The sequence below is a fragment of the Pseudomonas sp. B1(2018) genome (assembly GCF_003097365.1).
Taxonomy (GTDB): domain Bacteria; phylum Pseudomonadota; class Gammaproteobacteria; order Pseudomonadales; family Pseudomonadaceae; genus Aquipseudomonas; species Aquipseudomonas laurylsulfatiphila.
This window is the reverse complement of sequence record NZ_PYUK01000002.1, coordinates 282,918-338,408: the sequence shown is the minus strand read 5'-3', so window position 1 is coordinate 338,408 and position 55,491 is coordinate 282,918. Positions and strand designations below refer to the sequence as shown.

The window sequence follows — 55,491 nt, the reverse complement described above, 5'->3', positions numbered from 1 at the left end:
ATTGACTTCAATACGCCTGAACTACAACGCAAGCGTCGCATCCGCGCGCTCAAGGATCGCTTCACCCGTTGGTACGTCCTCATCGGCGGTCTGGCGGTGCTGGCAGCCATCACACTGATCTTCTTCTTCCTCGCCTACGTGGTTGCGCCGTTGTTCCAGGGTGCCAGCCTGACTGCGAAAGATGCGATCGTTCCGGCCTGGATGCAGGATTCCGGCAAGCCGCTGATGATCTCCCTGGAAGAGCAGAATCAGGTGGCGATGCGGGTTTCCGACAAGGGCCAGGCATTGTTCTTCGACATCGACAGTGGCGCCGAACTCAAGCGCGTCGATTTGCCGATTCCGGCCGGCACCACCGTGACCTCCATCGGTGAAGACCAGCCAGGCCACCCTCTGGTGGCGGTGGGTCTGTCGAACGGTCAGGCACTGGTGTTCCGTCACACCTATAAAGTCAGCTACCCGGAAGGCAAGAAAACCATCACCCCGGCCGTCGAGTACCCGTATGGCGAAGCGCCAATCGCGGTGAACGAAGCCGGCGGTGCGCTGGAGCACGTCAGCCTCAACGCCAACGATTCGACCCTGATGCTGGTTGGCGCCACCGGTTCGCAACTGAATGTTCTGTCGCTGACCAGCGAAGAGAACATGATGACCGGTGAAGTCACCAACGAGCAGAAGCGTATCGACCTGCCGCAGATGAACGAGCCGGTGAAGAACATCTTCGTCGACCCGCGTCAGCAGTGGCTGTACGTGATCAACGGGCGTGCCCAGGCCGACGTGTTCAGCCTGCGCGACAAGAGCCTCAACGGTCGCTACAAACTGCTTGAAGACGGTGAAGCGCAAGTCACCGCCAGCACCCAGCTGGTAGGCGGTATCTCGCTGATCATCGGCGATTCCAAGGGTGGCCTGGCCCAGTGGTTCATGGCCCGGGACCCGGATGGCGAACAACGCCTGAAGCAGATCCGCACCTTCCAGATGGGCAACACGCCTATCGTTGAAATCACTGCCGAAGAACGCCGCAAGGGCTTCATTGCCCTTGACGCTGCCGGCAAGCTCGGCGTGTTCCACAGTACTGCCCACCGCACTTTGCTGGTTGAGCCGGTTGCCGAAGGCCAGGGCATTTTCGGTCTGTCGCCTCGCGCCAACCGCGTGATCGTGGAAGCGGGCGGCAAGCTGCACCCGCTGCTGCTGGACAACCCGCACCCGGAAGTCTCGTGGAGCGCACTGTGGAGCAAGGTCTGGTACGAGAACTACGACGAGCCTAAATACGTCTGGCAATCGACCGCCGCCAACACCGACTTCGAACCCAAGCTGAGCCTGTCGCCGTTGACTTTCGGTACCCTGAAAGCCGCGTTCTACGCCATGCTGCTGGCCGCTCCACTGGCCGTTGCCGCTGCGATCTACACCGCGTACTTCATGGCCCCGGGCATGCGCCGCAAGGTCAAGCCGGTGATCGAATTGATGGAAGCGATGCCGACGGTGATCCTCGGCTTCTTCGCCGGTCTGTTCCTCGCGCCGTATGTGGAAGGGCACCTGCCGGGCATCTTCAGCCTGCTGATGCTGCTGCCGATCGGCATCCTGGTCGCTGGTTTCACCTTCAGTCGCCTGCCTGAGTCGATCCGCCTGAAAGTCCCGGACGGTTGGGAAAGCGCGCTGCTGATTCCGGTGATCCTGTTTGTGGGCTGGCTGTCGCTGTACATGAGCCCGTTCATGGAGAACTGGTTCTTCGGCGGCGACATGCGCATGTGGATCTCCCACGACCTGGGCATTACCTACGACCAGCGCAACGCTCTGGTGGTCGGCCTGGCCATGGGCTTCGCGGTCATCCCGAACATTTACTCCATCGCCGAAGACGCCGTGTTCAGCGTGCCGCGTGGCCTGACCCTGGGCTCCCTGGCCCTCGGTGCCACGCCGTGGCAGACCATGACCCGCGTGGTGATCCTCACCGCGAGCCCGGGCATCTTCTCGGCGCTGATGATCGGCATGGGCCGTGCGGTCGGGGAAACCATGATCGTGCTGATGGCCACCGGTAACACCCCGGTCATGGAAATGAACCTGTTCGAAGGCCTGCGCACCCTGGCGGCCAACGTTGCGGTGGAAATGCCCGAGTCGGAAGTCGGCGGCAGCCACTACCGCGTGCTGTTCCTCTCGGCGCTGGTGCTGCTGTTGTTCACCTTCGTCATGAACACCCTCGCAGAACTGATTCGTCAGCGTCTGCGCAAGAAATACTCGTCGCTTTAAGAAAGGTAGAAGTCTGTGAAACAGAACTCCCTGAAAGGATGGTTCAAGAGCGGCGCCCCCGGCGTCTGGATCAGCGGTGGCGCGGTGTCCATCGCGGTCATCATGACCATTGGCCTGCTGGCAGTGATTGCCGTGCGCGGCCTGGGTCACTTCTGGCCGGCGGACCTGATCCACGCCAGCTACGACGTACCGGGCCAGGGCCAGCACCTGGTCATTGGTGAAGTGGTACAGAAGGAAGAAGTCCCCCGTGCCCGCTTGAAGAGCGCCGGCCTGCCGGTGCCTGAGCAGGGCCCGGAGTTCATGACCCGCGAGCTGATCAAGGTCGGCAACCGTGACCTGAACGGCAACGACTTCACCTGGGTCGTCGGCGAGTGGCTGACCAACCAGACGACACCGCCGGAGCTGATGGCGATCGAACGGCGTGAGTGGGGCAACTTCTACGGTTACCTGGTCAACGTCAAACAGGACGGCAAGGTTGTCGCTGAAGGCGAAGCCGCATGGCCTGAGTTGCAAGCCCGTGTCGACCGCGTGAACAAGCTGGCGGCACAGCTCAAGAGCCTCGAAAAAACCGACATCGGCGCGATCAACGCCGGTCTCGAGCGCGTCCGCTTGCACGGTCGCAAGCTGGAGCTGGATGGCAAGCTCGACGCCACCGCACAAGCGGACATGGAATCGGAGCGCGCCGAACTCAATGCCCGCTATCAGGATGTTGAAGCGCGCCTGAACGATCTGCATGCGCAGTTCAACCGCGACAGCCTGACCGCCCGCGATGCGAACGGTAAGGAAATCGAAATCGGTATTGGCAAAGTGGTTCACGCCTACCAGCCGAACGCCATGAGCACGACCACCAAGATCGGTTTCTACTTCAGCAAGGTCTGGGAGTTCCTGAGCGACGACCCGCGTGAAGCGAACACCGAGGGCGGTATCTTCCCGGCCATTTTCGGCACCGTGATGATGACCCTGATCATGGCGATGATCGTGACCCCGTTCGGCGTGTTGGCGGCGGTGTACCTGCGTGAATACGCCAAGCAGAACGCGCTGACCCGGGTAATCCGCATCGCGGTGAACAACCTGGCAGGTGTTCCGGCCATCGTTTACGGGGTGTTCGGCCTGGGCTTCTTCGTCTATGTGCTGGGTGGCTCGCTCGACCGTCTGTTCTTCCCGGAAGCCTTGCCGGCGCCGACCTTCGGCACGCCGGGCCTGCTCTGGGCTTCGCTGACCCTGGCGCTGCTGGCAGTGCCGGTGGTGATCGTGGCCACTGAAGAAGGCCTGGCGCGGATTCCTCGCACCGTGCGTGAAGGCTCGTTGGCCCTCGGCGCGACCAAGGCTGAAACCTTGTGGAAGATCGTATTGCCGATGGCCAGCCCGGCGATGATGACCGGCATGATCCTCGCCGTGGCTCGTGCCGCGGGTGAAGTGGCGCCGCTGATGCTGGTGGGTGTGGTGAAACTGGCGCCGTCGTTGCCGGTGGACGGTAACTACCCGTACCTGCACCTGGACCAGAAGATCATGCACCTGGGCTTCCACATCTATGACGTCGGCTTCCAGAGCCCGAACGTCGAAGCCGCACGACCGCTGGTGTACGCCACGGCGCTGCTGCTGGTGCTGGTGATCGCGACGCTGAACCTGTCGGCGGTGTACATCCGTAACCACCTGCGCGAGAAGTACAAGGCGCTGGATAGTTAATACGAATCCTGTGGGAGCTGGCTTGCCAGCGATGCAGACGATGCGGTTTATCGGTAACACCGCAGTGATGCCATCGCTGGCAAGCCAGCTCCCACAGGGGCCGCAGCCAGACATGAATTTTGAGTAACCCGCTGGCTGGACCAGCGGTTAAACGAACCGAATTTGTTAGCACAGGGAGCCTCCCATGCAGCACGAAGCACATACCCACGGCATCAACATGTCGGCACTGGGTCGCGACAAACAGAGCCTGAACCTCGAGCAGGAAACCGTAGCCATCGAAGTGCCGGGCCTGAGCCTGTTCTACGGCGAAAAACAAGCGCTGTACGACGTCAGCATGAACATCCCGAAGCAGCGCGTGACCGCCTTCATCGGCCCGTCCGGCTGTGGCAAGTCAACACTGCTGCGAACTTTCAACCGCATGAACGACCTGGTGGATGGCTGCCGCGTCGAAGGCGAGATCAACCTGTACGGCAATAACATCTACCGCAAGGGCGAAGACGTGGCCGAACTGCGTCGTCGCGTCGGCATGGTGTTTCAGAAGCCCAACCCGTTTCCGAAAACCATCTACGAAAACGTGGTTTACGGCCTGCGCATCCAGGGCATCAACAAGAAGCGCGTGCTCGACGAAGCTGTCGAGTGGGCACTCAAGGGCGCGGCACTGTGGGATGAGGTCAAGGACCGCCTGCACGAGTCGGCACTGGGCCTGTCCGGTGGTCAGCAGCAGCGTCTGGTGATCGCCCGCACCATCGCCGTTGAACCGGAAGTGTTGTTGCTCGATGAACCCTGCTCGGCACTCGACCCGATCTCCACGCTGAAAGTCGAAGAGCTGATCTACGAACTGAAATCCAAGTTCACCATCGTCATCGTGACCCACAACATGCAGCAGGCGGCGCGGGTTTCCGACTACACCGCGTTCATGTACATGGGCAAACTGGTGGAATTTGGCGATACCGACACCCTGTTCACCAACCCGGCGAAGAAGCAGACCGAAGACTACATCACGGGCCGGTATGGCTAGGAACAGCTGCAAGCCGCAAGCTTCAAGCGGCAAGTAAGAGCGGTCCGAGTACGACACAACACAGCTTGCAGCTTGTAGCTTGCAGCTCACAGCTATCGCGGAGCAAAAGATGATTTCGAAGGAAGGCTTAACCCACCACATCTCTGCCCAGTTCAACGCCGAACTGGAGGAAGTGCGCAGCCACCTCCTGGCCATGGGCGGGCTGGTCGAGAAGCAGGTCAACGACGCGGTCACCGCGCTGATCGAGGCCGACTCCGGCCTGGCCCAGCAAGTGCGCGAGATCGACGACCAGATCAACCAGATGGAACGCAACATCGACGAAGAATGCCTGCGCATTCTCGCCCGTCGCCAGCCGGCAGCGTCCGACCTGCGACTGATCATCAGCATTTCCAAATCGGTAATCGACCTGGAGCGCATCGGTGACGAAGCGACCAAGATCGCCCGTCGCGCCATTCAGCTGTGCGAAGAAGGCGAGGCGCCGCGCGGTTACGTCGAAGTGCGCCACATCGGTGACCAGGTGCGCAACATGGTCCGTGATGCACTGGACGCCTTTGCCCGTTTCGATGCCGAGCTGGCCTTGTCGGTGGCGCAGTACGACAAGATCATCGACCGCGAATACAAGACCGCCCTGCGTGAGCTGGCGACCTACATGATGGAAGATCCGCGTTCTATCTCGCGGGTTCTGAGCATTATCTGGGTACTGCGTTCGCTGGAGCGTATCGGCGACCACGCGCGCAATATCTCGGAGCTGGTGATCTACCTGGTACGCGGCACCGACGTGCGGCACATGGGTCTCAAGCGCATGAAGGAAGAAGTCGAAGGAACAACCGGCGAAACCGCTAATGTTCCGGGCAAAACTGACGATAAGTAAGGTTGCCCAAGTAAAGCGCCCGGCCTGTTGGCCGGGCGTTTTTGTTTGTGGCCTACGCATTCGAAAGCAGCACCCGTGAACGAAAAGTCCGGCGTGACTGAAGGTTTTTTGGCAATGTGCCATCAGCAAGGCGGTATGCTGGCCGGGATTTTTAAAAGGGGTGGTGGATGAGTAAGGTCAGTGTGTTGGTCGTGGACGACGCGTCGTTCATTCGTGACTTGGTGAAAAAGTGCCTGCGCAATTATTTCCCGGGCATGCGGATCGAAGACGCGATCAACGGCAGAAAGGCCCAGGCCATGCTGGCCAAGGAAGCATTCGACCTGGTCCTGTGCGACTGGGAAATGCCGGAAATGTCCGGCCTGGAACTGCTGACCTGGTGCCGTGAGCAAGACAACCTCAAAGCCATGCCCTTCGTGATGGTGACCAGCCGTGGCGACAAGGAGAACGTCGTCCAGGCGATCCAGGCCGGAGTATCCGGTTATGTCAGCAAGCCGTTCACCAACGAACAGCTGATCACCAAGGTCAAGCAGGCGCTGCACAAGGTCGGCAAACTCGATGCCTTGATCAACGTAGCCGCGACCAAAACCAGCCCCGCATTCGCCAACGACTCCCTGGCAGCCCTGACCGTTGGCAAGGCCCCCGTCACCACGCCAACGGCCCCGCCTGCACCGTCCAAAGGCTTGCTCAACAGCCCGCCGGTCAAGGCGCCTGCGGCCTCTTCAGCACCCGCCAGCGGCCGTGGCCAGGGTCAACTGCGTTTGCCGAACGGCATCCAGCAGTGCGTGATCAAGGCCCTGAGCCTCAAGGAAGCCCTGTTGGTGGTCAAGCGCACCGAGACCCTGCCGCAGATCCTCGACAGCGCCGTGCTGGACCTGGAGCAGGGCGACAATGCCGAAATCGCCCGCCTCAACGGCTATCTGCATGCCGTCGTGGCCCACGAACCGAAGCCTGATAGCGACTGGCTGCAACTGACCTTCCGCTTTGTCGATCAGGATGCGCAGAAGCTCGATTACATCTCGCGCCTGATTGCGCGGGGGACGGCGCAGAAGCACTTCATTCCTGGCGCGTGATCTTTCGTCGCCTGTGAAAGATCGCAGCCTTCGGCAGCTCCTACAGGCTGGCGAAGGCTGCGATCTTTTGATTTTGTCTCTTGAAACATCTGCCGACTAGCCGGGTCCATAGCAGCTGCTAGGCTCCATCTCAGTTCCCACTCGACAGAATCCTTGCCCATGTTCACGCGCCTGCTGTTTTTCTGTGGCCTGTTCATGGTCGCCACCTCGGCCGTGGCCATGACCATCTACAAGTCCAAAGACGCCAATGGCGTGGTTTCCTACAGCGACCGCCCCAGCAAAGGCGCCCATGTGTTCGTTTTCCGCGATGGAATGGTCGAGCACCTTGAGCGTCAGGTGCGCCTGATCATCATGAAGAAAAACGGCGTGCACAGTGTCTATGTGCGCAATGACCTGTATGCACCGGTAGAGGTCGAATTGAGTTTTGCCGGGGTGAAGAACGCCAGCGGTGTGCCGGGCAAGACGATTCGGCGCGTGATACCGATGCGCAGCAGCGTTCGCCTGGCGCAGCTCACGGCAGCCAAAGGTGGAATGCCTTTGGCGTACGTCCCGAAGTTCAAGTATTCCCTGGGCGACCCCTCGGGCCCTACGGTGGGCTATCGGTACCCGTTGCCCTGGCGTGGCGGTCCGTTCCGGATCAGTCAGGGTGCCAATGGGCCCTACAGCCACTTTGGCCCCAAGAGCCGTTACGCCATGGACATCGCGATGCCTGAGGGCACGCCGATCATTGCCGCGCGAGGCGGGGTGGTGGTGAAGACCGAGAACAGACAGAGCGGGCGCGGCACCGATGCCTCCGGTAATTTCGTGCGGGTGCTGCACGATGACGGGACCATGGGCGTTTACCTGCATCTGAAGAAAGGTTCGGTCTGCGTTCGGGAAGGTCAGCGGGTAACGGTAGGTAGTGCTTTGGCGTTGTCCGGCAACACCGGCAACAGCACCGGGCCGCATTTGCACTTCGTGGTGCAGCGCAATACCGGGCTGGGGCTGGTGTCGATTCCGTATCAGTTCAACCAGCCGGTGGGTGCCTTGCCCAACTTTGCGTTGGGCAAGCAATAAAAGATCGCGGTGTTCAAATTGCCCTGTAGGAGCTGCCGAAGGCTGCGATCTTTCAGGTCAATCGAGCATCAACACCTTGGCCAGGACGATCTTCGGCCCTTTCATCTTCTTGATGATGATCCGCAGGCCTTCGACTTCCAGCACCTCTTCCTCTTCCGGAACGCGCTTGAGGCTCTCATAGACCAGCCCGGCAAGGGTTTCGGCTTCGACGTGATCGAGGTCGATGCCCAGCAGTCGTTCAACCTTGAACAGCGGCGTATCGCCCCGTACCAGCAGCTTGCCCGGCTGGTACGCGAGGATCCCGCGCTCGGCCTTGCGGTGTTCGTCCTGGATGTCGCCTACCAGCACTTCCAGCACGTCTTCCATGGTCAGGTAGCCGATGATGTTGCCGTCGGCCTCTTCGACTACGGCGAAGTGCGAACCGCCCTTGCGGAACTGCTCCAGCAACTGCGACAGCGGCATGTGCCGCGACACGCGCTCCAGCGGACGGGTCAGTTCGGCGAGGTTGAACGACTCGGGAATGTGGTCCAGCGCCGCCAGTTCCAGCAGCAGATCCTTGATGTGCAGCAGGCCGACGAACTCCTGGCGTTCGCTGTCGTACACCGGATAGCGGCTGAACTTGTGGCGACGGAACATCGCCAGGATCTGCTTGAGCGGTGCGTTGAACTCCAGGGTCACCAGGTCTTCGCGGGAGTTGGCCCAGTCGACCACTTCCAGTTCGCCCATCTCCACCGCCGAGGCCAGCACGCGCATGCCTTGGTCGCTCGGGTCCTGGCCACGGCTGGAGTGCAGGATCAGTTTCAGTTCTTCACGGCTGTAGTGATGCTCGTGATGCGGGCCGGGTTCACCTTGCCCTGCAATGCGCAGGATGGTGTTGGCGCTGGCGTTGAGCAGGTAGATGGCCGGGTACATGGCCCAATAGAACAGGTACAGCGGCACGGCGGTCCACAGCGACAGCAATTCGGGTTTGCGAATCGCCCAGGATTTGGGGGCGAGCTCACCGACCACGATGTGCAGGTACGAAATGATGAAGAACGCGGTGAAGAACGAGATGCCTTTGACCACTTCGGCCGATTCAACGCCGACAGCGCTCAACACCGGCTCAAGAATGTGGGCAAACGCGGGCTCACCGACCCAACCCAGCCCGAGGGAGGCGAGGGTGATACCCAATTGGCAGGCCGACAGGTACGCATCGAGCTGACTGTGCACGGTGCGCAGGATGTGCCCGCGCCAGCCGTTTTTATCAGCGATGGCCTCGACCCGGGTCGAGCGCAGCTTGACCATGGCAAATTCCGCCGCAACGAAAAAGCCGTTGAGCAAAACCAGGATCAGAGCAAAAAGAATCATGCCGAAGTCGGCGAAAATTGTAGCGAGGGTCAAGCCAGGGGAAGGGTCCATGATGGAGTTTTGCGGGTTCCGTGTATTCGAAAGGGAAGTAAGAATCGCGCCTGAAAGGCAGACGCAAGTCAGCCAATGTAGCGGCTGACTGGGCGGTTGCCTAGTGGCGCGTGCTGGCCGGTATCAGTCGGCGGTGCTGATAACCCGTGATTGGGTGACCTGAGCCGGCGCAAAGTGGCAGGTAAAGGTACTGCCGTGGCCCGGTACGCTGCTGATTTCCATCCGTGCCCGATGACGTAACAAAACGTGTTTGACGATCGCCAGCCCCAGGCCGGTGCCTCCGGTGTTGGAGTTGCGGCTGGAGTCGACGCGATAGAAGCGTTCGGTCAGGCGCGGCAGGTGCTTGGCATCGATGCCGATCCCGGAATCCTGCACGCTCAGGTGCGCCCCCTGGTCATCGCCCCACCAGCGAATGCGGATGTTGCCTTCGGCCGGGGTGTATTTCACGGCGTTGAACACCAGGTTGGAAAACGCGCTACGCAACTCCGCTTCGCTGCCCTTGAGCAGAATCGTCGGGTCGGCTTCCAGGGTGATTTTCTGGTTTTTCTGGCCGGACAACTGCTGCGCATCGCTCTTGATCGATTGCAGCAAGCCGTCGATCGGCACCGGCTGGTTGTCCGATGGATAATCGGTGGCTTCCAGCTTGGCCAGCAACAACAGGTCGTTGAGCAGGGTCTGCATGCGACCGCCTTGTTGCTGCATCTGCTGCAAGGCACGGCCCCAGCGCGGGTTCACCTCGTCGACGTTATCGAGCAGGGTTTCAAGGTAACCGCAGATCACAGTCAACGGCGTGCGAAGTTCATGGGACACGTTGGCAATGAAATCTTTGCGCATTTGCTCAAGCTGATGGATGCGCGTCACATCGCGCACCAGCATCAAGTGTTCGTTGTTGCCGTAACGGGTGATGTACAGCTGAATGCGCACGCGGTCGTTGGTCGGCGAAGGAATTTCCAGCGGCTCGGCGTAGCTGTCTTGCTCGAAGTATTCCTTGAAGCGCGGATGGCGCACCAGGTTGGTCACCGGTTGGCCGCTGTCCTGAGGGGTCTTGAGGCCCAGCAGGGTTTCGGCGGCGCGGTTCCACCATTCCAGGTTGCCGTCGGTGTCGAGCATGATCACCGCGTCTTTCAGCGCGGCGGTGGATTCCTGAACCCGGTCGATCACCGCTTGCAGGCGCCCGCGTACCCGCTGGTCGCGGCGCTGCAGGTGGTAGATGCTGTCGAACACCTCGCCCCACAGGCCGTAGCCGTCAGGCGGCGCTTCATCGGGTTTGTGCAGGCGCAGCCACTCGTGCAGACGCAGCAATTGCTTGAGGGTCCAGGCCAGGTAAAGACCCAGGCCTGCGGCGAGGCTCCAGCCGTAATAGCCGGTGATCAGGCCGATCACCAGGCAGGCGGTGACCAGTAGCAGCATGTGGCGAATCAGGGTGCCATGCCAGTTTTGGTTCACGGAGCGTCCTTAACTCAGCTTCAAGTTTCAAGCCGCATGCTTCAAGCCACAGCGGCCTTAACTTGCCGCTTGTAGCTTAAAGCTTGCAGCTGCTGTTATCAGGCTTTGGTGGAAAAGCGGTAACCGGTGCCGCGCACGGTTTGTACCAGATTTTCGTAAGCATCGCCGAGGGCTTTGCGCAGGCGTCGAATGTGCACGTCGACCGTACGCTCTTCGACATAGACGTTGCCGCCCCAGACCTGATCCAGCAACTGGCCACGGGTGTAGGCGCGTTCCTGGTGGGTCATGAAGAACTGCAGCAGGCGGTATTCGGTCGGGCCCATCTCGGCGGGACGGCCGTCGATGGTCACGCGGTGGCTGATTGGGTCCAGCAGCAAGCCGCCGACTTCGATGGGCGCCTCGCCATCGGTCGGGCCGGCACGGCGCAGTACGGCTTTCAGGCGCGCCACCAGCTCACGGGGGGAAAACGGTTTGGTGATGTAGTCGTCGGCGCCGACTTCCAGGCCCTGGATCTTGTTGTCCTCTTCACCCTTGGCGGTGAGCATGATGATCGGGATGTCCCCGGTCAGCTCATCACGCTTGAGGCGACGGGCCAGCTCGATGCCGGACGTGCCGGGCAGCATCCAGTCGAGCAGGATCAGGTCCGGTTTGCGGTCGACGATAATGGCGTGGGCCTGCTGGGAGTTTTCAGCCTCCAGGCAGTCATAGCCGGCCATTTCCAATGCAACGGCGATCATTTCGCGAATAGGCGCTTCGTCGTCGACGATCAGAATGCTCCTGCCAACCATGCCCTTAATCCTCTTGTCATTTAACTGTCTTGCGCCGCATTAGATAACGGAATTATTGCAGTCGTGTGACAGTATTTTAGTCGTCCAGCGATTGGCTGGATCCTGGGCTAAGCTCTAAGTCCGGATCCTGACAACCACAAGAGGAAGGTTTCCATGAACTACATTGCTCAATCCTGGAAGGTTTTGCTGGTCACTGCTGCGTTAACGCTGCCGACACTGGCCTTTGCCGCCGACCCGGCGATGATGAAAGACGGCATGATGGTCGATCACAAAGGCATGACGGTCTACACATTCGACAAGGACGCGGGTGGCAAGTCGATGTGCAACGGCGACTGCGCCAAATACTGGCCGCCAATGATGGCGCCGGCGGGTGCCAAGGCCGAAGGTAAATGGACAGTCATCAAGCGTGACGATGGCAAGATGCAATGGGCCTATGACGGCAAGCCGCTGTACTACTACGAGGACGACAAAAAACCCGGAGACATGACGGGTGACAAGAAAAAAGATGTCTGGCACGTCGTTCGCGAGCATATGTAACACCGCCAAAAGATCGCAGCCTTCGGGTAGGAACTGCCCAAGGCTGCGATCTTTTCAACGGTCAACGCAGTGCGTAATCCAGCACAATTCCGACGAAAATCGCCAAGCCCGCCCAGTGATTGTGCAAAAACGCCTTGAAGCAACGCATCCGGTCCTTGTCGCGGGTGTACCAGAACTCCCACGCAAAGCAGCCCGCCGCCACCAGTAATCCGAGGTGGAACCAGCCACCCAGGTCGAACTTCGAACCCGCCAGCAACAGGCAACCGAGCGCCAGCCCTTGCAGGGTCAGGATGATCACCCGGTCTGCATCACCGAACAGGATTGCCGTGGACTTCACGCCGATCTTGAGGTCGTCATCGCGGTCGGTCATCGCGTAATACGTGTCGTAGCCCACGGTCCACATCAGGTTGGCGATCCACAGCAGCCATGCCGCAGCCGGCAATTCACCGGTTTCTGCGGTGAACGCCATCGGCATCCCCCACGAAAATGCGGCACCCAGCACCACTTGCGGGTAATAGGTGTAGCGCTTCATGAAGGGGTAACTGAACGCCAACGCCAGGCCGCCCAAAGACAGCCAGACGGTCGCGGCGTTGGTGCAAAGTACCAGCAGGAAGCTCACGCCCATCAGCAAGGCGAAGAACACCAGCGCCTCTTTCGAGCTGATCTTGCCGCTCACCAGCGGGCGCTGCTCGGTACGTTTCACATGACCATCGACCTTGCGGTCCGCCCAGTCGTTGATCACGCAGCCACCGGCGCGGGTCAGCACTACGCCCAGGACGAAAATCACGATGTTGGCCAGGGACGGCGAACCCTTGCCGGCAATCCACAGCGCCCACAGTGTCGGCCAAAGCAGCAGGTAAATGCCGATCGGCTTGTCCATCCGCGTCAGCTGAATGAAGTCCCAGGCCCGAGGGTTCAAGCGGTTCAAGGACTTGAGCAGGCTTTGGTACATCAGAGATTCTCCGATTGGGCGCGTGCGGCGTCCCACAGGGAAGGCAGGAAAATTTCGGCGACCAGGACACTCAACGCGCCGCGGTCAAAGCGTGAACGGCGACCCCATAGTTCTGGCGCCCGCACCTCGCTCGGCAGCCATTCTTGAGGATAATGACAAACCTCGATGGCCCGACGCTGAAAGGCTTGGTCGCAGAACAGCAATTCCCCCAGGGAGCGGCTGCCCAATTCGTCCATGTGCAAACCGTCGCCTTGCAATGCACTGCGTGCCGCGACGCTGCGGGCGAACACCCAGGCTTCACCATGACCGCGCAGATACACCTCGCGCACCCAACCTTCACTGCCGTCGGCCAGGTTCAGTGCTGCGCATTCGTCGGCGCGCAGGGTTTGCCAGCCTTCGAACATTGGCGAGACGCTGAAGGCATCATTCGACAGATGAATCAGGCGTCGAGTAAGTGAGCCTTCGTCGAACAGCCAGTCCAGGATGGAGGCATCGGGGAGGGGCGCCAGTTCGCTGCGCGAGAGCCAGAGGGGAGCTGGAGAGGGGGATTCTGTGTGTTGCACAATGAGTCATTATTGGCAGCAAATGAGGCGGCGAGCTTAACATGTCAGCCACCGATATCGATTGAATTGGCCTGCCGTTGCGCCGAACAGGCTTGCATCCGGCGGCATCGATCAGTACAAAACGCGCTGAGCTGGACGGCAGTGCTACAACCATCGACCGTCCGGCCGGCAAAACGCCTGAACCCTGAGGAAGTACCTGATGAAAAAGTGGCAATGTATCGTCTGCGGCCTGATCTACAACGAAGCCGACGGTTGGCCGGATGACGGCATTGCGCCGGGCACCCGTTGGGAAGACGTGCCGGAAGACTGGCTGTGCCCGGACTGCGGTGTGGGCAAAATGGATTTTGAAATGATCGAAATCGCTGCCTGAATAATTGAGGAGTAAGGAATGAACGCACCTGTCGTTATCATTGGCACCGGTCTGGCTGGCTACAACGTCGCCCGTGAGTTTCGCAAGCTCGACAGCGAAACCCCGCTGCTTTTGATTACCGCCGATGACGGGCGCTCTTACTCCAAGCCGATGCTCTCCACCGGCTTCGGCAAAAACAAGGACGCCGACGGCCTGAGCATGGCCGAACCCGGCGCCATGGCCGAACAACTCAAGGCCGAAATACGCACCCACACGCGCATCAGCGGCATTGACCCGGGCCACAAGCGCCTGTGGATCGGGGAAGAGGCGGTGATGTACCGCGACCTGATCCTGGCCTGGGGCGCCGAAACCGTGCGCGTGCCCATTGAAGGCGATGCGGCGGATTGCGTATTCCCGATCAACGACCTGGAAGATTACGCACGCTTCCGTGCGGCAGCCGCTGGCAAGCGCCGCGTGCTGCTGCTCGGCGCCGGCCTGATCGGCTGCGAGTTCGCCAACGACCTGACCTTGGGCGGCTACGAGGTGCAACTGGTTGCGCCGTGCGAGCAAGTCATGCCGACCCTGTTGCACCCGGCGGCTGCGGCAGCGGTGCAGGCTGGCCTGGAAAGCCTCGGCGCACGTTTCCACCTCGGGCCGGTGCTCAATCGTCTGCAACGCGTGGCGGACGGTCTGGAAGCGCACCTGTCAGATGGCCAGGTGATCCCGTGCGACGTGGTGGTCTCGGCCATTGGCCTGCGCCCGCGCGTCGACCTGGCGGCAGCGGCCGGTTTGCAGGTCAACCGCGGCATCATGGTCGACCGGCACCTGAAGACCTCCCACGCCAACATCTACGCCCTGGGCGATTGTGCCGAGGTCGATGGGTTGAACCTGCTGTACGTAATGCCCCTGATGAGCTGTGCACGAGCGCTGGCGCAAACCCTCTCCGGAAACCCGACCGCCGTCACCTATGGCCCGATGCCGATCACCGTCAAAACACCGGTGTGCCCGCTGGTGGTGTCCCCGCCGCCACGGGGCGCGGAAGGCATCTGGACCGTCGAAGGGCAGGGCGCCGACATCAAGGTTTTATGCCGCGATGCCGCAGGCAAACTGCTCGGTTATGCCCTCACAGGCGCCGCCGTGATGGAAAAACTGGCCCTGAACAAAGAGCTTCCAGCCCTGTTGGCATAAATACCGGTCGTTCTGTCGGAATCACCCCCCTTTTGCCCTAACAATGGCCGCGCCGATACTGGCGCGGGGCCTCACTGCGTGCCATCCTCACTCCCGTCTGCCGCAGAGTAGAGCACCTGCGGCGCTTTTGGCGCTGCTCCGCAGAGAGCAGCACGGACATAACAACAACAAACCGTCAAAGGGGCTTCACTCACATGCGTAAACCAGACCTCGCTGCAGCCATTGCTGAAAAAGCAGACCTCACCAAAGAACAAGCCAACCGCGTTCTCAACGCCGTTCTTGAAGAAATCACCGGTGCCCTGCACCGCAAAGACAGCGTGACGCTGGTGGGCTTTGGCACCTTCCTGCAACGCCATCGCGGTGCCCGCACCGGCAAAAACCCGCAAACCGGTGAGCCCGTCAAAATCAAGGCCAGCAACACCGTTGCGTTCAAGCCAGGCAAGTCGTTGAAAGACAGCGTCAATCCGTAAGCCGTTTTCGCCTCTTGCGTAGCGGGGGGTGGAATAAAAAATGGGCACGCCAACCAGGGTTGGGTGCCCATTTTTTGTGGGGTTAACAGAGATTGTTGAAATCCGTCCCCTGAAATCTGGTTTAAAGGTCTGAAAAACTATAGGGCTGAAGCTCGGTGATCTGAGACAGCAGAATCAGATGCTCCACCGCCTTCACCTTCTCTAGATGATCGAGGGTGTCCGGGCCGCCGAACATCAGCGCTGGAACAAAGCCGTACATCTCGTCGTGACGCAGGGTGCCGAGCTTTTTCTTCGCGGGTTTGAATAGGTCGCCATAATCGTTGGAGTCCACATTCCTGGAAAGCAGAAAACCTTGTAGTTCTCTGTCCATCTCGTCACTCGTAATTTCGAAATCATCAAAAACACATCGAGAAAGCACACTGGTTATTTTGAGAGAGGCACCCGTTTTTTCGCCCCACAGGTACAAGTCACCGAAGGCGCTACGAGCAATCAGGTGGTAAGCATCACGTTCTTCATATTTCGTCCCTTCAAGCCAAGACGTCACTACCCCATCGTACTCTTGGGGATTCACTATCCAAAAAATGCCGTCACCGTATCCGCACCAGCCGTGTTCGGCCCAGTATTCCAATAACTGATTGGGTAACTTGCCTCTATAGCGCTCAATACTTGATGCTGGGACTTCCTGCCGATCAACAGGTCCGCCAAATTTCTCTAAAAACCGGGCAAATATCTTGTCCATGTGATGGCTCCTTATTAGCACTTATGTAGTTTTACATTGAGAAAAGTTGACTCTCGCATTGATTGGGGTATGGCCTCAGCAGCAGCCTTCAAATTTGCGATTTTCGGTCCCCACTGAGGGCCGATACTGGAATTCACTTGTCGATCACCAAAGTCCGCAATGATGTCCTTGCCGCCAGCACTTAGATCAGGATTATGCAGCCCTGCAAGACTTGACATTGTTTCCTTGGCTTTTGTGATAGCAAGCTCTTCTGCTTCAAGCGGGCTCATGTTTTTTTGATATTCCCTTTGAAAGCGCTCTTGCAATTTATCTCGTAAATCCTTTCGGGCCAACGTAGCTGCCGCCCGACTACGCTTCACCGGATTGGCAATATTCTCCAGATATTCATCAATCGTCAGCCGATTCAGCCCGTCCTCTTGCCCCTTCAACTGCCGCTCGAACTCTCCGATTTTAGACGCCGGCATCTTGTCCGCTTTGAAGCATTCGACTTTATGAAGCGGCATGGCGTTCGGTTTGTCACGGGGCGAGTCTTTGTCTTTTCCGCGTGGGCGATTTGCGGGTGACGCAGTTTCCTGCGGGCCAAGTGCACCTCTGCGGGGCTCTGCGGTTTGCAGGTCTGGTCGTTTTTTCAGTGCCTCTTCATGCTTGAGCATCCATTCGCCAAGCCGTGCCCCTTTGGGGCTTGCTCGCATTTCCTGGGCGAGGACGTTTACATTACCTCGACCACGCGTAATGTAAGCGACGATGGCTCCCAGCAGCAGGACGACAACCTCCACATGCCCCAATGCGATCTGATGGGCTGCCCTGCCTTGAGCAAAAGAATCGTCCCGGTTGAACGGGTTCAACCCTCTCTCGCCACGAGGGCCACTCCACGCGATGTTGATGCCCGTCAGGTAATACTCGCCAATGCGCGGCAATCCCTCGACGAAAAACTCAGCGATGGACGTCAGACCAAGTATCCCTAATATCCAGGTGCTGACGTGCAATCCCATTGCGGCGCCAGCGGCACCCATGGGAATGGCACCTGCCCCTCCGAGGAATGCGCCCACTCCCGCGCCAATTGCCCCTCCGGTCAGCACACTGCCGGCGACGATCATTGCCATTTGAGTAACGACTTCGATCAACTCGTTGAGGATGCTGGAGATGTCGAGGTCAGAGAACCGTTGCCTCAATAGGCGGCCGGCTTCCCACTCGGCTTGGTTGAATGCGTAGCGGACACTCTTGATCCGTCGGATGTTCAGAGAAAGGGAGGGGGCAGGTTCGTTGAAATGCGTGCGAAAGCTGGCTCCTCCCTGGTAACCCATTTCATGGGTTATACGTTTTTCAATCTCGTGCCACGTGGGCACGATTTGCCATAAAAACATTCGAGTGTCTCCCTGACAGTTCGCCCGTTCGTGGACTAGTAATTCCGGTGTCCATGACCGAAATACGCTAACAAGAACTTGGAGGAGGTGATGTAGGAAGACTCTCCTTCAGCGGTCGGAAACTTCCTGCGTTTCAGAATGTTGCATGTCTTAAAGCGGAACGATCCAAGCTGGCACCTGGATTGTTTCCTGGAGGCGTGGCGCGGGTGAATTTGATGGCGAACAACGTGATACGGAGCCAAAGAAACCCCCGATTGCTGGTGACAACAAACGGGTTTGTTTTTTCTGCTTTGCGAGTCAGATGATTCTGTTTTTTTGCTGGGTGATAATCGCTGCCATTTCCGGTTCGTCCAGATGATCCAGTGCTTGCTCAACTAGCAAATGCACCCCGTCAGCCATGCGACTGATCGCCAGGGCTACTGAACGGCGGGAGCCGTTTACATCATCGGCAAGGTCAGCGGCGATGGCGCTGATGGACAGCAGATCTTCCGAGGCGTTGGCCAGGAGTGCTTCGGTATTGATGCCTGGGCAGACGCTGAAAAGTTGGCTGTTACGTTTCGGTTGTTTCTGTTCCGTTTGGGTGGTGTGGTGATCGGGGGCGCGTTCTGCGGCTTCTTGGAGCTCTTTGGTATCAAGGGCTTCGTTTTCTGGGGGATTTGGTGTTGGCTTGATCATTGGTGTTGTACCGATTTGAGAGCTAACACCATTTCGCTTGCACTTCGAAAGAGGTGGCAGCTGTGTATAGGTGTGCAAGACCGGAATCGGTAAACCGGCAGATCGAAAGATCTCCCACACACAGCCGCCATAATGATCCGCGAGCATAGAAAAACGCTCAATCAATAGCCATTACCGATTGTGTGCCGATTCCGGACTTGCACGTCCGAATCACCGATTTTGCGGTGACTTAAAGAGGTTATCGGTACCGGTCAAAATCGCCTAGTTCACGCATGGCTCGGCGTTGCGAAGGAAATGTCCGAGAAGTCTGCGGGGTGCAAGATCAAAAGATCGCAGCCTGCGGCAGCTCCTACAGGAATGTGTTTCTGCAGGTGTAAGGGCGTCGCAGTATGCATTCCCGCTATGGAGCATGGGGCGAATGACGAGATGATGTAAAAGCGTGACTTGGTAGTCATCATGCGGGAAATATGGCTTATCTTCTTCTAACGCATCTAGATGGTGGCGTTCTTGTTTTAAGTCGCTAAACTGCCCCGGCCGTTCATTTTCCTTCTGAGGCTGTGCGCATGAAATTTCGTTTTCTGCTGTGGATGCTGGGTTTTTTGATGGGCAAGGCCAGCCGGACCAATCCGGCGTTTCAGCAGCAGTTGGGTGACAAGGACCTGGTGTTCCAGCTGCAGACCCTGGACGGGAAAGTGGCGCGGCAATTCCGCGTGAAGGACCAGCGCATCACCAGCCAATCGGGTGTGCATGCCGAGCCGGCGTTTGCGATTGCCTTCAAGGACGCCGCGTATGGCTTTGCCACGATGCAGGCGAAGAACAAGCAATTGGCGTTCATGACGGGGATTCAGGACAAGTCGATCCAGATCAAGGGCAACCCGGCGCTGGTGATCTGGTTCCAGGGGCTGACCAAGTATTTGAAGCCGAAGAAGGCGAAGCCCAAGGCTTGAGGTCTTTCAGTTAGACCGAGTGATATTCATCGCGGGCAAGCCCGCTCCCACAGGATTTAAGCGATCCCTGTGGGAGCGGGTTTGTCCGCGATGCTGTTCAGCCCTGGCTGAATTGCGACGCCAGTTCACGCAGCAGCACTTCAGCTTCCAGCACTTTGCTGACCACGTCTTCGGCCTTGGCGCGGCTCAGGCCGAGGCGTTCCAATAGTGCGTCCGGGATGCCTTCGTCGGGGCCGGAGCCGATGCCTCGGCTGCGTAGCAGGCGCACCGACAGGCAGACAAGGTTCGGGTATTCGGCGTAGGTGCCGTCGTAGGCCGGGTCGTGCTGGAAGCGCAGGGCGGTGGACAGCTCTTCGGGCATGTCCCAGTAGCGCATCAGCCACGAGCCGATCTGCTCACGGCTGATGCCCAGCAGGTGTTGTTCCACGAAGCTGTGGCACAGATGCGGGTTGACCTCCAGGTGGCGGCAGATCAGCGAGAAGTGTGGCGGGAACACGTGGGCCAGCAGCAGATAGCCGAAGTTGTGCAGCAGGCCGGCCAGGTAGGTCAGGCCGGCTTCCGGGCGCTGCGTGCGCGGCATGGCGCGGGTCAGGCCTTCGATGACGGCGGCGGTGTAGATGGATTGCTGCCAGTACGGCGTGGTTTGTTGCGGGTGGTCCTTGGGCAGGCTCAGGGTTTTACCCAGGGCCAGGCCCAGCGCCAGGTTGATCACCAGGTCGAAGCCCAGCACGCGCACGATGGCGTCTTCCACGGAACGGATCTTGCCCGGCGAGGCGTAGTACGGTGACGCCGCCCAGCTCACGACTTGCGCGGCCAGCGCTGGGTCGGTTTCGACCACGCCGGTGATGTCGTCGATGGTGGCGTTGGGGTCGACACGCAGCTTGATGATCTTTTGCGCGGTTTCGGCCAGCGGCGGAATCTCGATGGTCTCTTCCAGGCGCTGCTGGATGCGCCGCGCGGTAAACGCCTGGACGGCCTGGGTGATTTCCTTGCGGTCGTCATCGGGGCGGTCGAGGTTCGGACGGATGCTGCTCAGGTTTTCGCCGAAGTTGGCGGCGCTGGCTTTGGTCAGCATGGTCTTGAAGTCTTCGCTGGAGACTTCCAGCAGCACGCCCGGCTCACCAGAGTTGACCAGCAACTTCGGCTCACGCAGCAGGCTTTCGTCGTACAGGCAGGGTGAACTGGTCAGCGCCGGCAGGCCCGGCAGCAAGCTGAGGTTGTGCTTGCCGAGCATTTTTTTCAGGCGCTCGGTGGGTACGGCAGTGAGGCGGCGACCGGTGAGTTCGGTCAGGCGATTGAGGTCCAGCAACTGGCTCTGCGGGAACAGCACCATCAACGCGCCGACGCTGTCATCGAGCAGAACAGCCTGCACTTTGCGCGCGGCATTGAGGCCGTGATGGTCCAGCACTTCTTCGTAGGCAATGCCCAACTTGCCCAGCATCAGCCGAATAACCGACGGAGCGTGCGGGGTATCGGGTGCGAAGGCAACGTCGGTCATGGTCTGTATCCGTGATTAAACAATTGCAGAAGTATAACCAGCTTGCCTAAGGCCACGCCTCAGAAACTGTGACGGTTGTCACACTTGGCCGTATTGTTGGCCATGACGCAGCCAGCGGTCGAGTAGCGGGCTGACATGGGTCGGCCAGCGTTCGAGCAATGCCTGGGCCGCATCCCGCACGGCGGGCAGCAAATCGGCATCGCGCATCAGATCGGCGACCTTGAATTGAAGCAGCCCGGTTTGGCGGGTGCCGAGCATTTCGCCGGGGCCGCGCAATTCCAGGTCCTTTTCGGCGATGACAAAACCATCGTTGGTTTCGCGCATGATGCCCAAGCGCTGGCGGCCGATCTGCGACAGCGGCGGATGGTAGAGCAGCACGCAATGGCTGACGGCGCTGCCGCGGCCGACGCGGCCGCGCAACTGATGCAATTGCGCCAGGCCCAGGCGCTCGGGGTTTTCGATGATCATCAGACTGGCGTTGGGCACGTCCACGCCCACTTCGATCACCGTGGTCGCGACCAGCAGTTGCAGGTTGCCAGCCTTGAACTCGGCCATCACCGCGGCTTTTTCCGCAGGTTTCATGCGGCCGTGGATCAGCCCGACCTTCAGCTCGCCGAGGGCGGCGGTCAGGTCCTCGAAGGTAGTTTCGGCGGCCTGGCAGGTCAGCTCTTCCGACTCTTCGATCAGCGTGCACACCCAATAGGCTTGACGCCCTTCGGCGCAAGCGCTGCGCACCCGCTCGATGACTTCGACCCGCCGGGTGTCGGTGATCAGCACAGTGTTGACCGGGGTTCGGCCGGGGGGCAGTTCGTCGAGGATCGAGGTGTCGAGGTCGGCGTAGGCGCTCATGGCCAGCGTGCGCGGAATCGGCGTGGCGGTCATGATCAACTGGTGCGGACACATGCGTCCGCCGACGCCTTTCTGGCGCAGGGCCAGACGCTGCTGCACGCCGAATCGGTGCTGTTCGTCGATGATCACCAGCGCCAGGTTCTTGAATTGCACTTCGTCCTGGAACAGCGCGTGAGTGCCGACCACCATGGGCGTGCCGCTGGCGATCTGCTCCAGCGCGGCGATGCGGTTCTTGCCCTTGAGCTTGCCGGCGAGCCACGCGACTTCGATGCCCAGCGGTTCGAGCCAGCGCTTGAAGGTGATGAAGTGCTGCTCGGCGAGAATCTCGGTGGGCGCCATCAGTGCGACCTGATAACCGGCCTCCAGCGCTTGCAGCGCGGCAAGGGCGGCGACCACGGTTTTGCCGGCGCCGACGTCGCCCTGGATCAGCCGTAGCATGGGCTCGTGCTGGCTGAGGTCGTAGGCGATTTCGTTACCGACCCGTTGCTGGGCGCCGGTCGGGCTGAAGCCGAGGTTGGCCAGGTATTTGGCCGGCAGTCGCGTGGCTTTGGGCATCGCGGGCGCACGCAGGGAGCGCATGCTTTCGCGCAGGCGCTGTTGCGACAGTTGATGGGTCAGCAGTTCTTCGAAAGCCAGGCGGTGCTGCGCCCAGTGGTGACCGAGAGCGAGTTCATCGACGTCGGCATCGGCGGGCGGGTTGTGCAGGTAGCGGATTGCATCGGCCAGTGGTGCCAGTTGGTAGTCGCGGGCCAGCTCGTTCGGCAGCCAGTCGGGCAGGCTGCTGGGGCCGAGCAGGGTGAGGGTCTGCATGCACAACTGGCGCAGGCGCTGTTGGGTCAGACCTTCGGTGAGGGGGTAGACCGGAGTCAGGGTTTCATCCACCGGCGGTGGTTCGTCGCCAGTGATGGCGCGATATTCCGGGTGGTAGATTTCCAGCCCCGAAGCACCGGGCCGTGCCTCGCCGTAGCAGCGAATCCGCGTGCCGCGTTTGAGGCCTTCTTTCTGCGCATTGCTGAAATGGTAGAAGCGCAGGCTGAGTCCGCCAGTGCCGTCCTGCAAGCGCACCACGAGGCTGCGCCGACGGCCCATGACCACATCGGCGCCGCTGACCGTGCCTTCGATGACTGCATCCTGCCCGGGTCGCAGCGCGCCGATCGGGACCACACGGGTGCGATCCTGATAGCGCAGGGGCAAGTGAAACAACACGTCCTGGAGGTTTTCCAGGCCGACCTTGGCCAGTTTCTCGGCCATGGCTTCACCGACACCCTTGAGTGCCGTCACCGACACTTGCGACAACTCGCTCATGACCGTCGCTTAGCCCGCAGCGACCTGCGCCGCTGGCTTGGCCACCGAGCACAGGCGAATGGAGTCGGCGAGGATTTCAATCGCCTTCGGACGCGGGAAACTGGCGCGCCAGGCAATGGCCACGGTGCGGAACGGCACGGGTGCCGACAACGGACGCACCTCGATCACGCCTGGGGCGTAGTGATGGCTGTCGACTGCCGACAACGGCAGGATCGAAATCCCCAGGCCGGATGCGACCATGTGGCGAATGGTTTCCAGGGAGCTGGATTCCACCGTGGTGTGCTTGGCGCCGTCGTTGCCTTTGGTCAGGGTCGGGCAGGCTTCCAGTACCTGATCGCGGAAGCAGTGGCCTTCGCCGAGCAGCAGCAGGCTCTTGTCGTTGAGCAGGTTGGCGTCGATGGACTCTTTTTGCGTCCACGGGTGCTGGGCCGGCATCAGCACGTAGAACGGCTCGTCGTAGAGCTGCAGGGTCAGCACATCGGCTTCGCTGAACGGCAGGGCGATGATGATCGCGTCGAGTTCGCCATTGCGCAGTTTGTCGCGCAGCACGTGGGTGAAGTTTTCTTCGATGTACAACGGCATCTGCGGGGCGACCCGGTGCAGTTGTGGAATCAGGTGCGGGAACAGGTACGGCCCGACGGTGTAGATCGCGCCGACTTTAAGCGGTGCGGTCAACTGGTTCTTGCCGGCCTGGGCCAGTTCGCGGATGCCCTGGGCCTGTTCCAGCACCTTTTGCGCCTGGGCCACGATGCCTTCGCCGACCGGCGTCAGGCGCACGGCGCTTTTGCTGCGCTCGAAAATCAGCACACCGAGTTCGTCTTCAAGCTTTTTCACGCCCACCGAAAGGGTCGGCTGGCTGACGTGGCAACGCTCGGCCGCGTGGCCGAAGTGCTGCTCTTGGGCGAGGGTAACGATGTAGCGTAATTCTGTGAGGGTCATAGCAAGCGTCCATGAATTTGCGTGCCAAGCATACCGGCTGCAATCGATAGACGCACGTTATCAGACTGAACGTGTCGGGTGACACCGGGCAATGCGAAAGGCAAAAAAGATCGCAGCCTGCGGCAGCTCCTACACAGGTCAATGTGATCCCTGTAGGAGTTGCCGCAGGCTGCGATCTTTTGATTGTTACCGGCGGCGTTTTTCCAGCGAATACACAAAAGGTGCAACGATTTCGATGGAGCCATTGGTCAGCATGTCGGCCGGCGGCTTGGGCAGCGGTTGAGCGCGGCGGATCATTTCCAGGGTGGCCCGGTCCAGATCGGCGGTGCCCGAGGCGCCTACCAGCTCAAACGACAACACATTGCCTTCGGCATCCACGACGAAACGCAGGCGGTTCATGCCTTCCTTGCCCCGTGCCTGTGCACTGGCCGGGTACTTTTTGTACTTCTGCAGGTGCGCCAGCAGCGTGCCTTGCCAACTGGCCTTGGCCGCCAGTTGAGCGGGTGAAGGGCCCGGTGCAGGCTGAGCGGATTTCTCCGTTGGCGCCTGAGTCTGTTGCGTTTCGGCAGGCTTTTCTTCGGCCGGTTTTTCCTTCGGCGGTTCGGGTTTCTTCTCTACCGGCTTGGGCGGCTGTGGCTTCGGCTTTGACTTGACGGGTTTGGGCACGGCAATTTCAGCTTTCGGCGCTTCGGCGAGCTTGGGGATCGGCAGTTCTTCAACCGGAGCCGGTGGCTGCGGTGGGGTGACGACCTTCGGCGGAGCAGGCGGTGGCGGGGCAGGGACCGGTGCCAGTTCGACCATCATTGCCTGGGGCGGCAATTCGATGGGCGGGCGGGCGGACCAGTTCAGCGCCAGCGCGATGGCCAGCGCGTGAACGCCCAGCACCACAGCCAGGCTACCGCTGTAACGCGTCAGCTTATGGCGCGTCGTGATCATTTCTTGGCTGCCGTCTCGAGTCCGACCAGACCTACCTTCAGGTAACCGGCCGATCGCAGGTTGTCCATCACGCTCATCAGGTCGCCGTAATCCACGCCTTTGTCGGCCTGGAAGAAGATCGTCGTGTCTTTTTTGCCCTGGGTCCTGGCGTCGAGGGTGGCGCCGAGTGCTTCGGCCTTCACTTCGTCTTCACCGAGGAACAGGCGCTGGTCAGCCTTGACGCTGAGGAACACCGGTTTCTCTGGCCGCGGCGCCGGTTTGGCGGTGGAAGCGGGCAGGTCGACCTTGATGTCCACGGTGGCCAGCGGGGCCGCCACCATGAAGATGATCAACAGCACCAGCATCACGTCGATGAACGGCGTGACGTTGATTTCGTGGTTTTCGGACAGATCGTCGTCTGCCCCTTCTTTCAAATGCAGGCCCATGGCCGATTACCCCACTTTCACCATGTGCGGTTGCGAGCTGCGCTCAGGCTGGTGGTCGAGGTCGCGGCTGACCAGCAGCAGGACCTGTGCCGACGCGTCGGACACCTGAGCTTTGTAACCGGCGATGGAGCGGGCGAAGACGTTGTAGATCACGACCGCAGGGATCGCTGCAACCAGGCCCAGTGCGGTGGCCAGCAGGGCTTCGGCGATGCCGGGAGCGACGACGGCGAGGTTGGTGGTCTGGGTTTTGGCGATGCCGATGAAGCTGTTCATGATGCCCCACACGGTACCGAACAGGCCGACGAAGGGCGCGGTGGAACCGATGGTCGCCAGCACGCCGGTGCCGCTGCTCATGTTGCGACCGCAGGCCGCGACCAGGCGCTCAAGGCGGAAGCTGACACGCTCCTTGATGCCTTCTTTCTCGCGGCTGTTGACCGACAGGCGCATCTCTTCGAGAGCATCGTGCACCAGCAGGTTGGCGAGGGTGCCTTCCTTCGCCGCCGTGGCGCTGGCTTCCTTGAGGGAGGTGGATTTTTTCAGTTGAGCGATTTCGCCGCGCAGGCGACGCTTGGCGCCCATCAGCTCAAGACCCTTGGCGATCCAGATGGTCCAGGTGATGATCGAGGCGATGGCCAGGCCGATCATCACGATTTTCACGATGATGTCGGCATTCTTGTACATGCCCCACGGCGACAGGTCATGGGCCATGCCCAGAGTGTTGTCGGCTTCAAGGACTTCAGGAACGTCTTCACCCAGATTATCTGTCGGCGCTGCCTGGGCAGGATCCGTCGCGACGGGAGCAACGGCCGGGGCGGCGTGATCAGCCGGTGCAGGGGCTGCGGCGGCGGCCGGAGTCGCTGGCGGCTGGGCATCGGCGAAAGCCGCGACTGGCGCGAGCATCAGGCTGAGGAACAGGGCGGCCACCGCGCTCCAGGCGCGAGGTCGTTTGGTTGGCGAAGCGGAGAGTTGATTACGTGTCATGCTGGCCGGACCTGAGAGAAAAAACGGGTGATGTTCTTCCAGGCCTCGAAGGGCCGAGAACAAAAGTGGGGCGTATTATTGCAATTAATTCTTGTTAACAGAAGTAATAGCGTCTCTTTTTTTCCTGCGTTGCTAGCCGCCTGTCTGTTGCCGGCGCTAGTCTGTGGCTTTGCGATGGGAGTTTTCTGATGTCTGCGCCTACTGTTTTGATCGCCGGCTGCGGTGATGTTGGCAGCCGCCTGGCCACACAATTGCTGGCAGCGGGGTGGGAGGTTCATGGCCTGCGGCGGGATGTTTCACGCCTGCCCGCGGGCGTCATCGGCGTTGCCGGTGATTTGTTCAACAAGGACTGCCCGGCCACTTGGCCGATCGGTGCCGTGGATTACCTGGTGTATTGCGCGGCAGCCACCGATCACGACGAGGCCGGCTACCGTGCTGCCTATGTCCAGGGGCTGGAGCATGTGCTGGAGTGGCTGAACGACTACGGTCAGGTGCCCAATCGCTTGTTGTTTGTGTCCAGCAGCAGTGTTTACGGGCAGCAGGATGGCGAGTGGGTCGATGAGCGTTCGTCTACGGTGGCGTCAGGTTATTCTGGACGTGTGATGCTTGAGGCCGAGCAGATCGCGCTCAAGAGCGGTATCCCCGCTAGTGTCGTGCGACTGACCGGCATCTACGGCCCGGGGCGTGAGTGGTTGCTGACTCAGGTCCGCCGGGGTTATCGCGTGGCGGTCGAACCACCGTTGTATGCCAACCGGATCCATGCGGACGATGCCGCAGGGTTGATGGCCTGCCTGCTTGAGGCGGACCGGCGAGGCGTGGCGCTGGAGGATGTCTACATCGGCGTCGATGACGAGCCGGCAGCGCTGGCCGATGTGGTGGGCTGGCTTCGCGAGTATCTGGGCGTGACCGAATGGGACGAGGATTCAAGCGTGCGGCGCACCGGTAGCAAGCGCTGCAGTAATGCGCGGGCCAAGGCTTTGGGCTGGACGCCGAAGTATCCGAGCTTCCGTGAGGGGTATGCGGCGATTCTTGAAGGGCGCTGAACAACAAAAAAGATCGCAGCCTTCGGCAGCTCCTACAGGTGTTTGCATGACCCTGTAGGAGCTGCCGAAGGCTGCGATCTTTTCAGATGGTTACTGTTTTTCCAGCAGCCACTTCCGATCTCCGGGCGTGTACTGAGGCATCTCGTCCGCCTGCGCCGTGTTCACGGTCTGGAAAATCTCCAGTTCCTTGCCCTTGCGCGCAAAGATCCAGGCGTTTCCTTGCCCATTGAGCTGCAGCCACATGTTGTCGTTGCCGCCACTCATCGAGGCGCAGTCGCCGGCCAGGCACAGCGCATAACGGTCAGTACCCGGCAGGCCGGTCACCTGGCCGTCGGCCTGGAATTGCACGGTGTCGCCTTCGCCGGGGCCGCTGACGACTTTCCAGCTACCGCCCATGTAGGCCGAATACAGCGCGCGTTCGAAGCTGGCGCCCAGCGGTGCGCCATCCGGAACCGGGATCAATGCCCGGTCGAAGACCTGGGCCGATTCGTTTTCGGTCGCGGTCTGGCTCAATTGTTTGCCGTCGCGCTTCAGCTCACTGCCGGAGCTGCCATAAAAATCGACTTTCCAGAGGCCGGATTCTTCACCCTGCAGCTTGCCTTCGACGTTTTCAAAGCCGTTGGTGTAGCGGGCCTGGCCGGCCTTGGTGTTGATGTCCCATTCCAGGTTCGGGCCATAGGCCTGGAGCGCTTCACGCAGGGGGACGCCTTTGGCGGCGGCATCGATCGCCACCTGATTGATCCAGGTGCCGCTGATATCACGATCGGCAGGGTTGCTGGCACATCCGCCCAGGAGTAGGGCGAGCAGCGAGAGAACAAGCGCATTGCGCATGGTGGAATCCTTTCAAGCTTTCTTTACAGCAGAGCAGTCGGCGCAGCCCCAGGCTGCGCCGTGCACATTACTCGATGACCAGGATGGCATCCATTTCAACCTGCGAACCCTTTGGCAGGGCTGCAACGCCGATGGCGGCGCGGGCAGGGTAAGGCTGGTCGAAGTACTTGCCCATGATCTCGTTGACCTTGGCGAAGTGGCTCAGGTCGGTGAGGAAGATGTTCAGCTTGACGATGTCCTTGAACGAACCGCCGGCTGCTTCGGCTACAGCCTTGAGGTTCTCGAACACCTGGACGGTCTGGGCTTCGAAGCCTTCGACCAGTTCCATGGTTTTCGGGTCCAGGGGAATCTGACCCGACATGTAAACGGTGTTGCCAGCCTTGATCGCCTGGGAGTAAGTACCGATGGCGGCCGGGGCCTTGTCGCTGGTGATAACAGTCTTGGTCATGAATGACTCCTTGTAAGTGGGCTTAAGCGCGCATGCGGGTGATGCGGATCACCCCGGTCAAGGCGCGCAGTTTCTTGATCACGCGGGCCAGGTGCACGCGGTCGTGCACGCTGACCACCAACTGGACCACGCTGATGCGACCATCGCGTTCGTCCATGCTGATTTTCTCGATGTTGCCGTCGGCGGCGTTGACACTACTGGCCAGCAGGGCAATCAGGCCGCGCTGGTGTTCCAGTTCGACGCGCAGTTCGACGTTGAATTCGCCGGTGACATCCTTGGCCCACGAGAGCTGGATGCATTTTTCCGGGTTGTGGCGGATTTCGCTGATGTTGCGGCAGTTGTCCAGGTGCACGACCATGCCTTTGCCCGCGGACAGGTGGCCGACAATCGGGTCGCCCGGGATCGGCGTGCAGCACTTGGCGTAGCTGAGTACCAGGCCTTCGGTGCCGCGAATCGCCAGCGGGCCTTCCGGGCTTGGCAGCTGTTCGCCTTCGCCGAGCAGTCGGCGAGCCACCACATAGGCCATGCGATTGCCCAGGCCGATGTCTTCGAGCAAATCCTCGATCAGTTCGAGGCGGTACTCGGCGAGCATCGCCTTGACGCGTTCGGCCGGGATTTTCTCCAGCGCGCTGTCGAATCCGTTGAGGACCTTGTTCAGCAGGCGTTCGCCGAGGCTGATGGATTCGGAGCGGCGTTGCAGCTTCAGGGCATGGCGGATGTGCGTGCGCGCCTTGCCGGTGACCACGAAGTTGAGCCACGCCGGGTTCGGCCGTGCGCCAGGAGCGCTGACGATTTCGACCGTGGAGCCGCTTTGCAGCGGTTCGGACAGCGGTGCGAGGCGACGGTTGATCCGGCAGGCAATGCAGCTGTTGCCCACGTCGGTATGCACGGCGTAAGCGAAGTCGACCGCCGTGGAGCCCTTGGGCAGCTCCATGATCCGGCCTTTGGGCGTGAACACGTAGACCTCGTCCGGGAACAGGTCGATCTTCACGCTTTCGATGAATTCCAGCGAGTTGCCGGCACGTTGCTGCATTTCCAGCACGCCCTTGACCCACTGGCGGGCGCGGGCATGGGTGCCTTTTGGCTGCTCGTCGCCGCTGGATTTGTACAGCCAATGGGCGGCGATGCCATTGTTGGCCATCTCTTCCATTTCACGGGTGCGGATCTGGATCTCGATCGGAACACCGTGCATGCCGAACAGTGTGGTGTGCAGCGACTGGTAGCCGTTGGCCTTGGGGATCGCGATGTAATCCTTGAAGCGCCCCGGCAGTGGTTTGTACAAGTTATGTACAGCACCCAGCACGCGGTAGCAGGTATCGACCTTGTCGACGATGATCCGGAACGCGTAGACGTCCATGATTTCGTTGAAGGCCCGACGCTTGCCGCGCATTTTCTTGTAGATGCCGTAGAGGTGTTTCTGGCGACCGCTGACCTCGCCCTGGATGCCGTCGATGGCCAGGCAGTGGCTTAAGGATTCTTCGATCTTGTTGACGATTTCCTTGCGGTTGCCCCGGGCGCGCTTGACGGCCTGGTAGATCCGCGCGGAACGCATCGGGTGCATGGCCTTGAAGCCGAGGTCTTCGAATTCTATGCGGATGGCGTGCATGCCCAGCCGGTTGGCGATGGGTGCATAGATTTCCAGGGTTTCCTTGGCGATGCGCCGGCGTTTTTCACCGGACAGCACTTCCAGTGTGCGCATGTTGTGCAGGCGGTCGGCCAGCTTGACCAGGATCACGCGAATGTCGCGGGCCATGGCCATGGCCATTTTCTGGAAGTTTTCGGCCTGGGCCTCGGCCTTGGTCTCGAAGTTCATCTGGGTCAGTTTGCTGACCCCGTCGACCAGTTCGGCCACGGTTTCGCCGAACTGCGCTTGCAGCGCTTCCTTGGCAATACCGGTGTCTTCGATCACGTCATGCAGCATGGCGGCCATCAGGCTCTGATGGTCCATGTGCATGTCGGCAAGAATATTCGCCACCGCGAGTGGGTGCGTGACGTACGCCTCGCCGCTACGGCGGCGTTGGCCGTCGTGGGCTTGTTCGGCGTAGAAATACGCTCGGCGGACCAGGTTGACCTGGTCCTTGCCGAGGTAGGTCGATAAGCGATCGGCGAGGGCGTCTATGCTCGGCATGATGTCTCCTGCCGTAAGCTGTGTTCCCGCGCCGTGCTACGTCGACCAGGCATAGGCTTAGACGGCCTCGTTGGACTCGTCCTCGAATGCAGCAAAAAGCGGTTCATCTTCAACGATTTCGGCTTCGGCGATAGCTGCGTAGTCGATCAGGCCTTCAGCGATTTCGCGCAGGGCGACGACGGTAGGTTTGTCGTTTTCCCATGCTACTTTCGGCTCTTTGCCGCCGGTGGCCAGTTGACGGGCACGCTTGGTAGAGAGCATGACCAGCTCAAAGCGGTTATCCACGTGTTCTAGGCAGTCTTCAACGGTTACGCGGGCCATGGTCTTCCTCGTAGCAAATGCAATATGCGCGCTGCCCGGATGGGCGAGCGGACTCAACAGTTTAAAAAATCACCAGCGATTAGGGAAGCGCTGATTTTTTGACCAAGCCCTTCAACGCGCTGCAAGTGCCAATGTAAAGCCCTTGCAGCGGTTTTGGGAAGAGCTGATTAACCGAGCAATTCAGCCAGCAATTTGCCGTGACGCTGCTGCTGACGCTTCTGGATCAGCTGATTGGCGCGGAAAATCGCCTTCAGGTCGTGCAGAGCGTGGGCGAAATCGTCGTTGATGATCAGGTAATCGTAGTCGACGTAATGGCTCATTTCGCTGACGGCTTCGCGCATCCGGCCGTCAATGATCTCGTCGCTGTCCTGGCCGCGGTTGGTCAGGCGCTGGTGCAAGGCCTGCAGTGACGGCGGCAGGATGAAGATCGAGCGAGCCTGCGGCATCAGCTTGCGCACTTGCTCGGCACCTTGCCAGTCGATTTCCAGGATCAGGTCGTGGCCTTCGTCCAGGGTCTGCTGCAGGTGGCTTTGCGAGGTGCCATAGAGATTGCCGAACACTTCGGCGCGCTCGAGGAAGTCCCCGTGTTCGATCATCTTCACGAACTCTTCGCGCGAGACGAAGTTGTAGTTCACGCCGTCCACTTCGCCCGGGCGCATGGCACGGGTGGTGTGGGAGACCGACACGCGGATCTCCGGATTGGCGTCGGTCAAAGCCTTGACCAGGCTGCTCTTGCCCGCGCCCGAAGGGGCGGAAATGATGTAAAGGGTGCCAGTGCTGTGGGTCATGTCGGGGTAGCCTTACTCAATATTCTGCACTTGTTCGCGCATCTGCTCGATCAACACCTTGAGGTTGACCGCAGCCTGGGTGCTGCGCGGGTCGAAGGCTTTGGAGCCCAGTGTGTTGGCTTCGCGGTTGAGTTCCTGCATCAGGAAGTCCAGGCGCCGACCGGCAGCGCCGCCGGATTTGAGTACCCGGCGAACTTCGATGATGTGAGTGCTCAGGCGATCCAGTTCTTCGGCGACGTCGCTTTTTTGCGCGAGCATGACCATTTCCTGCTCCAGGCGCTGCGGGTCCATCTCGGCCTTCATGTCGGCGAAACGGTCGAGGACTTTCTGGCGCTGGGTGGCGAGCATCTGCGGGACCAGTTCGCGCAGGGTCACCACGTCTTCTTCGATGGAGGTCAGGCGCTCGTTGATCAACCGTGCCAGCTCTGCACCTTCGCGCTCGCGGCCGGCCTTGAGTTCCTTGAGGCCCTGGTTGAACAGTGCCAGCGCTTCGGCGTTCAAGGCTTGCGGGTCGGTGGCGTCGCCCACCAGTACGCCGGGCCAGGCCAGGACTTCCAGCGGGTTCAGCGCGGCCGGGTTCTTGATCAGGCCGGCGATGGTCTCGGCGGCGGCGACGAGTTGCGCGGCGCGCTCCTGATCGATCTGCAGCGCCTTGCCGGTGTTTTCTTCGGTGAAGCGCAGGGTGCATTCGAGCTTGCCCCGCGATACGCCTTGGCGCAGGGCTTCACGTACCGCGCCTTCGAGGTCGCGAAAGGACTCCGGCAGGCGCAGGTGGGGTTCCAGGTAGCGGCTGTTGACCGACCGCAGTTCCCAGCTCAGGGTGCCCTGGACGCCGGCTTTTTCGACGCGGGCGAAGGCGGTCATGCTGTGCACCATGGCGGTACCTCGCAAGGCAGATCGGCGCAGAACCTTGGTTCCGGGAATCCGATATCAATGAATTAAAGCCGACTGGCAGCAAAGGCGCAGGATTGTAGCGCAGTGGCGCGGATGCGCCCAAACACAGGGTGTGACAAAGAGCGGCAGGCCTGCGCCGGCGTGCAGTGCAGAGCCTTCGGTCGTCGGCGGATTTTTTTAGAAGTGCCCAGGTGCGGCCGTCGGCTCTATAATGCTCCGCAGTTTTCCGTCCCCAGTACAGGTATTCCCTATGATACGTCCAAGTGGTCGCGCTGCCGATCAGCTCCGCTCGATCCGCATCACCCGCAACTACACCAAACACGCCGAGGGTTCTGTGCTGGTCGAGTTCGGTGATACCAAGGTCATCTGCACCGTCAGCGTTGAACCGGGCGTACCGCGTTTCCTGAAAGGCCAGGGCCAGGGCTGGCTGACCGCCGAGTACGGCATGCTGCCACGTGCCACCGGCGAGCGTAACCAGCGTGAAGCCAGCCGTGGCAAGCAAGGCGGCCGTACCCTGGAAATCCAGCGTCTGATCGGCCGCTCCCTGCGCGCTGCGCTGGACATGACCAAACTGGGCGACGTCACCCTGTACGTCGACTGCGACGTGATCCAGGCAGACGGTGGCACCCGTACGGCGTCGATCACCGGCTCCATGGTCGCGCTGATCGATGCCTTGAAAGTGATCAAGAAGCGTGGCGGCCTGAAAGGCGGCGACCCGGTCAAGCAGATGATCGCTGCTGTTTCCGTGGGCATGTACAAGGGCGAGCCTGTGCTCGACCTCGACTACCTGGAAGACTCGGCGGCCGAAACCGACCTGAACGTGGTGATGACCAGTGCCGGTGGTTTCATCGAAGTCCAGGGTACTGCCGAAGGCGCGCCGTTCCAGCCTGAAGAGCTGAACGCGATGCTGGAGCTGGCGAAGAAAGGCATGAACGAGATCTTCGAACTGCAAAAGGCTGCATTGGCCGACTGACCGGACGCTCCAGACAAGGAGGACACCATGAGTGACGAACAACTGCCGCTGCCCACGCCGAGCCAGGAGGTGCGCCAGTGGGCGATGTTCTGTCACCTGTCCGCCTTGCTGGGAATCTGGATTCCGTTCGGCACGCTGATCGGCCCGCTGATTCTCTGGCAAATGAAGCGCGAGATGGACCCGTTCATCGATGCCCAGGGCAAGGAGGCTTTGAACTTCCAGATCACCGTCGCCATTGCCTCGGCCATCTGCTTCCTGCTGATGGTGGTGATTGTCGGCTTCTTTCTGTTTGGGCTGATCGCTATCGGCGCGCTGGTCCTGACCATCATTGCTGGCGTGAAGGCCAACGAGGGTTTTCCTTACCGGTACCCGTTTACCTGGCGACTGATCAAATAACGATCAATCTTCATTTGCAGGAACGAGCCTGCGGGCACCCACAGAAGCAAAACAGAAGCAGCGTCAGCCAAGGTAATAAGAAAATGCCCCGATAGCTCGGGGCATTTTCGTTTGTCATATCAAATAAATGTTTCAAGTTGTAATTTATATTTGCTAGTTGTAACAATTGTTATGGCAAGTATTGTCGAGTTAATACATTTTTAGTCACAACTGTAAAGTGTCGATATTGCCCTTATGCTTGGCAATAAGTCAGGGTGATTGATAAAGTTGCCCCCACGAAATATTTCAAGAAATATTTTGATATATTCAGACCATTGAAGGTCCTTGAATTCACCATCAATCAGTGTTGAGAAATTCAACCTGTTCAAGAGGCGTGTCCAGGTAAAAAGTTCGCCCCTGAATATATATCCAAGAATAAGTGCAAAATGATTCAGCTCGATTTTTATGGAACATTAGTCGCCGCCTCCCTGGTGCTGTTATTGGGTCGCGGGCTTGTCACACGTGTCGGTTTTTTACGCGCCTACAATATCCCCGAACCTGTAGCGGGTGGCCTGGTGGTTGCCTTGGTTCTCCTGGCCTTGCGCAGCTTCGATGTTCAAGTCCGGTTCGACACTTCGTTGCAGACTCCCTTGATGCTGGCGTTTTTCGCCACCATTGGCTTGAGCGCCGACTTCGCCAGCCTGAAGAAGGGCGGGCGCGTCGTGGGGATTTTCATTCTTGCGGTCACCGGGCTTCTGCTGGTCCAGAATGCCATGGGCATCGGTCTTGCCAGCCTGCTGGGGCTTGATCCTCTGATGGGCCTGCTGACAGGCTCGGTGACCCTGGCGGGCGGTCATGGCACAGGCGCTGCCTGGAGCGCGACATTCAGCGAGAAATACGGCCTGGCTTCGGCTTCCGAGCTTGCGATGGCCTCTGCGACATTCGGCCTGGTGCTGGGCGGTCTGATTGGTGGGCCGGTCGCCCGCTTGCTGATCAAGCGTGTACAGGTACCCGGTTGCGTTGAGCAAGCGAAGCCGCGCGCGCCAAAGGGCTTTGAGCAACCGAACAAGGAGCGCTCGATCACGCCTTTCTCGTTTATCGAGACACTCGCGCTGATCGCCGTCAGCTTGCTGGCAGGTAATCTTCTCAATGGGCTGTTGCTCGGCAGTGCATTCGAGTTGCCGACTTTCGTTTGTGTGTTGTTCGTTGGTGTTGTTCTGCGCAACGGGCTTTCGGCACTTGGCTTGTATCAGGTGTTTGAGCGCGAAGTCTCGGTACTGGGGAATGTAAGCTTGTCGCTGTTCCTGGCAATTGCCCTGATGTCCCTCAAACTATGGGACCTGGCATCGCTGGCTTTGCCGATCTTTATCATTCTGGCTGTGCAAACAGTCGTCATGGCGCTGTTTGCGATATTCGTGACGTTCAGAATAATGGGGAGCAACTACGATGCGGCAGTACTGGCGGCAGGACATTGCGGTTTCGGGCTGGGTGCCACGCCAACAGCCATTGCTAATATGCAGGCCGTGACACAACGCTACGGACCTTCACAGATTGCGTTTCTGGTGGTGCCAATGGTGGGCGCTTTCTTCATCGATATCATTAACGTCATCGTGATCAAGTTGTTCCTGGCGCTGCCATTTTTCGTCGCTGTCTGAAGTTCAGCCGGCTTGCCCCATAAAAAATGCCCGTATCTTGCGATACGGGCATTTTTTTTGACCGTCCTGGGCGTCTGCGAAACGACGCCTCAGATGGTCAGCGTCCAGTCGTAGTCCACGATCAGCGGCGCGTGTTGCGAGAACCGCGGCTGGCGTGGCAGGCGTGCACTGCGTACGAAGCGGCGCAGACCCGGGGTCAGCAGTTGATAGTCGAAGCGCCAACCGAGGTTGAGCATCTCCGCCTGTTCGTTATCTGGCCACCAGCTGTACTGGTCGCCTTCGCGGCTGACTTCGCGCAGGGCGTCGACATAACCCATGTTGCCGACAATCTCGTCCATCCAGGCACGTTCAGGCGCCAGGAAACCCGGAGATTGCTGGCTGTCGCGCCAGTTCTTGATATCCAGCTTCTGTTGCGCCACGTACAGCGAGCCACAATAGATGTACTCGCGACGTTTGCGCCGCTGTTTATCAAGATAACGGGCGAAGTCGTCCATTAGCTTGAACTTCTGGTTCAAGTCTTCATCGCCGTTCTGCCCCGAAGGGAGCAGCAAGGTCGCGATGCTGACCTTGTCGAAATCGGCTTGCAGGTAGCGCCCGTAGCGGTCGGCCGTCTCGAAACCGAGACCGCTGATGACAGCCTTCGGTTGCAGCCGCGAATACAAAGCCACGCCACCTTGGGCGGGGACTTCGGCATCGCAGGCATAAAGGAAGTATCCATCCAGTTGGAAGGCTGGATCGTCCAGTTCAAAGGCGGAGGCGCGGGTGTCCTGCAGGCAGATGACGTCGGCATTCTGTGCCTGCAGCCAACTGAGCAAACCACGCTCGACTGCAGCCTGAATACCATTGACGTTCACACTGATGATCCGCATAAATGGCCCCAAAAATCGCGTGCGTGTATGATACACGGCGTCAAGCTAATTAGCTAAATCCGTGGTATTTGGGGTTTTTTCATGCAAGCGTATCAGCGCGATTTCATCCGTTTTGCCATCGATCGCGGCGTTTTGCGCTTCGGTGAGTTCACCCTGAAGTCCGGGCGCACCAGTCCTTACTTCTTCAATGCCGGGCTATTCAACTCGGGTTCGGCCCTGGCGCAGCTGGGTCGTTTCTACGCCGCTGCCATTGCCGAGAGCGGCATTCCGTTCGACGTGCTGTTTGGCCCGGCCTACAAAGGCATCCCGTTGGCGGCGACTACGGCCGTGGCCCTGGCCGAGCATCACAACCGTGACCTGCCATGGTGCTTCAACCGCAAGGAAGCCAAGGCCCACGGCGAAGGTGGCAGCCTGGTTGGCGCACCCTTGACCGGCGAAGTGCTGATCATCGACGACGTGATCACCGCCGGTACAGCCATCCGTGAAGTGATGCAGATCATCGCTTCCCAGGACGGCGCCAAGGCCGCCGGCGTGCTGATCGCCCTCAACCGTCAGGAGCGCGGCAATGGCGAGTTGTCGGCGATCCAGGAAGTCGAGCGCGACTTCGGCATCCCTGTCATCAGCATCGTTTCGCTGAACCAGGTGCTGGAATTCCTGGCGGATGATCCGCAGCTCAAGCAGCACCTGCCAGCCGTCGAAGCCTACCGCGCCCAGTTCGGCGTATAACGACAAACCCCTGTAGGAGCTGCCGCAGGCTGCGATCTTTTGATCTTGTTTTTAAAAGCAAAATCAAAAGATCGCAGCCTGCGGCAGCTCCTACAGGGGGTGGATCGCAGGGATTGCAGGCAAAAAAAGACCCCGCTCAGCCAGGCCGAGCGGGGTCTTTTTGTTTGCGTTATCGCTTAAGGACGCTTGCGATTGCTGATCAAAGTACCCACACCGGTATCGGTGAAGATTTCCAGCAGGATCGCGTTCGGCACACGACCGTCGATGATCAGCGAGCTGCCCACGCCGCCCTGGACCGCTTCCAGTGCGCAGCGGATCTTCGGCAGCATGCCGCCGTAGATAGTGCCGTCGGCGATCAGTTCGTCGACCTGTTGAGTCGTCAGGCCAGTCAGGACCTTGCCCGACTTGTCCATCAGGCCGGCGATGTTGGTCAGCAGCATCAGCTTCTCGGCCTTCAACGCCTCGGCGACTTTACCGGCCACCAGGTCAGCGTTGATGTTGTACGACTCACCGTTGGCGCCGACGCCGATTGGCGCGATCACCGGAATGAAATCGCCCTTGACCAGCAGGTTCAGCAAGTCGGTATTGATCCCGACCACTTCGCCCACATGGCCGATGTCGATGATTTCCGGGGTGGTCATCTCCGGGGTCTGGCGGGTGACGGTGAGCTTCTTCGCACGAATCAGCTCGGCGTCTTTACCGGTCAGGCCGATGGCGCTGCCGCCGTGGCGGTTGATCAGGTTGACGATGTCCTTGTTGACCTGGCCGCCGAGGACCATTTCCACCACGTCCATGGTCGCGGCGTCGGTGACGCGCATGCCGTCGACGAAATGACTCTCGATCGACAGGCGCTTGAGCAGGTCACCGATTTGCGGGCCGCCGCCGTGAACCACCACCGGGTTGATGCCCACGGCCTTCATCAGCACGATGTCGCGGGCGAAGCCGGTTTTCAGCTCCTCGCTTTCCATCGCGTTGCCGCCGTATTTGATCACCAGTGTCTTGCCGACGTATCGGCGGATATAAGGCAACGCTTCGGACAGGACCTTGGCGGTGTTGGCGGCGGCTTCGCGTTCGAGGGTCATTCAGGGCTCCGGGTGAATCAGAACGGTAGTTGGAGATCAGGTGCAACGCGCTTCAACTGGACTTTGAAAACGTCCTTGATGCGCTGCAATTCAGCCTCGTCATCGGCCTCGAAACGCAGCACCAGCACCGGTGTGGTGTTGGATGCGCGTACCAGGCCCCAGCCTTTGGCGTAGTCGACTCGCACGCCGTCAATGGTGGTCAGGTCGGCGCCTGCGCCCCACTGTGCGTCGTGCAGTGCATCAATGATGCTGAATTTGCTCTCTTCGGTCACATGGATATTGATTTCCGGCGTAGAAATATCGTTCGGGAAGGTTGCGAACAGCTCTTCCGCCGAGGATTTTTCCTTGCTGAGGATCTCCAGCAACCGCGCGGCGCTGTAGATGCCGTCGTCGAAACCGAACCAGCGCTCCTTGAAGAAGATGTGCCCGCTCATTTCGCCAGCCAGCAGGGCGCCGGATTGTTTCATTTTCTTCTTGATCAACGAGTGACCGGTCTTCCACATTAACGACCGACCGCCGTACTCCTTGATCAGCGGGATCAGGCGCCGGGTGCATTTGACGTCGAAGATGATCTCGGCGCCCGGGTTGCGCGCCACGACGTCGCGGGCGAACAGCATCAGCAGGCGGTCCGGATAGACGATGCTGCCGGTGTTGGTCACCACGCCGACGCGGTCGCCGTCGCCGTCGAAGGCCAGGCCGATGTCGGCGTTGGTTTCCTTCACCTTGGCGATCAGGTCGACGAGGTTTTCAGGCTTGCCCGGGTCCGGGTGGTGGTTCGGGAAGTTGCCGTCGACTTCGCAGAACAGCGGGATGACTTCGCAGTTCAGCGCTTCGATCAGCTGCGGGGCAATCACGCCGGCCGCGCCGTTGCCGCAGTCGACAACCACTTTCAGGCGACGGGCCAGCTTGATGTCCTGGACGATTTCGGTGGTGTAGCGCTCGAGGATTTCGACCCGGGTGATGGTGCCCTGGCCGCTGCTCAGGTCATTGGTCTTGAGGCGGTCGTGCAGGGCCTGGATCTGTTCGTTGGCCAGGGTATCGCCGGCAATGACGATCTTGAAGCCGTTGTAGTTCGACGGGTTGTGGCTGCCGGTGAGCATCACACCGGATTTGCCGGCCAGCACGTTGGCGGCGTAGTACAGCGCCGGCGTCGGGACCAGGCCGACATCGCTGACGCGGCAGCCGCTGTCGGCGATGCCTTTGATCAATTGCGCGACCAGCTCCGGACCGGACAAGCGACCGTCGCGACCGACGGACACATTTGGCTCGCCCTGGGCCAGGCTTTGGGAGCCGACGGCGCGGCCAATCCAGTAAGCGGTCTCGGCGTTCAGGAATTCCGGGACGGTGCCGCGGATATCGTAGGCGCGGAAGATGCTGTCAGGGAACTTGGGTGCAATTTTGGCCGGGGTGTTCATCTGTGGAAATGCTCCATCTCGAAAGTGGCTGGACAGGCCGCCGAGTCATTCGGCGACAGGTTCAAACTGAAGGGTATGACGGCGTTTTCCACAGAGAGTTCGTGGTGTGAAAGGGCCATGACGCCCCTGATGGCAGGGGTTTGGCCGGGCAATGCCTTGATTTTCGGTGCTAAACGTTGCAGATGACAATTTGAATTTTGTGGCGAGGGAGCAAGCCCCCCTCGCCACGATGGATCTGTATCAACGGGTACCGGTATGGCCGAAACCGCCAGTGCCGCGCTCGGTTTCAACAAACTCTTCAACCATCTCGAAGTGAGCCTGCACCACCGGCACCAGCACCAGTTGCGCCAGGCGCTCACCGACCGGCATGGTGAATTCGGTTTGGCCACGGTTCCAGCAGGAAACCATCAGCGGGCCCTGGTAGTCGGAATCGATCAGGCCGACCAGATTGCCCAGCACGATGCCGTGCTTATGGCCCATCCCCGAGCGCGGCAGAATCAGCGCCGCCAGGTTCGGGTCACCGATGTAGACCGACAGGCCGGTAGGGATCAGCACGGTTTCACCCGGCTTGATCACGGTGTCCTGCTCCAGCATGGCGCGCAGGTCGAGGCCGGCGGAGCCAGGTGTGGCGTATTGCGGCAGCGGGAATTCGGTACCGATGCGGGGGTCGAGGATCTTGGCTTGCAAAGCGTGCATGTAAATTAAACCTGGTTCAGACGTTCGGCGATAAAAGTGATCAGCTGGCGAGCAATCTTGCTCTTGCTGGTCTGGGCGAAAAGTGTGGCGTGAAGCTCACGATCGATGACGCTGCAGGCGTTTTCTTCGCTGTTGAAGCCAATGCTCGGGTTGGCGACGTCGTTGGCGACGATCAAATCGAGGTTCTTGTCTTTCAACTTGCGCGCAGCGTAATCGAGCAGGTGTTCGGTCTCGGCGGCGAAGCCGACACTGAAAGGGCGGTCGGGGCGGGTGGCGATGGTGGCCAGGATGTCCGGGTTACGCACCATCTGTAGCAACAAGCCGTCGCCGTTCGTAGGATCTTTCTTGAGTTTCTGTGGGGCGACGACTTCCGGGCGGTAGTCCGCGACAGCTGCCGAGGCGATGAACAGGTCGCAAGGGATGGCTGCTTCGCAGGCGGCGAGCATGTCGCGGGCACTGACCACGTCGATGCGGGTGACGCGATCCGGGGTCGGCAAGTGCACCGGGCCGGTGATCAGGGTTACGCGGGCACCGGCTTCCACGGCGGCTTCGGCCAGGGCAAAGCCCATTTTCCCGGAGCTGTGGTTGGTGATGTAGCGCACCGGGTCGATGTTTTCCTGGGTCGGGCCGGCGGTGATCAGTACGTGCTTGCCGGTCAGGGCCTGACGCTGGAAGCAGTCAGCCGTGCACTGGGCCAGTTCAAGGGCTTCGAGCATGCGCCCCAGGCCGACGTCGCCGCAGGCCTGGCTGCCGGAGGCCGGGCCGAAGACCTTGATGTCGCGGCTCTCGAGGGTTTGCAGGTTGGCCTGGGTCGCCGGATCGCGCCACATGGCCTGGTTCATGGCGGGGGCAACGGCGACTACCGCGTCGGTGGCCAGCACCAGCGTGGTCAGCAGGTCATCGGCAATGCCTTGGGCCAGGCGGGCAATCAGATCCGCCGTGGCGGGGGCGATCAGCACCAGGTCGGCCCATTTCGCCAGTTCGATGTGGCCCATGGCCGCTTCGGCCGCAGGGTCCAGCAGGTCCAGATGGACCGGGTGCCCGGACAGGGCCTGCATGGTCAACGGGGTGATGAACTCTGCGCCGCCACGGGTCATGACCACGCGCACTTCGGCGCCCTGGTCGATCAGGCGGCGAACCAGGTCGGCGCTCTTGTAGGCAGCGATACCGCCGCCGACGCCCAGAACAATGCGTTTCCGATACAGCCGCTGCATAGGCCTGCCTTTCAATTCGTTGGTGACATACGTGGCGAAACCCCCTCCCCAGGGTGAATTCGCCCGCAAAAAAGATGGGCTACGATATCACAGCGACCGCTACGGAACAGCGGCGCCCACAGACAGGGAGGTGTTATGAGTATTCGCGATTGGCCGGCGGCGGAACGGCCGCGGGAGAGGTTGCTTGAACAGGGCTCGGGAAGCCTTTCGGACGCCGAATTGCTGGCGATATTTTTACGGACAGGCGTGGTCGGTAAAAGCGCCGTGGATTTGGCACGACATCTGTTGAATCAGTTTGGCAGCCTGCGTTTGCTGCTTGAGGCCGATCAGGAAGCGTTCAGCAAGCAGTTGGGGCTGGGGCCGGCGAAATTCGCACAGTTGCAGGCTGCGCAAGAAATGAGCAGGCGCCACCTGGCCGAGCGGGCGCGTCAGAAACCGGCACTTGAGAGCCCGCAGGCGGTTCGCGACTACCTGAAATCAATGCTGCGCCACGAGCCACACGAGGTGTTTGGTTGCCTGTTTCTTGATTCCAGGCATCAGGTACTGGCGTTTGAGACGCTGTTTCGCGGCTCCATTGACAACACCAGCGTTCATCCGCGAGAGGTGGTCAGGCGCGCCTTGGCCAACAACGCTGCGGCATTGATCCTGTGTCATAACCATCCTTCGGGCAACAGTACCCCCAGTCAGTCCGACCGGGTGCTGACCAAGCGTCTGCAGGAGGCGCTGGAGTTGATTGATGTGCGGGTGCTCGACCATTTCATCATTGGCGATGGCGATCCGCTGTCGATGGCTGAGTATGGGTGGATGTAGATCCGGCAGGAGAATGCAAAACCCTGTGGGAGCGGGCTTGCCCGCGATGACGGCGGTACATTCAGCACAAATGTTGACTGAAAGTCCGCTATCGCGGGCAAGCCCACACAGATTTTGTGTTGTGTCTGATTATTTGAGGTTGACCTTGGAGTAATCCTGCCGCCCGAACGGGCTGACCGAATACCCCTCGACATCCTTGCGCGTCAGCGCGAAGGCCGTCGGGTGGGCCAGGGGCAACCACAGCGCCTGTTGCTGGATCTGCGTCTGCGCCTGTTCGTAAAGCTTGGTGCGCACGCCTTGCTCGCCGGTGGTCTTGCCGGCGCTGATCAGCTTGTCCAGGTCCGCATTGCAATAGCGGGCGAAGTTGGTGCCGGACTTGACCGCGGCGCAGGAAAACTGCGGCGTGAGGAAGTTGTCCGGGTCGCCGTTGTCACCGGCCCAGCCCATGAACAGCAAGTCGTGTTCACCGGCCTTGGCGCGGCGGATCAACTCGCCCCATTCGATCACGCGGATTTCGGCCTGAATACCGATTTCCGCCAGATCGGATTGCAGCAGTTGAGCGCCGAGGCTCGGGTTGGGGTTGAGGAGGCTGCCGGAAGGACGGGTCCAGATGGTGGTCTGGAAGCCTTCCTTGAGCCCGGCCTTGGCCATCAGCGCCTTGGCCTTCTCGACGTCATGCGGATACCCCGGAAGGTTTTTCGCATAGCTCCAGGTGTTCGGCGGATACGGACCATTGGCCGCTTCGGCGGTGTCTTCGAACACGGCTTTGATGTAATTGGCCTTGTCGAAGGCAAGGTTGATGGCCTGACGCACTTCTGGCTTGTCCAGTGGTGGATGCTGGCTGTTGATGCCGACGAATGCGGTCATGAACGCGTCAGTCTTTTCGACTTTCAGGGTCGGCTCTTTCAGCGCTTCCTGTACGTCCAGGGGCTTGGGCGACAGGGCGATCTGGCATTCATTGCGACGCAGTTTCTGCAGGCGGACGTTGGCATCCGGGGTGATCGCGAAGATCAGCGGGTCCACCGAAGGCTTGCCGCGGAAGTAGTCCGGGTTGGCCTTGTAGCGAATCGAAGCGTCTTTCTGAAAGCGCGTGAACACGAACGGCCCGGTGCCGATGGGCTGGCTGTTGAGCTTCTCCGCGGCGCCGGCCTTCATCAGTTTGTCGGCGTACTCGGCGGAATAGATCGAGGCGAAGCCCATGCTCAGGGTGGCGAGGAATGTCGAGTCCGGGTGGTCGAGGGTGAAACGCACGGTCAGCGGGTCCAGCGCGTCGATCTTCTTGATCAGCGTCGGCAATTGCATCGATTGCGCGTGCGGGAAGCCGCTCTGGGCGACTTTGTGCCACGGATTGGCCGGGTCGAGCATGCGCTCAAAGCTGAAAATTACGTCTTCAGCGGTCAGTTCGCGCGTCGGGCTGAAGTATTCAGTATTGTGGAATTTTACGTCCGGACGCAGTTTGAACACGTACGTCAGGCCGTCGGGCGTAACTTCCCAGCTGTCCGCCAGGCTGGCGACCACTTTGCCACTGGCCGTGTCGAAGTCCACCAGACGGTTCATCAGCACGTCGGCCGAGGCGTTGGTGGTGGTCAGCGAGTTGTATTGCACCACGTCGAACCCTTCAGGGCTGGCCTCGGTGCAGACGCTCAGGGCGGCGGCAAAGGCTTGTGGACTCAGCAGAAGCGGGGCGAGCAATAGCGGTAGGGCAGCGAGGCGCATGGTCGGCTTCCTTTACAGATCGAAGGCCCATCTGCAAGTGCAGTCTGGAAAAGCCTTACCCTAGTGGGCTCTTTTGCAAATGACTATCCCCTTTTTCATTTTGAGAGGACTATAGGCGACTGTTTTGCTGTGCAGCGGTTGAGAAACCCCCTTGATTGGCCCAATGCCCGATTCTCTGCGACGAGCGGTCGCCATCGGCGATAGCCTTTGTCCAAAGCGCTCGGAGCTCGGAAAACGGGGATTTTGTGAATTCAACGCACACTGAATGTTGTTGCTCTCCAGTCTTTCTGGTATAAAGCAGCGCTCTTTTCTAGGGGCCCGGTTCCTTCACTGTAGGTGTAGCCGGTAAGACCTCTAAAGAAACGCGGCGCCTGGCGCCAAATGACTGAGAGATTAAGCGGCCAACCCATGCCGGGTTGGGCATGTGGTTTTAGAGGGCTGAGGCATGTCTAGAGTATGTCAAGTTACCGGTAAGGGTCCGGTAACCGGGAATAACATTTCCCACGCAAACAACAAAACCCGTCGTCGTTTCCTGCCGAACCTGCAGCATCACCGCTTCTGGGTTGAAGAAGAGAAACGTTTTGTGCGTCTGCGCGTATCTGCCAAAGGCATGCGTATCATCGACAAGCGTGGCATCACTGTCGTGCTGGCCGAACTTCGCCGCGATGGCAAGGTTTAAGGGAGCTAATCATGCGTGAATTGATTCGTTTGATTTCGAGCGCCGGTACTGGTCACTTCTACACTACCGACAAGAACAAGCGTACTACCCCGGACAAAATCGAGATCAAGAAATATGATCCGGTTGTTCGCAAGCACGTGATCTACAAAGAAGGCAAAATCAAGTAATTGATTTTTCTCTCTTACGAAAAAGGCCCGTATCGCGAGATACGGGCCTTTTTTGTTGCGCGTGAATCAGGTTGTTTCGTCAGCGCCGAAACGGATCAGCCACAGTTGATGCTGACGATTATCCTGTCGGCATTGGTGTGCAGGTTGATGCGTTGCGGGCGCAGGTCCCAGCTCGAAGGGTACTTCGGTCCGGTGGCTCGCACTGGTGCGCCATTGGCCAGGGCGCGAACTTCTTCAAGCAGTTCCGGGGTGCATTTCTGGCCGATGGTGTATTGGGCGATGGCGAGATCGCATTGATCGGGTAAGACTGGCATGTTGCCTCCTTGCATGGCTGTTGGTTGAGTGCCCACGTCGTCGGAAGCTGCACGTCCTGTGCGCTACCGGCTCGACAATGAAATACGGGACACCTGTCAGCAAGTCTTACCCGGTGCCGCTGCCTGGGGCCAGCGGCAGAATGTCAGCGACTGTTTCGAGGTGGGCTCAAGCCTTCTGTTCAAACGCTACGTAGATCTTGCGGCACGGCTCCAGCACTTCCCAGGTGCCGCGAAAACCTGCCGGGATCACAAAGCGATCGCCTGCGCGCAGGGTCTTGGCATTGCCGTCGCTGTCACGCAGCACCGAAACTCCCTGTTGGATCTCGCAGTACTCGTGCTCGGTGAAATTCACCGTCCACTGTCCGACTTCACCTTCCCACACGCCAGCATTCAACTGACCGCAAGGGCTGTTGTAGTGGTTGTACACCGCTTGTTCCGGGTCGCCCTTGAGCACTTTGGCCGGATCCGGGCGGTAGCGCTCGGCGGCGGTGGTGGCCTGGCTGAAGTCGACGACGTTCTGGATGTTCATTGTTGTTATCTCCCCGTGATTGCGGCGCGTTTGGTTGATGAGCCCAAAGTCTATGTTTATTAAAATGAACATCGCAAGGCCGTTTGCCGGCGTTATGTCAAATATATTGAAACTTCATGTGCGGCTGGTTTAGGGTGGTGGATGCCTTCGGCCGAAAAGCAGGCTGGCCGGGCAGAATTCCTGACAGCGCCCGCGAAGAACGCGGGTGTCGTATCAATAAGAGGAGGACACTCGCATGACCACCCTGACCCGTGCCGACTGGGAACAACGTGCCCGCGATCTGAAAATCGAAGGCCGCGCCTATATCAATGGCGAATACACCGATGCCGTTTCCGCCGAGACCTTCGAGTGCATCAGCCCGGTCGATGGCCGTCTGCTGGGCAGGATTGCCAGCTGTGACGCCGCCGATGCCCAGCGCGCCGTGGAAAACGCTCGCGCCACCTTCAACTCCGGTGCCTGGTCGCGCCTGGCGCCGACCAAGCGCAAAGCCACCATGATCCGTTTCGCCGGCCTGCTCAAGCAGCACGCCGAAGAGCTGGCGTTGCTTGAAACCCTGGACATGGGCAAGCCGATCAGCGACTCCCTGTACATCGACGTCCCTGGCGCGGCGCAAGCCCTGAGCTGGAGCGGCGAAGCCATCGACAAGATCTACGACGAAGTCGCCGCCACCCCGCACGATCAGTTGGGTCTGGTGACCCGTGAGCCGGTCGGCGTGGTCGGGGCCATCGTGCCGTGGAACTTCCCGCTGATGATGGCGTGCTGGAAACTGGGTCCGGCGCTGTCCACCGGTAACTCGGTGATCCTCAAGCCGTCGGAAAAATCGCCACTGACTGCCATCCGCATCGCTGCCCTGGCCGTCGAAGCCGGCATTCCGAAAGGCGTGCTGAACGTGCTGCCAGGTTACGGCCACACCGTCGGCAAGGCTCTGGCCCTGCACAACGACGTCGACACCCTGGTGTTCACCGGTTCTACCAAAATCGCCAAGCAACTGCTGATCTACTCCGGCGAGTCGAACATGAAGCGCGTCTGGCTCGAAGCCGGCGGCAAGAGCCCGAACATCGTCTTCGCCGATGCGCCGAACCTGCAGGAAGCTGCCGAAGCCGCTGCTGGCGCCATCGCCTTCAACCAGGGCGAAGTCTGCACCGCCGGTTCGCGTCTGCTGGTGGAGCGTTCGATCAAGGATAAATTCCTGCCGCTGGTGATCGAGGCGCTGAAAACCTGGAAGCCGGGTAACCCGCTGGATCCAGAGACCAATGTTGGCGCGCTGGTCGATACCCAGCAGATGAACACCGTGTTGTCCTACATCGAGTCCGGCCATGCCGACGGCGCCAAGCTGGTGGCCGGTGGCAAACGTACCCTCCAGGAAACTGGCGGCACTTACGTTGAGCCGACGATTTTCGACGGCGTGAGCAATGCGATGAAAATCGCTCAGGAAGAAATCTTCGGCCCGGTACTGTCGGTCATCGCTTTCGACAGCGCCGAAGAGGCCATCGCGATCGCCAACGACACGCCGTACGGCCTGGCTGCTGCGGTCTGGACTGCCGACATTTCCAAGGCGCACCTCACCGCCCGCGCACTGCGTGCCGGTAGCGTGTGGGTCAACCAGTACGATGGCGGCGACATGACCGCTCCGTTCGGTGGCTTCAAGCAGTCCGGCAACGGTCGCGACAAGTCCCTGCACGCGTTCGACAAGTACACCGAGCTGAAGGCGACCTGGATCAAGCTGTAAGTCTTTAAGGGAGGCCTGTTGTAGAACCGGCCTCCCGAAACGACGCAGATCCCTTGTGGGAGCGAGCTTTTGTGGCGAGGGGGCTTGCCCCCGTTCGGCTGCGGAGCAGTCGCAAAACCATTGCACGCGGTGTACTTGATACACCGAGGCAGTAGGTTTTGGGGCCGCTTCGCGACCCAGCGGGGGCAAGCCCCCTCGCCAAAAAGGCTCGCTCCCACAGTGTTTTGTGTTGTCTGTAAAAACAATAAATCCACAGGAGCGTGGAACATGCGTTGGGCGACTTATTTCGCCGTATTGGCATCTGTCCTGAGTGTCGGCCTGGCCCTGGGCGTCAGCATGCCGCTGGTGTCGTTTCGCCTGGAGAGCTGGGGCTACGGCTCGTTTGCCATTGGCGTCATGGCTGCGATGCCGGCCATCGGCGTCCTGGTGGGCGCGAAAATCTCCAGCCATCTGGCGGCGCGATTCGGCACGGCCAATCTGATGCGCCTGTGCCTGTGGGCCGGGGCGGTTTCGATCGGATTGCTGGCGCTGTTGCCGAGTTATCCGGTCTGGTTGGTGCTGCGGTTGATGATCGGGGTGATCCTGACCCTCGTCTTCATCATCGGTGAAAGCTGGATCAATCAATTGGTGGTCGAGGAGTGGCGCGGGCGGCTGGTGGCGCTGTATGGCAGCAGCTATGCGCTGAGTCAGCTGGCAGGCCCGGTGTTGCTGGGCTTTATCGGTACCGAACACGATTATGGCTTTTGGGTGGGCGTCAGTTTGCTGATGGCGGCTCCGTTCCTGTTGCTGGGCCGCAGTGGTGCACCGAGCAGCGAAGCCAGCAGCGTGACCTTGAGTGATTTGCTCGCTTTCTGTCGTGGCCTGCCGGCGATTGCCTGGGCGGTGTCGCTGTTCGCCGCGTTCGAGGCGATGATTCTGACCCTGTTGCCGGTTTATTGCCTGCGCCAGGGCTTCACCACGGAGATTGCCCTGGCGATGGTCAGTACGGTGGTGGTCGGCGATGCGGTGCTGCAATTGCCCATTGGTGCGCTGGCCGATCGCTTGTCGCGCCGGGCGTTGTTTACCGGCTGCGCCGTCGTCTTGCTGGTGTCGAGCCTGGCGATTCCGATGCTGATCGATACGCTGCTGATCTGGCCGCTGTGGGTCTTGTTTGGCGCCAGTGCCGGGGGTTTGTTCACCTTGTCACTGATCCTGATCGGCGAGCGTTATCGCGACGATGCGCTGGTGCGGGCCAACGCGCACATCGCCCAGCTGTGGGGCATCGGTTGCCTGGTCGGGCCGCTGCTGGCGGGCGCCGGCAGCCAGTGGATCAGCGGGCATGCGTTGCCGTTGCTGATGGCGGTCGGGGCCTTGGGCGTGTTGATCGTGGTGTCGCGGCAGGGGGCGTTTGGTGTAGTGCAACCGGCATAGCTCAAAAGATCAAAAGATCGCAGCCTTCGGCAGCTCCTACAGGGTGCGATCTTTTGAAGGGGCTACAACATCCGCTCCAGCCCAACCGTGTTGCTCAGCCACGCATTGAAACGACGCCACCAGCTCCCTGGCTCTTTGGTCAGGGTGTGCATTTTTCCGTCGTCTTCCGTGCTCCAGACAATCTGACCGTTTTCCAGCTCCACTTGATAGCTCAAGGCTGGCGCCATGCCCTGCAGCGCCAGTTCGCGGACCCGTGCAGCCAATTCCGGGCTGTCCACCAGCACGCCGACCTCGGTGTTCCACAGCACTGAGCGCGGATCGAAATTGAACGAGCCGATAAAGGATTTTTGCTGGTCGAAGATCATCGCCTTGCTGTGCAGGCTGGAATCAGAGCCGCGATAAGAGCTGCTGGAAAACAGGTGCGGCCCGCTACCGCTGCCGCCTCCCTCGCCGGGTTGACGACGCAATTCGTACAGCTTCACGCCGTGTTCCAGCAATGCCCTGCGATAGGGCGCGTAACCGCCGTGAACCGCGGGAACGTCCGTGGCTTCCAGTGAATTGGTCAGCAACCTCACCGAAACGCCGGCATCGGCGCGCCCGGTCAGGTACACCAGCCCCGGTTGGCCAGGCACGAAGTAAGCCGAAATCATGATCAGCTCTTTGTGGACGCCGTCGAGTTCAGGTGCCAATTGCGTGGTCAGCAGCAACTGCGGATCGGGCTCGCCCTTGGCCAGTACCTTGCTCGGCGCATCCCACAATGCCTGGTTCCAGGCCCAGATCAGTTCGCGGCGCCAGATGTCCAGGCGCGGATGGGTGGTGAAGGTCATCAAGTGTTTGTAGAGCGCATGATTCTGTTTGCGCGTTTCCGCCAGGGACTCTTCCAGTCGGGTGCGGGTGTTTTCCAGGTCTCGAGGGGTGGGTTTGCTCGACAGGAATTCGTCGATCGGCTTGCTCAGGGCGCTGTTCCAGTATTGGTCGAAACTGTGCCCGAGTTGCTCGGCAACCGGGCCGACACCGAGCAGGTCGATGTCAGTGAAATTCATGTTGGGCTCGGCATCGTAATACTCATCCCCCAGGTTTCGCCCGCCGACGATAGCCATGCAGTTGTCCGCCAGCCACAACTTGTTATGCATGCGTCGATGCTGTTGCGACAGGTTGAGCAGTCGGCCAACGGTACGTGTCACCCCCGTACTGCGGCCAAGGTTCAGCGGATTGAACACGCGGATCTGAATCTGCGGGTGCGCGGCGAGGGTGGCAATGACGCGGTCCAGGCCGTCGCTGGTCGTGTCATCAAGCAGTACCCGCACCCGCACGCCCCGGTCGGCGGCCTTGAGCAATTCTTCGATCAACATGCGCGTGCTGATGCCGTCGTGCACGATGTAATACTGCAAGTCGAGGCTGCTTTGGGCGTTGCGGATCAGTTCGGCACGGGCGGTGAAGGCCTCGGTGCTGTCCGATAGCAGGCGAAAGCCCGACTGGCCCTTGTAAGGCGCGGCCTGCGCCTGGACCGAGCGGCCGAAGGCGGAGTCTGAAGCCGGCAGCGCCTGGCTCGGTACACGCTGTACATCGAGGCTGGCGCAACCGCCCAGGAACGCGGCGAGGAGCACAAGAGCAAGCAGGGGCTGTCTGACTCTCACGTAGGGTCGTTCCGTTTGGCGGCATAGTCAGGCATATGGACGCTGAATCCAGAATAAAAGTCAGTCGCTGAGCTGATCGGTTTCCGCCAGCAGTTTGATCGCTGTCGCACCGACCTTGCGCACCGCCTCTTCGATCTGCGGTGTTGGCTTGGCAGCGTAGTTCATGCGCAGGCAATTGCGGTATTTGCCGGAGGCGGAAAAAATACTGCCCACGGCAATCTGTACGCCCTGGTCGTGCAAGGCGCGATTCAGTTTCAGGGTGTCGAAGCCTTCCGGCAGTTCGACCCACAGCATGAAGCTGCCTTGTGGGCGACTGGCGCGGGTGCCGGTCGGGAAATAGTGGGTTACCCAGTCGATCATCATGTCGCGATTGCGCTGGTATTGCGTGCGCATCCGCCGCAAATGCGGTTCGAAGTGGCCGCCCTTGAGAAATTCGGCGATGGCGATCTGCGGTTGTGGCGCGGTAGAGCCGGTGCTGATGTATTTCATGTGCAGCACCCGCTCCAGATAGCGGCCGGGCGCGACCCAGCCGATGCGCAGACCCGGCGCCAGGGTCTTGGAAAACGAACTGCACAACAGGACGCGACCGTCCTCGTCGAAGGACTTGATCGTGCGCGGGCGCGGATAGGTGTAAGCCAGTTCGCCATACACATCGTCCTCGATGATCGCCACGTCAAACCGCTGCGCAAGCGTCAACAACGCGCGTTTTCGCGACTCGGGCATGATGTAGCCCAGCGGGTTGTTGCAGTTGGGGGTCAGCTGTATGACCTTGATCGGCCACTGCTCCAGGGCCAGTTCCAGCGCTTCGAGGCTGATGCCGGTCAGTGGATCGGTGGGGATTTCCAGTGCCTTCATGCCCAGGCCCTTGAGGGTCTGCATCGCACCGTGAAAGCTCGGCGAGTCCACCGCCACAATGTCTCCCGGTTCGCAGATCGCCCGAATGCTGGTAGACAGCGCTTCGTGGCAACCGGTGGTCACTACCAGGTCGCTGGCGCCCAACTGGCAGCCGGAATCGAGCATCAGGCGGGCGATCTGTTCGCGCAGTTCGAGGTTGCCGTGGATGTTGTCGTAATACAGACCGGGCATGTCCTGCCGCCGGCTGATCCGCGCCAGGTCGCGCAACAGTGGCTTCATGGTTGGACTGGTGATGTCCGGCATGCCGCGACCCAGTTGCACCACGTCTTTGCGCGGTACAGCGCGAATCAACTCCAGCACCTGATCCCATTGGGAGATGTCCACCGGCCGTTGGGCCGGGCGGCCGACTGCCGGCAGATCCGGCAGTTCGCGGCTGGCCGGGACGAAGTACCCGGACTTGGGACGCGGCGTGGCCAGCCCGCTGTCTTCCAGCACCCGATAGGCCTGCTGCACCGTGCTCAGGCTGACGCCGTGCTCGACGCTCAGCGCCCGTACCGAGGGCAGCCGGTCACCGGGGCGATAGAAGCCCTGTTCGATACGCGTGCCGAGCAGTTCGGCCAGGTTGACGTAAAGGGTCATGGTGCAGCCTCGATAGGGGTGGTTCGGTCAACCAGTACAGATCAGACGAAAAATCGGGATTCAGTGGCGGAATCGGCAAAACTGTATGGAGTTAATACAGTTGCTTTGAATCTGTAATGCTTTTGTGCGCCCACGCATCATGGAACCTCTGGCTACCCAAGTAAACAGGAGCATCCAAGATGAACGGTTTGAGCGATGTGCGGCTGACATTACACAGTCAGGAACTGGCGACAGGGCAGAACAACGGCGCGCGGGAGGCGGGCATGCACAATGCGTCGTCCGGCCAGAGTCGTTGGGATCAGTTCTGGCGCCGGCTGCACACGCGCAAGGCGTTGCTGTCGCTGACCCCCGACCAGCTCAAGGATATCGGACTGACACGGGAGCAGGCGCGGGAGGAGGGGCTAAAACCCTTCTGGAGACAGTAACCATCCCCTGTAGGAGCTGCCGCAGGCTGCGATCTTTTGATCTTGTTCTTTAAAAAGGCAAAGTCAAAGGATCGCAGCCTGCGGCAGCTCCTACACAGTGCGATTAGACCAATTCTTTAAGCCGATGCCACAACATCCCCAGCGCCAGCAACGGCGAGCGCAAATGCTTGCCGCCGGGGAAGGTGATGTGCGGCACCCGGGCGAACAGATCGAAGCCGCCGCTGTGCTGGCCGCTGATGGCTTCGGCCAGCAGCTTGCCGGCCAGGTGCGTGGCATTCACGCCATGACCGGAATAGGCCTGGGCGTAATACACATTCGGCTGATCCTTGAGCCGCCCGATCTGCGGCAGGCGGTTGGCGCCGATGCCGATCATGCCGCCCCATTGGTACTCGATCTTCACTGCGCTCAACTGCGGGAAAACCTCGAGCATTTTCGGACGCATGTACGCGGCGATGTCTTTCGGGTCGCGGCCGGAGTAATGGCAGGCGCCGCCAAACAGTAGGCGCCGGTCCGCCGAAAGCCGGTAGTAGTCCAGCGCCACCCGTTGGTCACAGACCGCCATGTTCTGCGGCAGCAGGGCGTGGGCCTGCTCCTCGCTCAGTGGTTCGGTGGCGATGATGTAGCTGCCGGCGGGCAGGACCTTACCGCTGAGTTCCGGGTTGAGGTTGTTGAGGTAGGCGTTGCAGCCCAGCACCAGGGTCTTGGCGCGCACCGAGCCCTCGGCGGTATGGACCTTGACCTCGGAGCCATAGTCGATGCGGGTCACGGCCGACTGTTCGAACAGTCGGACCCCCAGTCGTTGCGCCGCCGCCGCTTCACCCAAGACCAGGTTCAGTGGATGCAGGTGCCCCGAGCCCATGTCGATCAGGCCGCCGACATAACGCGTGGAGCCGACCACGGTGTGCATCTCGTTGGCTTGCAGCAAGCGAGTCTCGTAGCGATATCCGAGGCTGCGCAGTTCTTCGGCATCCTCGGCGAACCCTTCAAGGTCGCGTGGCTTGTTGGCGAGGTCGCAGTAACCCCAGGTCAGGTCGCAGGGGATCTGGAAGCGCTCGACCCGTTGCCGGACGATTTCCACGGCTTCCAGACCCATGAGTTTCATTTGCCGCACGCCTTCGGCGCCGATGACGTTGGTGAATTGATCGAGGCCGTGGCCGACGCCGCGAATCAGCTGTCCGCCATTGCGTCCACTGGCGCCCCAACCGATTCTGTAGGCCTCAAGCAACACCACGCTGAGGCCGCGTTCGGCCAGCTCAAGCGCCGTGTTCAACCCCGAAAACCCGCCGCCCACCACGCAGACATCGGCCAGCAATTCGCCTTTGAGCACCGGAAGTTCGGGTTGCGGCAGGCTGGTGGCGGCGTAGTAGGACGCGGTGTGGTTCAGAGCAGGCTGTTGAGCACGGGGGGTCATGTGCGTGTTCCTGATTCTTGCGTTTAGAAAATTTGACGGAGCATAAGTCGGACCTTCCCGGACGGGCAACATTGGTCGGGGGGTGCTGTCTGGATCGCGGCTTTTGCGTCAGAATCGCGCTCTATTCCGCTTTGGGTCACCGCTGCAATGAGCTGCAACAGTCAGACAATCCGCACATTGCGCCAACAGATTCCCTCGTTCGAGTGCGTGCCCGGCTGCCATGACTGCTGCGGGCCGGTGACCACCTCGCCGGAAGAAATGTCGCGCCTGCCGCGCAAGACGCGCGCCGAGCAGGATGCCGCCATGGAAGCACTCAACTGTGTGCATCTGGGGCCCAATGGCTGCACGGTGTATGACGAGCGGCCGCTGATCTGCCGGTTGTTCGGTACCACCAAGACCTTGCCGTGCCCCAATGGGCGCGGGCCGGTGGAGTTGATTCATCCGCGGGTGGAGAAGCAGGTGTTCGAGTACATGGCCAGTACACGGCAGGTGTTGGTCTAGATAGATCGAGTCGCTGCCTTCGCGAGCAAGCCCGCTCCCACATTGGATCTTCAGTGAACACAAAGTTTATGTTCGACACGGATTAACTGTGGGAGCGGGCTTGCTCGCGAAAGCGGCTGAACAGACACCGCCAATCTCAATCGGGAATCGGCAGGGTCAGGCTCTCCTTCACCTCTTCCATCACGATATAGCTCTTGGATTCCCGCACATGGGGCAGCTTGAGCAGGATGTCGCCCAGCAACTTGCGGTACGAGGCCATCTCGGAAATCCGCGCCTTCACCAGGTAGTCGAAATCCCCTGACACCAGATGACACTCCAGTACATGGGGCAATTTCAGCACCGCGCGTCGGAACTCTTCGAACGTATCGCCGGACTTGTAATCCAGGCTGATCTCGACGAACACCAGCAGACTCCCCTTCAGGTGTTGCGGATTCAGCCTGGCGTTGTAGCCCATGATGATCCCCTCGCGCTCCAGACGCCGGACCCGCTCAGTACAGGGCGTGGTCGAGAGCCCGACCTTTTCCCCAAGCTCGGTAAAGGAAATCCGCCCGTCCGCTTGCAGGATCCGCAGGATGTTGCGGTCGATCTTGTCCAGCTCACGTTTGGTCTGAGTGTTGGTACGCATAGGGGATGCGCCTCCGTGAAAAGGGTTTTTGCCGAGAATTGTCGCCAAATATAGGCGCTTATATAGTGAAATGCACTGGCAAATCTTTTTTACACTGCGCGCATCTAAAGCTCTGAACAACAAACGTCAGCGGTTAGCCGCGATGAGGGATATGAAAATGCGCGTCATGGTCTTGGGCAGCGGCGTCATCGGTACCACCAGTGCTTATTATCTGGCCCGTGCCGGGTTTGAAGTGGTGGTCGTCGACCGGCAGCCGGCTGCTGCCATGGAGACCAGTTTCGCCAACGCCGGGCAGGTCTCG

Annotated in this window: 55 protein-coding genes and 1 pseudogene (2 of these 56 running past the window's edge); 24 read left to right on the top strand and 32 right to left on the bottom strand. The window is 60.2% G+C overall.

All coding sequences use genetic code 11. The annotated features are described in order from the left end of the window. From C9422_RS04070 to C9422_RS04045, 6 genes are all read left to right on the top strand, one after another. On the top strand, positions 1-2,235 hold the 3' portion of the coding sequence (locus tag C9422_RS04070; RefSeq protein WP_116579775.1) for an ABC transporter permease subunit. 48 nt of this gene lie to the left of the window's left edge; the window shows 2,235 of its 2,283 coding nt (coding positions 49-2,283); its start codon lies beyond the left edge, outside the window; its stop codon occupies positions 2,233-2,235. 15 nt (positions 2,236-2,250) lie between these two features. Continuing rightward, positions 2,251-3,921, top strand: a complete 1,671-nt coding sequence (gene pstA / locus C9422_RS04065; protein ID WP_007971741.1) for a phosphate ABC transporter permease PstA — start codon at positions 2,251-2,253, stop codon at positions 3,919-3,921. A 184-nt stretch (positions 3,922-4,105) separates the two neighbouring features. Continuing rightward, positions 4,106-4,939, top strand: a complete 834-nt coding sequence (gene pstB, locus C9422_RS04060) for a phosphate ABC transporter ATP-binding protein PstB (protein WP_007971742.1) — start codon at positions 4,106-4,108, stop codon at positions 4,937-4,939. A gap of 109 nt (positions 4,940-5,048) precedes the next feature. Then, a complete protein-coding gene (phoU, locus tag C9422_RS04055; RefSeq protein ID WP_116579774.1) occupies positions 5,049-5,810 on the top strand; it encodes a phosphate signaling complex protein PhoU in 762 nt (253 codons plus the stop codon). A gap of 167 nt (positions 5,811-5,977) precedes the next feature. After that, the gene (locus C9422_RS04050) at positions 5,978-6,880 is read left to right on the top strand and encodes a response regulator (protein WP_116579773.1); all 903 of its coding nucleotides are present in this window, start codon (positions 5,978-5,980) and stop codon (positions 6,878-6,880) included. Positions 6,881-7,039: 159 nt separating this feature from the next. Continuing rightward, positions 7,040-7,936 (top strand): peptidoglycan DD-metalloendopeptidase family protein, encoded by an 897-nt coding sequence (locus C9422_RS04045; protein ID WP_116579772.1) that lies wholly within the window; start codon positions 7,040-7,042, stop codon positions 7,934-7,936. A gap of 57 nt (positions 7,937-7,993) precedes the next feature. Here the strand turns inward: C9422_RS04045 and C9422_RS04040 are convergent, their stop codons facing one another. The 3 genes from C9422_RS04040 to phoB form a co-directional block, all read right to left on the bottom strand. Continuing rightward, positions 7,994-9,334: a hemolysin family protein gene (locus tag C9422_RS04040; RefSeq protein ID WP_007975205.1), complete on the bottom strand. Its 1,341-nt coding sequence runs from the start codon at positions 9,332-9,334 to the stop codon at positions 7,994-7,996. Between the two features lie 123 nt (positions 9,335-9,457). Continuing rightward, on the bottom strand, positions 9,458-10,744 hold the full coding sequence (gene phoR / locus C9422_RS04035; RefSeq protein WP_256358802.1) for a phosphate regulon sensor histidine kinase PhoR: 1,287 nt from the start codon (positions 10,742-10,744) through the stop codon (positions 9,458-9,460). A 134-nt stretch (positions 10,745-10,878) separates the two neighbouring features. Continuing rightward, positions 10,879-11,568 carry a phosphate regulon transcriptional regulator PhoB gene (phoB, locus tag C9422_RS04030; RefSeq protein ID WP_003229608.1) on the bottom strand — a complete coding sequence of 230 codons (690 nt, stop codon included), beginning with the start codon at positions 11,566-11,568 and terminating at the stop codon, positions 10,879-10,881. A gap of 153 nt (positions 11,569-11,721) precedes the next feature. On the opposite strand from phoB, the gene C9422_RS04025 reads away from it, so the two are divergent. Beyond that, complete coding sequence (locus tag C9422_RS04025) at positions 11,722-12,105, top strand: hypothetical protein (protein ID WP_116579771.1); 384 nt, start codon at positions 11,722-11,724, stop codon at positions 12,103-12,105. 61 nt (positions 12,106-12,166) lie between these two features. Here the strand turns inward: C9422_RS04025 and ubiA are convergent, their stop codons facing one another. Next, positions 12,167-13,057: a 4-hydroxybenzoate octaprenyltransferase gene (ubiA, locus tag C9422_RS04020; RefSeq protein ID WP_116579770.1), complete on the bottom strand. Its 891-nt coding sequence runs from the start codon at positions 13,055-13,057 to the stop codon at positions 12,167-12,169. Beyond that, on the bottom strand, positions 13,057-13,620 hold the full coding sequence (locus C9422_RS04015; protein WP_116579769.1) for a chorismate lyase: 564 nt from the start codon (positions 13,618-13,620) through the stop codon (positions 13,057-13,059). The genes ubiA and C9422_RS04015 overlap by 1 nt, the downstream gene beginning before the upstream one ends. A gap of 199 nt (positions 13,621-13,819) precedes the next feature. Here C9422_RS04015 and C9422_RS04010 point away from each other — a divergent pair, with 199 nt between their 5' ends. From C9422_RS04010 to C9422_RS04000, 3 genes are all read left to right on the top strand, one after another. After that, positions 13,820-13,990, top strand: coding sequence for a rubredoxin (locus C9422_RS04010; protein ID WP_007975200.1), 171 nt, complete (start codon positions 13,820-13,822; stop codon positions 13,988-13,990). A gap of 18 nt (positions 13,991-14,008) precedes the next feature. Continuing rightward, positions 14,009-15,157 (top strand): NAD(P)/FAD-dependent oxidoreductase, encoded by a 1,149-nt coding sequence (locus C9422_RS04005; protein ID WP_116579768.1) that lies wholly within the window; start codon positions 14,009-14,011, stop codon positions 15,155-15,157. Positions 15,158-15,351: 194 nt separating this feature from the next. Next, positions 15,352-15,627 (top strand): HU family DNA-binding protein, encoded by a 276-nt coding sequence (locus C9422_RS04000; RefSeq protein ID WP_003195589.1) that lies wholly within the window; start codon positions 15,352-15,354, stop codon positions 15,625-15,627. A 121-nt stretch (positions 15,628-15,748) separates the two neighbouring features. On the opposite strand, the gene C9422_RS03995 is transcribed toward C9422_RS04000, so the two are convergent. The 3 genes from C9422_RS03995 to C9422_RS03985 all read right to left on the bottom strand — a co-directional run bounded on the left by C9422_RS03995 (position 15,749) and on the right by C9422_RS03985 (position 18,405). After that, a complete protein-coding gene (locus tag C9422_RS03995) occupies positions 15,749-16,366 on the bottom strand; it encodes a GAD-like domain-containing protein (protein WP_116579767.1) in 618 nt (205 codons plus the stop codon). A 14-nt stretch (positions 16,367-16,380) separates the two neighbouring features. Further along, positions 16,381-17,730 carry a DUF6861 domain-containing protein gene (locus tag C9422_RS03990; RefSeq protein WP_116579766.1) on the bottom strand — a complete coding sequence of 450 codons (1,350 nt, stop codon included), beginning with the start codon at positions 17,728-17,730 and terminating at the stop codon, positions 16,381-16,383. A 297-nt stretch (positions 17,731-18,027) separates the two neighbouring features. After that, positions 18,028-18,405 (bottom strand): DUF6124 family protein, encoded by a 378-nt coding sequence (locus tag C9422_RS03985; RefSeq protein WP_116579765.1) that lies wholly within the window; start codon positions 18,403-18,405, stop codon positions 18,028-18,030. Positions 18,406-18,968: 563 nt separating this feature from the next. Here C9422_RS03985 and C9422_RS03980 point away from each other — a divergent pair. Beyond that, complete coding sequence (locus tag C9422_RS03980) at positions 18,969-19,352, top strand: helicase (RefSeq protein WP_116579764.1); 384 nt, start codon at positions 18,969-18,971, stop codon at positions 19,350-19,352. Between the two features lie 97 nt (positions 19,353-19,449). Here the strand turns inward: C9422_RS03980 and C9422_RS03975 are convergent, their stop codons facing one another. From C9422_RS03975 to exbB, 6 genes are all read right to left on the bottom strand, one after another. Continuing rightward, positions 19,450-20,850, bottom strand: a complete 1,401-nt coding sequence (locus tag C9422_RS03975) for an aminoacyl-tRNA deacylase and HDOD domain-containing protein (RefSeq protein ID WP_116579763.1) — start codon at positions 20,848-20,850, stop codon at positions 19,450-19,452. Positions 20,851-20,928: 78 nt separating this feature from the next. Then, positions 20,929-23,004 (bottom strand): ATP-dependent DNA helicase RecG, encoded by a 2,076-nt coding sequence (gene recG / locus C9422_RS03970; RefSeq protein WP_116579762.1) that lies wholly within the window; start codon positions 23,002-23,004, stop codon positions 20,929-20,931. A gap of 9 nt (positions 23,005-23,013) precedes the next feature. Then, positions 23,014-23,943 (bottom strand): hydrogen peroxide-inducible genes activator, encoded by a 930-nt coding sequence (locus tag C9422_RS03965; protein ID WP_095964342.1) that lies wholly within the window; start codon positions 23,941-23,943, stop codon positions 23,014-23,016. Between the two features lie 186 nt (positions 23,944-24,129). Beyond that, positions 24,130-24,879, bottom strand: a complete 750-nt coding sequence (locus tag C9422_RS03960) for an energy transducer TonB (RefSeq protein WP_116579761.1) — start codon at positions 24,877-24,879, stop codon at positions 24,130-24,132. After that, positions 24,876-25,304, bottom strand: coding sequence for a TonB system transport protein ExbD (gene exbD / locus C9422_RS03955; RefSeq protein ID WP_007975187.1), 429 nt, complete (start codon positions 25,302-25,304; stop codon positions 24,876-24,878). Before exbD ends, C9422_RS03960 begins: the two co-directional genes overlap by 4 nt. 6 nt (positions 25,305-25,310) lie before the next feature. Beyond that, positions 25,311-26,285 (bottom strand): tonB-system energizer ExbB, encoded by a 975-nt coding sequence (gene exbB / locus C9422_RS03950; protein ID WP_116579760.1) that lies wholly within the window; start codon positions 26,283-26,285, stop codon positions 25,311-25,313. A 188-nt stretch (positions 26,286-26,473) separates the two neighbouring features. Between exbB and C9422_RS03945 the strand changes: the two genes are divergently transcribed. Next, complete coding sequence (locus tag C9422_RS03945) at positions 26,474-27,328, top strand: SDR family oxidoreductase (protein ID WP_116579759.1); 855 nt, start codon at positions 26,474-26,476, stop codon at positions 27,326-27,328. Positions 27,329-27,418: 90 nt separating this feature from the next. On the opposite strand, the gene C9422_RS03940 is transcribed toward C9422_RS03945, so the two are convergent. The 6 genes from C9422_RS03940 to C9422_RS03915 all read right to left on the bottom strand — a co-directional run bounded on the left by C9422_RS03940 (position 27,419) and on the right by C9422_RS03915 (position 32,720). After that, the gene (locus C9422_RS03940) at positions 27,419-28,159 is read right to left on the bottom strand and encodes a hypothetical protein (RefSeq protein WP_116579758.1); all 741 of its coding nucleotides are present in this window, start codon (positions 28,157-28,159) and stop codon (positions 27,419-27,421) included. Between the two features lie 67 nt (positions 28,160-28,226). Further along, the gene (locus C9422_RS03935; protein WP_003229509.1) at positions 28,227-28,607 is read right to left on the bottom strand and encodes a RidA family protein; all 381 of its coding nucleotides are present in this window, start codon (positions 28,605-28,607) and stop codon (positions 28,227-28,229) included. Between the two features lie 22 nt (positions 28,608-28,629). Then, the gene (gene spoT / locus C9422_RS03930) at positions 28,630-30,735 is read right to left on the bottom strand and encodes a bifunctional GTP diphosphokinase/guanosine-3',5'-bis pyrophosphate 3'-pyrophosphohydrolase (RefSeq protein ID WP_007975182.1); all 2,106 of its coding nucleotides are present in this window, start codon (positions 30,733-30,735) and stop codon (positions 28,630-28,632) included. Between the two features lie 57 nt (positions 30,736-30,792). Further along, positions 30,793-31,056 (bottom strand): DNA-directed RNA polymerase subunit omega, encoded by a 264-nt coding sequence (gene rpoZ, locus C9422_RS03925; protein WP_007921129.1) that lies wholly within the window; start codon positions 31,054-31,056, stop codon positions 30,793-30,795. 167 nt (positions 31,057-31,223) lie between these two features. Next, on the bottom strand, positions 31,224-31,844 hold the full coding sequence (gmk, locus tag C9422_RS03920) for a guanylate kinase (protein ID WP_116579757.1): 621 nt from the start codon (positions 31,842-31,844) through the stop codon (positions 31,224-31,226). Positions 31,845-31,856: 12 nt separating this feature from the next. Beyond that, the gene (locus C9422_RS03915) at positions 31,857-32,720 is read right to left on the bottom strand and encodes a YicC/YloC family endoribonuclease (RefSeq protein WP_007975180.1); all 864 of its coding nucleotides are present in this window, start codon (positions 32,718-32,720) and stop codon (positions 31,857-31,859) included. Positions 32,721-32,988: 268 nt separating this feature from the next. Here C9422_RS03915 and rph point away from each other — a divergent pair, with 268 nt between their 5' ends. The 3 genes from rph (at position 32,989) to gltS (ending at position 35,741) form a co-directional block, all read left to right on the top strand. Then, a complete protein-coding gene (gene rph, locus C9422_RS03910) occupies positions 32,989-33,711 on the top strand; it encodes a ribonuclease PH (protein ID WP_007975179.1) in 723 nt (240 codons plus the stop codon). Between the two features lie 27 nt (positions 33,712-33,738). After that, the gene (locus C9422_RS03905; protein ID WP_104450281.1) at positions 33,739-34,107 is read left to right on the top strand and encodes a DUF4870 domain-containing protein; all 369 of its coding nucleotides are present in this window, start codon (positions 33,739-33,741) and stop codon (positions 34,105-34,107) included. A gap of 425 nt (positions 34,108-34,532) precedes the next feature. Further along, positions 34,533-35,741, top strand: coding sequence for a sodium/glutamate symporter (gltS, locus tag C9422_RS03900; RefSeq protein WP_116579756.1), 1,209 nt, complete (start codon positions 34,533-34,535; stop codon positions 35,739-35,741). An 89-nt stretch (positions 35,742-35,830) separates the two neighbouring features. Here the strand turns inward: gltS and C9422_RS03895 are convergent, their stop codons facing one another. Continuing rightward, positions 35,831-36,610, bottom strand: a complete 780-nt coding sequence (locus C9422_RS03895; protein WP_003176915.1) for an exodeoxyribonuclease III — start codon at positions 36,608-36,610, stop codon at positions 35,831-35,833. 81 nt (positions 36,611-36,691) lie between these two features. Between C9422_RS03895 and pyrE the strand changes: the two genes are divergently transcribed. Beyond that, a complete protein-coding gene (pyrE, locus tag C9422_RS03890) occupies positions 36,692-37,336 on the top strand; it encodes an orotate phosphoribosyltransferase (RefSeq protein WP_007954442.1) in 645 nt (214 codons plus the stop codon). Between the two features lie 176 nt (positions 37,337-37,512). Here pyrE and argB read toward each other — a convergent pair whose 3' ends face one another. The 4 genes and pseudogenes from argB to coaBC form a co-directional block, all read right to left on the bottom strand. Continuing rightward, positions 37,513-38,418, bottom strand: coding sequence for an acetylglutamate kinase (gene argB, locus C9422_RS03885; protein WP_015097366.1), 906 nt, complete (start codon positions 38,416-38,418; stop codon positions 37,513-37,515). A 17-nt stretch (positions 38,419-38,435) separates the two neighbouring features. Next, a pseudogene (locus C9422_RS03880) lies at positions 38,436-39,812 on the bottom strand (phosphomannomutase/phosphoglucomutase); the annotation flags it as partial. A 261-nt stretch (positions 39,813-40,073) separates the two neighbouring features. Continuing rightward, complete coding sequence (gene dut / locus C9422_RS03875; RefSeq protein WP_007975171.1) at positions 40,074-40,529, bottom strand: dUTP diphosphatase; 456 nt, start codon at positions 40,527-40,529, stop codon at positions 40,074-40,076. A 5-nt stretch (positions 40,530-40,534) separates the two neighbouring features. Continuing rightward, the gene (gene coaBC, locus C9422_RS03870) at positions 40,535-41,743 is read right to left on the bottom strand and encodes a bifunctional phosphopantothenoylcysteine decarboxylase/phosphopantothenate--cysteine ligase CoaBC (protein ID WP_116579754.1); all 1,209 of its coding nucleotides are present in this window, start codon (positions 41,741-41,743) and stop codon (positions 40,535-40,537) included. Between the two features lie 135 nt (positions 41,744-41,878). Here coaBC and radC point away from each other — a divergent pair, with 135 nt between their 5' ends. Further along, complete coding sequence (gene radC, locus C9422_RS03865; RefSeq protein ID WP_116579753.1) at positions 41,879-42,553, top strand: DNA repair protein RadC; 675 nt, start codon at positions 41,879-41,881, stop codon at positions 42,551-42,553. A 129-nt stretch (positions 42,554-42,682) separates the two neighbouring features. Here the strand turns inward: radC and C9422_RS03855 are convergent, their stop codons facing one another. Then, a complete protein-coding gene (locus C9422_RS03855) occupies positions 42,683-44,269 on the bottom strand; it encodes an ABC transporter substrate-binding protein (RefSeq protein WP_116579752.1) in 1,587 nt (528 codons plus the stop codon). Between the two features lie 445 nt (positions 44,270-44,714). Here C9422_RS03855 and rpmB point away from each other — a divergent pair, with 445 nt between their 5' ends. Both rpmB and rpmG read left to right on the top strand, forming a co-directional pair. Further along, positions 44,715-44,948, top strand: a complete 234-nt coding sequence (rpmB, locus tag C9422_RS03850) for a 50S ribosomal protein L28 (protein ID WP_007975166.1) — start codon at positions 44,715-44,717, stop codon at positions 44,946-44,948. 11 nt (positions 44,949-44,959) lie between these two features. After that, positions 44,960-45,115, top strand: a complete 156-nt coding sequence (rpmG, locus tag C9422_RS03845) for a 50S ribosomal protein L33 (RefSeq protein ID WP_003177274.1) — start codon at positions 44,960-44,962, stop codon at positions 45,113-45,115. Positions 45,116-45,210: 95 nt separating this feature from the next. Here rpmG and C9422_RS03840 read toward each other — a convergent pair whose 3' ends face one another. Further along, positions 45,211-45,429 (bottom strand): peptidase inhibitor, encoded by a 219-nt coding sequence (locus C9422_RS03840; RefSeq protein ID WP_116579751.1) that lies wholly within the window; start codon positions 45,427-45,429, stop codon positions 45,211-45,213. A gap of 166 nt (positions 45,430-45,595) precedes the next feature. Then, positions 45,596-45,958 (bottom strand): cupin domain-containing protein, encoded by a 363-nt coding sequence (locus C9422_RS03835; RefSeq protein WP_116579750.1) that lies wholly within the window; start codon positions 45,956-45,958, stop codon positions 45,596-45,598. 235 nt (positions 45,959-46,193) lie between these two features. Between C9422_RS03835 and C9422_RS03830 the strand changes: the two genes are divergently transcribed. Together C9422_RS03830 and C9422_RS03825 are read left to right on the top strand one after the other, a co-directional pair. Next, complete coding sequence (locus C9422_RS03830) at positions 46,194-47,687, top strand: aldehyde dehydrogenase (protein ID WP_116579749.1); 1,494 nt, start codon at positions 46,194-46,196, stop codon at positions 47,685-47,687. Between the two features lie 267 nt (positions 47,688-47,954). Beyond that, positions 47,955-49,097: an MFS transporter gene (locus C9422_RS03825; protein ID WP_116579748.1), complete on the top strand. Its 1,143-nt coding sequence runs from the start codon at positions 47,955-47,957 to the stop codon at positions 49,095-49,097. A 62-nt stretch (positions 49,098-49,159) separates the two neighbouring features. Here C9422_RS03825 and C9422_RS03820 read toward each other — a convergent pair whose 3' ends face one another. After that, the gene (locus tag C9422_RS03820) at positions 49,160-50,734 is read right to left on the bottom strand and encodes a phospholipase D family protein (protein WP_116579747.1); all 1,575 of its coding nucleotides are present in this window, start codon (positions 50,732-50,734) and stop codon (positions 49,160-49,162) included. A gap of 60 nt (positions 50,735-50,794) precedes the next feature. Then, the gene (locus tag C9422_RS03815; RefSeq protein ID WP_116579746.1) at positions 50,795-52,228 is read right to left on the bottom strand and encodes a PLP-dependent aminotransferase family protein; all 1,434 of its coding nucleotides are present in this window, start codon (positions 52,226-52,228) and stop codon (positions 50,795-50,797) included. Between the two features lie 179 nt (positions 52,229-52,407). Here C9422_RS03815 and C9422_RS03810 point away from each other — a divergent pair, with 179 nt between their 5' ends. Then, complete coding sequence (locus tag C9422_RS03810) at positions 52,408-52,653, top strand: DUF1127 domain-containing protein (protein ID WP_116579745.1); 246 nt, start codon at positions 52,408-52,410, stop codon at positions 52,651-52,653. Positions 52,654-52,756: 103 nt separating this feature from the next. Here the strand turns inward: C9422_RS03810 and C9422_RS03805 are convergent, their stop codons facing one another. Next, positions 52,757-54,064, bottom strand: a complete 1,308-nt coding sequence (locus tag C9422_RS03805) for an FAD-binding oxidoreductase (RefSeq protein ID WP_116579744.1) — start codon at positions 54,062-54,064, stop codon at positions 52,757-52,759. A gap of 147 nt (positions 54,065-54,211) precedes the next feature. Between C9422_RS03805 and C9422_RS03800 the strand changes: the two genes are divergently transcribed. After that, positions 54,212-54,565: a YkgJ family cysteine cluster protein gene (locus tag C9422_RS03800; protein ID WP_102700091.1), complete on the top strand. Its 354-nt coding sequence runs from the start codon at positions 54,212-54,214 to the stop codon at positions 54,563-54,565. A 136-nt stretch (positions 54,566-54,701) separates the two neighbouring features. On the opposite strand, the gene C9422_RS03795 is transcribed toward C9422_RS03800, so the two are convergent. Further along, a complete protein-coding gene (locus C9422_RS03795) occupies positions 54,702-55,190 on the bottom strand; it encodes an Lrp/AsnC ligand binding domain-containing protein (protein WP_007975155.1) in 489 nt (162 codons plus the stop codon). A 157-nt stretch (positions 55,191-55,347) separates the two neighbouring features. On the opposite strand from C9422_RS03795, the gene dadA reads away from it, so the two are divergent. Continuing rightward, positions 55,348-55,491, top strand: partial view of a D-amino acid dehydrogenase gene (gene dadA, locus C9422_RS03790; protein ID WP_095964443.1) — the 5' portion only. 1,161 nt of this gene lie beyond the right edge of the window; 144 of the gene's 1,305 nt are visible here — the first part of the coding sequence; its start codon is at positions 55,348-55,350; the stop codon falls past the right edge of the window.

Bases quoted from the DNA above. Each gene is read 5' to 3' on its own strand.
- C9422_RS03810 (WP_116579745.1), top strand. From the start codon at position 52,408: ATGAACGGTTTGAGCGATGTGCGGCTGACATTACACAGTCAGGAACTG.
- C9422_RS03945 (WP_116579759.1), top strand. From the start codon at position 26,474: ATGTCTGCGCCTACTGTTTTGATCGCCGGCTGCGGTGATGTTGGCAGC.
- rpmG (WP_003177274.1), top strand. From the start codon at position 44,960: ATGCGTGAATTGATTCGTTTGATTTCGAGCGCCGGTACTGGTCACTTC.
- C9422_RS03975 (WP_116579763.1), bottom strand. From the start codon at position 20,850: ATGACCGACGTTGCCTTCGCACCCGATACCCCGCACGCTCCGTCGGTT.
- C9422_RS04025 (WP_116579771.1), top strand. From the start codon at position 11,722: ATGAACTACATTGCTCAATCCTGGAAGGTTTTGCTGGTCACTGCTGCG.
- C9422_RS04010 (WP_007975200.1), top strand. From the start codon at position 13,820: ATGAAAAAGTGGCAATGTATCGTCTGCGGCCTGATCTACAACGAAGCC.
- rpmB (WP_007975166.1), top strand. From the start codon at position 44,715: ATGTCTAGAGTATGTCAAGTTACCGGTAAGGGTCCGGTAACCGGGAAT.
- C9422_RS03815 (WP_116579746.1), bottom strand. From the start codon at position 52,228: ATGACCCTTTACGTCAACCTGGCCGAACTGCTCGGCACGCGTATCGAA.
- C9422_RS03855 (WP_116579752.1), bottom strand. From the start codon at position 44,269: ATGCGCCTCGCTGCCCTACCGCTATTGCTCGCCCCGCTTCTGCTGAGT.
- gltS (WP_116579756.1), top strand. From the start codon at position 34,533: ATGATTCAGCTCGATTTTTATGGAACATTAGTCGCCGCCTCCCTGGTG.
- C9422_RS03835 (WP_116579750.1), bottom strand. From the start codon at position 45,958: ATGAACATCCAGAACGTCGTCGACTTCAGCCAGGCCACCACCGCCGCC.
- ubiA (WP_116579770.1), bottom strand. From the start codon at position 13,057: ATGTACCAAAGCCTGCTCAAGTCCTTGAACCGCTTGAACCCTCGGGCC.
- gmk (WP_116579757.1), bottom strand. From the start codon at position 31,844: ATGACCCACAGCACTGGCACCCTTTACATCATTTCCGCCCCTTCGGGC.
- C9422_RS03980 (WP_116579764.1), top strand. From the start codon at position 18,969: ATGAAATTTCGTTTTCTGCTGTGGATGCTGGGTTTTTTGATGGGCAAG.
- C9422_RS04050 (WP_116579773.1), top strand. From the start codon at position 5,978: ATGAGTAAGGTCAGTGTGTTGGTCGTGGACGACGCGTCGTTCATTCGT.
- pyrE (WP_007954442.1), top strand. From the start codon at position 36,692: ATGCAAGCGTATCAGCGCGATTTCATCCGTTTTGCCATCGATCGCGGC.
- rpoZ (WP_007921129.1), bottom strand. From the start codon at position 31,056: ATGGCCCGCGTAACCGTTGAAGACTGCCTAGAACACGTGGATAACCGC.
- C9422_RS03830 (WP_116579749.1), top strand. From the start codon at position 46,194: ATGACCACCCTGACCCGTGCCGACTGGGAACAACGTGCCCGCGATCTG.
- coaBC (WP_116579754.1), bottom strand. From the start codon at position 41,743: ATGCAGCGGCTGTATCGGAAACGCATTGTTCTGGGCGTCGGCGGCGGT.
- C9422_RS03800 (WP_102700091.1), top strand. From the start codon at position 54,212: ATGAGCTGCAACAGTCAGACAATCCGCACATTGCGCCAACAGATTCCC.
- argB (WP_015097366.1), bottom strand. From the start codon at position 38,418: ATGACCCTCGAACGCGAAGCCGCCGCCAACACCGCCAAGGTCCTGTCC.
- C9422_RS04000 (WP_003195589.1), top strand. From the start codon at position 15,352: ATGCGTAAACCAGACCTCGCTGCAGCCATTGCTGAAAAAGCAGACCTC.
- dut (WP_007975171.1), bottom strand. From the start codon at position 40,529: ATGCACGCTTTGCAAGCCAAGATCCTCGACCCCCGCATCGGTACCGAA.
- C9422_RS03905 (WP_104450281.1), top strand. From the start codon at position 33,739: ATGAGTGACGAACAACTGCCGCTGCCCACGCCGAGCCAGGAGGTGCGC.
- rph (WP_007975179.1), top strand. From the start codon at position 32,989: ATGATACGTCCAAGTGGTCGCGCTGCCGATCAGCTCCGCTCGATCCGC.
- C9422_RS03985 (WP_116579765.1), bottom strand. From the start codon at position 18,405: ATGATCAAGCCAACACCAAATCCCCCAGAAAACGAAGCCCTTGATACC.
- C9422_RS03935 (WP_003229509.1), bottom strand. From the start codon at position 28,607: ATGACCAAGACTGTTATCACCAGCGACAAGGCCCCGGCCGCCATCGGT.
- phoR (WP_256358802.1), bottom strand. From the start codon at position 10,744: ATGCTGCTACTGGTCACCGCCTGCCTGGTGATCGGCCTGATCACCGGC.
- C9422_RS03915 (WP_007975180.1), bottom strand. From the start codon at position 32,720: ATGGTGCACAGCATGACCGCCTTCGCCCGCGTCGAAAAAGCCGGCGTC.
- C9422_RS03960 (WP_116579761.1), bottom strand. From the start codon at position 24,879: ATGATCACGACGCGCCATAAGCTGACGCGTTACAGCGGTAGCCTGGCT.
- C9422_RS03995 (WP_116579767.1), bottom strand. From the start codon at position 16,366: ATGGACAAGATATTTGCCCGGTTTTTAGAGAAATTTGGCGGACCTGTT.
- spoT (WP_007975182.1), bottom strand. From the start codon at position 30,735: ATGCCGAGCATAGACGCCCTCGCCGATCGCTTATCGACCTACCTCGGC.
- phoU (WP_116579774.1), top strand. From the start codon at position 5,049: ATGATTTCGAAGGAAGGCTTAACCCACCACATCTCTGCCCAGTTCAAC.
- C9422_RS03940 (WP_116579758.1), bottom strand. From the start codon at position 28,159: ATGCGCAATGCGCTTGTTCTCTCGCTGCTCGCCCTACTCCTGGGCGGA.
- pstB (WP_007971742.1), top strand. From the start codon at position 4,106: ATGCAGCACGAAGCACATACCCACGGCATCAACATGTCGGCACTGGGT.
- recG (WP_116579762.1), bottom strand. From the start codon at position 23,004: ATGAGCGAGTTGTCGCAAGTGTCGGTGACGGCACTCAAGGGTGTCGGT.
- C9422_RS04005 (WP_116579768.1), top strand. From the start codon at position 14,009: ATGAACGCACCTGTCGTTATCATTGGCACCGGTCTGGCTGGCTACAAC.
- phoB (WP_003229608.1), bottom strand. From the start codon at position 11,568: ATGGTTGGCAGGAGCATTCTGATCGTCGACGACGAAGCGCCTATTCGC.
- radC (WP_116579753.1), top strand. From the start codon at position 41,879: ATGAGTATTCGCGATTGGCCGGCGGCGGAACGGCCGCGGGAGAGGTTG.
- C9422_RS03805 (WP_116579744.1), bottom strand. From the start codon at position 54,064: ATGACCCCCCGTGCTCAACAGCCTGCTCTGAACCACACCGCGTCCTAC.
- C9422_RS03990 (WP_116579766.1), bottom strand. From the start codon at position 17,730: ATGTTTTTATGGCAAATCGTGCCCACGTGGCACGAGATTGAAAAACGT.
- C9422_RS04040 (WP_007975205.1), bottom strand. From the start codon at position 9,334: ATGGACCCTTCCCCTGGCTTGACCCTCGCTACAATTTTCGCCGACTTC.
- C9422_RS03965 (WP_095964342.1), bottom strand. From the start codon at position 23,943: ATGACCCTCACAGAATTACGCTACATCGTTACCCTCGCCCAAGAGCAG.
- exbD (WP_007975187.1), bottom strand. From the start codon at position 25,304: ATGGGCCTGCATTTGAAAGAAGGGGCAGACGACGATCTGTCCGAAAAC.
- exbB (WP_116579760.1), bottom strand. From the start codon at position 26,285: ATGACACGTAATCAACTCTCCGCTTCGCCAACCAAACGACCTCGCGCC.
- C9422_RS03795 (WP_007975155.1), bottom strand. From the start codon at position 55,190: ATGCGTACCAACACTCAGACCAAACGTGAGCTGGACAAGATCGACCGC.
- C9422_RS03825 (WP_116579748.1), top strand. From the start codon at position 47,955: ATGCGTTGGGCGACTTATTTCGCCGTATTGGCATCTGTCCTGAGTGTC.
- C9422_RS04045 (WP_116579772.1), top strand. From the start codon at position 7,040: ATGTTCACGCGCCTGCTGTTTTTCTGTGGCCTGTTCATGGTCGCCACC.
- C9422_RS03895 (WP_003176915.1), bottom strand. From the start codon at position 36,610: ATGCGGATCATCAGTGTGAACGTCAATGGTATTCAGGCTGCAGTCGAG.
- C9422_RS03840 (WP_116579751.1), bottom strand. From the start codon at position 45,429: ATGCCAGTCTTACCCGATCAATGCGATCTCGCCATCGCCCAATACACC.